This window comes from Faecalicatena orotica (assembly GCF_003149245.1).
In the GTDB taxonomy this organism is placed as follows: Bacteria; Bacillota; Clostridia; order Lachnospirales; family Lachnospiraceae; genus Faecalicatena_A; species Faecalicatena_A orotica.
Genome location: NZ_QGDL01000004.1, coordinates 173,015 through 230,685 on the forward strand (window position 1 = coordinate 173,015; position 57,671 = coordinate 230,685).

The 57,671-nt window shown below is 45.3% G+C and carries 46 protein-coding genes and 1 riboswitch (1 of these 47 cut by a window edge); of the genes, 10 read left to right on the forward strand and 36 right to left on the reverse strand.

Annotated elements, in window-relative coordinates:
* Positions 1–47: 47 nt before the first annotated feature.
* A riboswitch (glycine riboswitch) is annotated at positions 48–159 on the reverse strand.
* Between the two features lie 235 nt (positions 160–394).
* From A8806_RS08345 to A8806_RS08375, 7 genes are all read right to left on the reverse strand, one after another.
* Complete coding sequence (locus tag A8806_RS08345) at positions 395–1,150, reverse strand: response regulator transcription factor (RefSeq protein ID WP_109730734.1); 756 nt, start codon at positions 1,148–1,150, stop codon at positions 395–397.
* A gap of 34 nt (positions 1,151–1,184) precedes the next feature.
* Positions 1,185–2,051 carry a carbohydrate ABC transporter permease gene (locus A8806_RS08350; protein WP_109730735.1) on the reverse strand — a complete coding sequence of 289 codons (867 nt, stop codon included), beginning with the start codon at positions 2,049–2,051 and terminating at the stop codon, positions 1,185–1,187.
* A 14-nt stretch (positions 2,052–2,065) separates the two neighbouring features.
* The gene (locus tag A8806_RS08355; RefSeq protein WP_109730736.1) at positions 2,066–2,953 is read right to left on the reverse strand and encodes a carbohydrate ABC transporter permease; all 888 of its coding nucleotides are present in this window, start codon (positions 2,951–2,953) and stop codon (positions 2,066–2,068) included.
* Between the two features lie 87 nt (positions 2,954–3,040).
* A complete protein-coding gene (locus A8806_RS08360) occupies positions 3,041–4,381 on the reverse strand; it encodes an ABC transporter substrate-binding protein (RefSeq protein ID WP_109730737.1) in 1,341 nt (446 codons plus the stop codon).
* A gap of 78 nt (positions 4,382–4,459) precedes the next feature.
* Entirely contained in the window at positions 4,460–6,229 is a 1,770-nt protein-coding gene (locus A8806_RS08365) for a sensor histidine kinase (RefSeq protein WP_109730738.1), read from the reverse strand.
* 26 nt (positions 6,230–6,255) lie between these two features.
* Positions 6,256–7,680, reverse strand: a complete 1,425-nt coding sequence (locus A8806_RS08370) for a phosphoglucomutase/phosphomannomutase family protein (protein ID WP_109730739.1) — start codon at positions 7,678–7,680, stop codon at positions 6,256–6,258.
* Positions 7,677–10,157, reverse strand: a complete 2,481-nt coding sequence (locus A8806_RS08375; RefSeq protein WP_109730740.1) for a glycoside hydrolase family 94 protein — start codon at positions 10,155–10,157, stop codon at positions 7,677–7,679. Before A8806_RS08375 ends, A8806_RS08370 begins: the two co-directional genes overlap by 4 nt.
* Before the next feature lie 270 nt (positions 10,158–10,427).
* Here A8806_RS08375 and A8806_RS08380 point away from each other — a divergent pair, with 270 nt between their 5' ends.
* The 4 genes from A8806_RS08380 to A8806_RS08395 all read left to right on the forward strand — a co-directional run bounded on the left by A8806_RS08380 (position 10,428) and on the right by A8806_RS08395 (position 16,574).
* Entirely contained in the window at positions 10,428–11,372 is a 945-nt protein-coding gene (locus tag A8806_RS08380; RefSeq protein ID WP_109730741.1) for an Abi family protein, read from the forward strand.
* A gap of 228 nt (positions 11,373–11,600) precedes the next feature.
* Positions 11,601–13,022, forward strand: coding sequence for a PTS mannitol transporter subunit IIBC (locus A8806_RS08385; RefSeq protein ID WP_109730742.1), 1,422 nt, complete (start codon positions 11,601–11,603; stop codon positions 13,020–13,022).
* Positions 13,023–13,099: 77 nt separating this feature from the next.
* Positions 13,100–14,479 (forward strand): PTS sugar transporter subunit IIBC family protein, encoded by a 1,380-nt coding sequence (locus tag A8806_RS08390; RefSeq protein WP_109730743.1) that lies wholly within the window; start codon positions 13,100–13,102, stop codon positions 14,477–14,479.
* A 4-nt stretch (positions 14,480–14,483) separates the two neighbouring features.
* The gene (locus tag A8806_RS08395) at positions 14,484–16,574 is read left to right on the forward strand and encodes a BglG family transcription antiterminator (RefSeq protein ID WP_109730744.1); all 2,091 of its coding nucleotides are present in this window, start codon (positions 14,484–14,486) and stop codon (positions 16,572–16,574) included.
* Between the two features lie 64 nt (positions 16,575–16,638).
* Here A8806_RS08395 and A8806_RS08400 read toward each other — a convergent pair whose 3' ends face one another.
* Positions 16,639–18,033 carry an ATP-binding protein gene (locus tag A8806_RS08400; RefSeq protein WP_109730745.1) on the reverse strand — a complete coding sequence of 465 codons (1,395 nt, stop codon included), beginning with the start codon at positions 18,031–18,033 and terminating at the stop codon, positions 16,639–16,641.
* Between the two features lie 378 nt (positions 18,034–18,411).
* Here A8806_RS08400 and A8806_RS08405 point away from each other — a divergent pair, with 378 nt between their 5' ends.
* Genes A8806_RS08405 through A8806_RS08420 form a run of 4 tightly spaced genes read left to right on the forward strand, consistent with a single transcriptional unit; the run spans position 18,412 to position 21,821 of the window.
* A complete protein-coding gene (locus A8806_RS08405) occupies positions 18,412–18,888 on the forward strand; it encodes a PTS mannitol transporter subunit IIA (RefSeq protein WP_109730746.1) in 477 nt (158 codons plus the stop codon).
* A complete protein-coding gene (pfkB, locus tag A8806_RS08410) occupies positions 18,885–19,820 on the forward strand; it encodes a 1-phosphofructokinase (protein ID WP_109730747.1) in 936 nt (311 codons plus the stop codon). Before A8806_RS08405 ends, pfkB begins: the two co-directional genes overlap by 4 nt.
* A gap of 5 nt (positions 19,821–19,825) precedes the next feature.
* The gene (locus A8806_RS08415; protein ID WP_109730848.1) at positions 19,826–21,091 is read left to right on the forward strand and encodes a zinc-binding dehydrogenase; all 1,266 of its coding nucleotides are present in this window, start codon (positions 19,826–19,828) and stop codon (positions 21,089–21,091) included.
* Between the two features lie 58 nt (positions 21,092–21,149).
* Positions 21,150–21,821 (forward strand): HAD family hydrolase, encoded by a 672-nt coding sequence (locus tag A8806_RS08420; RefSeq protein ID WP_181368631.1) that lies wholly within the window; start codon positions 21,150–21,152, stop codon positions 21,819–21,821.
* A gap of 17 nt (positions 21,822–21,838) precedes the next feature.
* Here the strand turns inward: A8806_RS08420 and A8806_RS08425 are convergent, their stop codons facing one another.
* The 19 genes from A8806_RS08425 to A8806_RS08515 all read right to left on the reverse strand — a co-directional run bounded on the left by A8806_RS08425 (position 21,839) and on the right by A8806_RS08515 (position 44,944).
* Positions 21,839–23,866 carry a PAS domain-containing hybrid sensor histidine kinase/response regulator gene (locus A8806_RS08425; protein WP_354016682.1) on the reverse strand — a complete coding sequence of 676 codons (2,028 nt, stop codon included), beginning with the start codon at positions 23,864–23,866 and terminating at the stop codon, positions 21,839–21,841.
* A 320-nt stretch (positions 23,867–24,186) separates the two neighbouring features.
* On the reverse strand, positions 24,187–24,795 hold the full coding sequence (locus A8806_RS08430) for an AAA family ATPase (protein ID WP_109730750.1): 609 nt from the start codon (positions 24,793–24,795) through the stop codon (positions 24,187–24,189).
* Positions 24,796–24,810: 15 nt separating this feature from the next.
* Positions 24,811–25,659 (reverse strand): class II fructose-bisphosphate aldolase, encoded by an 849-nt coding sequence (locus A8806_RS08435; protein ID WP_109730751.1) that lies wholly within the window; start codon positions 25,657–25,659, stop codon positions 24,811–24,813.
* 57 nt (positions 25,660–25,716) lie between these two features.
* Positions 25,717–26,100 (reverse strand): tetratricopeptide repeat protein, encoded by a 384-nt coding sequence (locus tag A8806_RS08440; protein ID WP_109730752.1) that lies wholly within the window; start codon positions 26,098–26,100, stop codon positions 25,717–25,719.
* A gap of 31 nt (positions 26,101–26,131) precedes the next feature.
* Positions 26,132–27,424: a PTS ascorbate transporter subunit IIC gene (locus A8806_RS08445; RefSeq protein WP_109730753.1), complete on the reverse strand. Its 1,293-nt coding sequence runs from the start codon at positions 27,422–27,424 to the stop codon at positions 26,132–26,134.
* A 33-nt stretch (positions 27,425–27,457) separates the two neighbouring features.
* Entirely contained in the window at positions 27,458–27,748 is a 291-nt protein-coding gene (locus A8806_RS08450) for a PTS sugar transporter subunit IIB (protein ID WP_109730754.1), read from the reverse strand.
* 18 nt (positions 27,749–27,766) lie between these two features.
* Positions 27,767–28,024: an HPr family phosphocarrier protein gene (locus tag A8806_RS08455; protein WP_109730755.1), complete on the reverse strand. Its 258-nt coding sequence runs from the start codon at positions 28,022–28,024 to the stop codon at positions 27,767–27,769.
* Positions 28,025–28,035: 11 nt separating this feature from the next.
* Positions 28,036–28,497, reverse strand: a complete 462-nt coding sequence (locus tag A8806_RS08460; protein WP_109730756.1) for a PTS sugar transporter subunit IIA — start codon at positions 28,495–28,497, stop codon at positions 28,036–28,038.
* Between the two features lie 194 nt (positions 28,498–28,691).
* Positions 28,692–30,740, reverse strand: coding sequence for a BglG family transcription antiterminator (locus tag A8806_RS08465; protein ID WP_109730757.1), 2,049 nt, complete (start codon positions 30,738–30,740; stop codon positions 28,692–28,694).
* A gap of 156 nt (positions 30,741–30,896) precedes the next feature.
* Complete coding sequence (locus tag A8806_RS08470; RefSeq protein WP_109730758.1) at positions 30,897–32,675, reverse strand: glycoside hydrolase family 2 protein; 1,779 nt, start codon at positions 32,673–32,675, stop codon at positions 30,897–30,899.
* A gap of 20 nt (positions 32,676–32,695) precedes the next feature.
* Positions 32,696–34,033: an RNA-binding domain-containing protein gene (locus A8806_RS08475; protein ID WP_109730759.1), complete on the reverse strand. Its 1,338-nt coding sequence runs from the start codon at positions 34,031–34,033 to the stop codon at positions 32,696–32,698.
* 172 nt (positions 34,034–34,205) lie between these two features.
* Positions 34,206–36,257, reverse strand: coding sequence for a glycoside hydrolase family 13 protein (locus tag A8806_RS08480; protein WP_109730760.1), 2,052 nt, complete (start codon positions 36,255–36,257; stop codon positions 34,206–34,208).
* Positions 36,258–36,287: 30 nt separating this feature from the next.
* Complete coding sequence (gene ftsH, locus A8806_RS08485) at positions 36,288–38,135, reverse strand: ATP-dependent zinc metalloprotease FtsH (RefSeq protein WP_109730761.1); 1,848 nt, start codon at positions 38,133–38,135, stop codon at positions 36,288–36,290.
* A gap of 16 nt (positions 38,136–38,151) precedes the next feature.
* A complete protein-coding gene (gene hpt / locus A8806_RS08490; RefSeq protein WP_109730762.1) occupies positions 38,152–38,679 on the reverse strand; it encodes a hypoxanthine phosphoribosyltransferase in 528 nt (175 codons plus the stop codon).
* Complete coding sequence (tilS, locus tag A8806_RS08495) at positions 38,663–40,057, reverse strand: tRNA lysidine(34) synthetase TilS (RefSeq protein WP_242996003.1); 1,395 nt, start codon at positions 40,055–40,057, stop codon at positions 38,663–38,665. Before tilS ends, hpt begins: the two co-directional genes overlap by 17 nt.
* 147 nt (positions 40,058–40,204) lie before the next feature.
* Complete coding sequence (locus tag A8806_RS08500) at positions 40,205–41,254, reverse strand: NAD(P)-dependent alcohol dehydrogenase (RefSeq protein WP_109730763.1); 1,050 nt, start codon at positions 41,252–41,254, stop codon at positions 40,205–40,207.
* Between the two features lie 16 nt (positions 41,255–41,270).
* Entirely contained in the window at positions 41,271–42,350 is a 1,080-nt protein-coding gene (locus tag A8806_RS08505) for a sugar ABC transporter substrate-binding protein (RefSeq protein WP_109730764.1), read from the reverse strand.
* 79 nt (positions 42,351–42,429) lie between these two features.
* Positions 42,430–43,410 (reverse strand): ABC transporter permease, encoded by a 981-nt coding sequence (locus A8806_RS08510; protein ID WP_109730765.1) that lies wholly within the window; start codon positions 43,408–43,410, stop codon positions 42,430–42,432.
* Positions 43,400–44,944, reverse strand: coding sequence for a sugar ABC transporter ATP-binding protein (locus tag A8806_RS08515; RefSeq protein ID WP_330405311.1), 1,545 nt, complete (start codon positions 44,942–44,944; stop codon positions 43,400–43,402). The genes A8806_RS08510 and A8806_RS08515 overlap by 11 nt, the downstream gene beginning before the upstream one ends.
* Positions 44,945–45,218: 274 nt before the next feature.
* Between A8806_RS08515 and A8806_RS08520 the strand changes: the two genes are divergently transcribed.
* Positions 45,219–46,328, forward strand: a complete 1,110-nt coding sequence (locus tag A8806_RS08520) for an ROK family transcriptional regulator (RefSeq protein WP_109730766.1) — start codon at positions 45,219–45,221, stop codon at positions 46,326–46,328.
* A 63-nt stretch (positions 46,329–46,391) separates the two neighbouring features.
* On the opposite strand, the gene A8806_RS08525 is transcribed toward A8806_RS08520, so the two are convergent.
* The 9 genes from A8806_RS08525 to iolC form a co-directional block, all read right to left on the reverse strand.
* Complete coding sequence (locus A8806_RS08525; protein WP_109730767.1) at positions 46,392–47,789, reverse strand: SpoIIE family protein phosphatase; 1,398 nt, start codon at positions 47,787–47,789, stop codon at positions 46,392–46,394.
* 159 nt (positions 47,790–47,948) lie between these two features.
* Positions 47,949–48,287: an FtsB family cell division protein gene (locus tag A8806_RS08530; RefSeq protein WP_109730768.1), complete on the reverse strand. Its 339-nt coding sequence runs from the start codon at positions 48,285–48,287 to the stop codon at positions 47,949–47,951.
* Between the two features lie 99 nt (positions 48,288–48,386).
* Entirely contained in the window at positions 48,387–48,719 is a 333-nt protein-coding gene (yabQ, locus tag A8806_RS08535) for a spore cortex biosynthesis protein YabQ (RefSeq protein ID WP_109730769.1), read from the reverse strand.
* An 8-nt stretch (positions 48,720–48,727) separates the two neighbouring features.
* The gene (gene yabP / locus A8806_RS08540; protein ID WP_109730770.1) at positions 48,728–49,012 is read right to left on the reverse strand and encodes a sporulation protein YabP; all 285 of its coding nucleotides are present in this window, start codon (positions 49,010–49,012) and stop codon (positions 48,728–48,730) included.
* Between the two features lie 98 nt (positions 49,013–49,110).
* Positions 49,111–50,076: a CPBP family intramembrane glutamic endopeptidase gene (locus tag A8806_RS08545; protein ID WP_109730771.1), complete on the reverse strand. Its 966-nt coding sequence runs from the start codon at positions 50,074–50,076 to the stop codon at positions 49,111–49,113.
* Positions 50,077–50,359: 283 nt separating this feature from the next.
* Complete coding sequence (locus tag A8806_RS08550) at positions 50,360–51,514, reverse strand: iron-containing alcohol dehydrogenase (protein ID WP_109730772.1); 1,155 nt, start codon at positions 51,512–51,514, stop codon at positions 50,360–50,362.
* Positions 51,515–51,582: 68 nt separating this feature from the next.
* Entirely contained in the window at positions 51,583–52,380 is a 798-nt protein-coding gene (locus A8806_RS08555; RefSeq protein WP_109730773.1) for a 5-deoxy-glucuronate isomerase, read from the reverse strand.
* A gap of 35 nt (positions 52,381–52,415) precedes the next feature.
* Positions 52,416–54,347, reverse strand: a complete 1,932-nt coding sequence (gene iolD / locus A8806_RS08560; RefSeq protein ID WP_109730774.1) for a 3D-(3,5/4)-trihydroxycyclohexane-1,2-dione acylhydrolase (decyclizing) — start codon at positions 54,345–54,347, stop codon at positions 52,416–52,418.
* A gap of 76 nt (positions 54,348–54,423) precedes the next feature.
* Complete coding sequence (gene iolC, locus A8806_RS08565; protein WP_109730775.1) at positions 54,424–55,458, reverse strand: 5-dehydro-2-deoxygluconokinase; 1,035 nt, start codon at positions 55,456–55,458, stop codon at positions 54,424–54,426.
* 476 nt (positions 55,459–55,934) lie between these two features.
* Here iolC and A8806_RS08570 point away from each other — a divergent pair, with 476 nt between their 5' ends.
* On the forward strand, positions 55,935–57,671 hold the 5' portion of the coding sequence (locus A8806_RS08570; RefSeq protein ID WP_181368632.1) for a sensor histidine kinase. It continues 51 nt past the right edge of the window; only the first 1,737 of its 1,788 coding nucleotides appear in the window; its start codon is at positions 55,935–55,937; its stop codon lies off the right edge, out of view.

Below are 57,671 nucleotides of genomic sequence, written 5' to 3' on the forward strand. Positions count from 1 at the left end.
CTGATTCCTTTGTTTTAAAAAGCGCTCAGCACAAGATTCAGAATGTGGTACGTTTCCCAGTCCTTTTGCCTGAAAGTTTCACCCGTATACGTTCACCCTCGTATACATGGCTTGCCTCTTCGGCGGCCGGTCTGCCCGGCTCTCTCTTGAAAAACATCATCCCACTATGCAGTTTACTTATAGACAACTAGAACCCAGTCTATTGCCTGTTTCTATAATAACCAATTGTTAAAAAATTTGCAAGCTCTCAGGAAAAATTTCATCAAATTAGTTATTCTGCACAACCTGTTTCCCTGTTTGTTCCCGTTTTTCCGTTCCAGAAATCCAATACATTTATGCAGATTGTATAAAAGAATATTTCTATACTATTTATAGACATTTTCAATAACTGATATCAGCCAAGCTTTTTATTCCTATACTCATTGGCAGACATTTCTGTATACTTCTTAAAGACTCTTGAAAAGTGTGCAATATCCAAAAATCCGACCATCTCCGCCACATCACCGACTCTTAAAGAAGGGTCCTTCAGAAGCTGTTTCGCCTCTTTTACCCTGATCTCATTCAGGAGTTCGCTGAAGCTCTTCTTCATATGCTTATTCAGGAGTTTGCTGAGATGCCACTGGCTCACATACATCTTGTCAGCCAGCTCGGATAAGGTAACCTTTTCCGCATAATGATTCTGCATATATTCCATAGCATTCTTTACGATAAAGCTTCCCGCAGTTCCTTCGGAATCCTCTTCCGTGTCCTCATGCCCTGCCGCTTCCGGCTGTTTCTTCTTCAGTTCGCTTACCATGAATTGAACGGCCTCTTCCAGTTCGGTGAGGTTGGATGGTTTTAAAAGGAATCTGCATACACCTAGACGGATGGCGGTCTGCGCGTAATCAAAGTCCCGGTAGCCTGTGAGTATGGCGATCATGGCATCGGGCTGTTCCACGCGGATTGCCGCGATCATCTTCAATCCGTCCATGCCCGGCATGGCGATGTCTGAGAAGATGATATCCGGTTCCTGTTCCCGGATCACCTTCACGCCCTCCATGCCGTCATATGCAGTCCCGGACAGACGGCAGCCGTATTCTTCCCACTTAATCACACGGGACAAGCCTTCGACTATAATCGGCTCATCATCGATAATTACAACTTTATACATTTTCCCACCCTCATAAACAAGGCGTCCTGCGGATCTACCCTTTGATGGCTCCTGCAGTCATACCTTTGATAATATGCTTCTGTAATATAATATACACAATTATGACCGGAATGACAACTAATGCTACCGCTGCCGCCATAAGTCCGTAGTTGGTTCCCTCCATAGCAGTCAGCTCGTTCAGAAGGCGGGTGATGGCCCTCTGTTCCGGCAGGCGCAGCAGGAACATCTGTGTAAACAGGTCATTATAACTCCACAGGAATGAGAAAATCGCTACTGTCGCAAAAGAAGGTTTTGTCAGCGGCATCACCACCTTGAAGAAAATCTGGTAGGCATTGCACCCTTCCATGTATGCGGCTTCTTCCAGTTCAATTGGAAGAGACTTGATATAACCGCTCAGCACCACGATCGCAAATGACAGGTTCCCCGCGATCTGGGGCAGTGCCACGGATAAGAGGGAGAGCCACAGATTGTTTGTGTTGGCGATATGTATCGAATTCAGCATTCTGAATACCGGGATGATCGTCGAGAACACAGGGAACATCATGCCTGCTATGATCAGTGAGTAAACAAATTTCTTTAACCGGAAGCTGTAGCGGACGATGGCAAAGGATGCCAGCCCTGCCAGCAGCACTACGACAAGCGCTACGGTACAGGATATGATAATACTGTTCCGGTAAGCACTGAATATATTCAAACGTTCAAAGGCAGTTTTATAGTTAGATGTTGTAAACAGATCACCGACCGGCAGGGAAAATGAATTTGCCAGAATCTCGTTTTTTGCTTTAAATGAGTTCATGATGATCCAGAATATCGGATAAATTGTTGTCAGGGCCCAGAAGATGAGAATTGCATAAATCACTATCATGCCGGGTGACATACGTTTCTTTGTTTTTGTTTTCATGCCTTATCTCCTTCTTAGTAATCTGCTTCTTTGAACACTTTGTTGACGATTTTAGAGGTTACAATTCCAAGCACTACGATCACGACTGCGATTGCAGAGCTGTAGTCTACATTTTTCGTATTAAATGCCTGATAGTACATATAGGTACCGGTCAGCCATGTTTTGCCTAGCGGCATGCCCTTCGGGAACATAACCCACGGCAGGTCAAATACCTTCAGCGCTCCTGTTACTGCCAGGACAACGCATGTGCAGATGACGTTTCTCAGCATCGGCAGTGTAATATACCTGATCCTCTGCCATCTTGTTGCACCGTCGATAGATGCGGATTCATATAATTCTTCCGGAATATTGTTGAGTCCGGTAATAAGGATTACAAAATAAAAACCTACATACTGCCACATAACCGGAAGCAGCATGATAACCAGCGCGTGTGCCGTATCTTTCCAGTCAGTCAGGGTTCCTTTTCCAAGGAATTCTAAAAGCTGGTTGACCATTCCCTTGTCATACAGGAAGATCAGGTTAAACATCAGACCTAATGCGGTAGCTGAGATAACAATCGGGAAGAAAAATACGGTACGGAAGAATTTTGCCCCCTTTTTGATGTTATCAACCATCAGTGCAAGTGCGACTGCGATTCCGACCTGGCCGACAATTGTTACAAGCATCATGATAATTGTGTTTAAGATTGCGGTCCGCATATTCGGGTCGTTGAACATTTTTACATAGTTCGTATACCAGGGGTCGTTCCATCCCTTGCTTGCAGCACCGAGGCTGGAAATATTCTGGAAACTGTTCAGAATATTTTTAACAAATGGATAGTAAAGAAAAATCACCATGAATATGAATGCCGGTATCAGGAACACAAACAGCGGTTTTTTGTTTCTGTATATATTAGATTCCATGACTCTGCCTCCTACTGAGTTTTAAAAACCGGAGGCGTGTCTGTTCACGGTTCTCACAGACACGCGCCCCGGTTATAAGTTTTATGCCTATTCTGCTGTCTGTTCTGCGTACATCTCAAGACCTTCCGCTACAGCGTCCTTTGCACTGACTTCTCCTGTAACGATCTGAGGCATACCGTCGAATGTTGATACCCTGCATTCTCCGTTGAAAATATCCTGTACTGCACCTGTCAGGGATGAAACACCTGCCATCATGTCAATGGCCTTGATCTGAAGGGAGTTAAACTCTGCATCATCTACTTCCGGAGCTTCCTTTAAGGCAGATGCTGTGTGCTGTGCGAATTTTGCAACCATATCGTCTGTTGTCATGTACTCTACGAATTTAACGGCTGCGTCTCTCTTAGCTTCATCGTCCCATGCTTTCTTTGTGATGTAATATCCTTCAGAAAGTCCGCCGATCAGGTCTGTTGCTTTTCTTTCCCCGTTAGTCGGAACATAAGTAACTGTGAATTTATCCAGTTTGTCTTTATCAAGTGTGGATGCATCATCCGGGTCTGACTGGCATGCTGAAGCGATACCGCCTACTTTCCATGAACCATCAATTAAGAATCCGGCTTTTCCGCTTGTAAACAGTGCAAATGTCTCATCATCTTTTGCTGATAATGTGTTTTCCGGGAAATATCCTTTTTCATACAGTTTCTTAATATCTTCCATACCTTCTACCCAGCCAGGTCCGTTGCCTTCATCTACACTCTTTGGAACCTCGAGATGGCTGTCAAGTGAAGTGTGGTTGAAGATACTGTATTCCCACCAGTAATGAGGGATCTCACCCAGTGCAGATGCGATCGGCGTGTAGCCTGCTGCTTTGATCTTCTCACAGTCTGCCTCGAAATCAGCCCATGTATAATCTGCTCCCGGAACTTCCACGCCTGCTGCATCCAGAACTTCTGTATTACAGAAGAGGCCTTCCCAGTATCCGTTTACCGGAACCGCATATTTCACATCATCTACCAGTGATGCCGGTATCAGGTCGTCATTCATATTAGATGCATAGCCTGGATATTCAGCCCTGATATCATCTATAGAAATAACTTTTCCTTCTTCGATGAATGAATTTGCATCTGCCCCGTTAAAAAAGAACAGTACGTCCGGTTCTGAACCAGCCTGGAAATCTGTCTCGATACGTGCCTTAAATGTTTCGTCTGAAACCGCGGATGAATCGTTAATCTTGATTCCAGTCTCTTCCTCAAATGCGGAAACGGCTTCTTTATAATTCGGTGCATTTCCATCTTCACCGGCAAATGTTGTTGTGACGCTTAAAGATAACTCCTCGTCCTTGCTGTCGCTTCCCTTTTTGGAACCACACCCTGCTGCCATTGTTCCAACCATTGCTGTTACAAGTAAAATTGAAACCACTTTTTTCTTCATAACTTCTCCTCCAATCGCTTATACATTCTGTATAATTTATACTTTTATTATGACGTTTTTTTAGGAAAAGTGAATAACTCAATCTGTGATTTCTTGCATTATCTTGCCATCTTCCCCGACAAGGATAGTCAAACGGGCCCGGACATGGTTTTCATCCAGTTTTTCCATGCTCAGTCCGCACGGCTCCCCGTACAGAATCTTAAGCCTCTGGTTCACGTTTGCAATCCCCAGGCTGCCTGAAGCCTCTTTACTTGTATCATAATCCACATCCAGAAGCCTCTCGATCTTTGCCTCGTCTTCCTTCGTCAGATGTGCCTCGTTCACAATTTCCAGATATAAGAACCTGCCCTCCTTGCGGCCGGATAAGACGACCGTCCCCTGACCGTTTTTTACGACGCCATGTTCAATTGCGTTCTCGATCACAGGCTGCAGGATCAGCCTCGGAACCTTGTACTGCATGATTTCATCGGGAAGCTCTTTCTTAATCGTAAGACGTTTTCCGAGCCTCTCGGCAATAATATAGAGATAAGCATTCACATAGATCATTTCTTCGGACAAAAGTACTTCCGGCTGCTTTTTCCTGTCTATTCCTGCATCCATCAGCGTCGCCAGGGCCTCAATCATCTGCGACACCTTCTGATTTCCGGACAGGCGCGCCTCCCAGTTGATAATCTCCAGTGTGTTATTCATAAAATGTGGGTTGATGTGGGACTGCAGGGCCATAATCCGTGCATCCCTCAGTGCCAGTTCTTCCTCATAGATATGGTCAAACTGGTATTTCAGCTTTTCTGACATCTTATTAAAAGAATCCGCAAGATAATGGAACTCCTTGCTCTCAGGTTCAAAATCCAGCTGATAGCCGAGATTTCCTTTTTCAATCTCCACGGCACCGTCCATCATCTTTTCAACCGGCTTTGTCACATGCCTGTAGAACACCCACAGAAGGATGGAAAGCAATGGGATCAGGCAGAGTACCATCCCGATCAGTATGGTTTTATATCCGTAAAACAGCGTGAAGGAGGAGCTGTCATCGAACCGGACAAGCGAAGTAATCCTGTGATCCCCTGCCAGCATGTCATGATAGATGCAGAGAATACCGTTGTCCCACGTATATCCGGAGACTCCCCCCATCTCCTCCTTTCCCGTTTCCTTCGCAGTAACCTCATCCCCAATTAGGCGGAGGTTACAGTCATCCACATGAAGTGTCACAGATGTCCCGGACGGGAAAACAGAATAGTTTTCAAAGCATTCATTTTTATTGATAAGCAGCACAAGTGTACCTGCATTTACATAGGATGGGCTGTAAAGATTACGCACCAGATACAGCCTGTTTCCGCTGCTGTAAAACTGCACCTTTGTATCAAGGTTCCCGGCCAGCGCCTCGACCGCCTCGTGGTCCTCGTCCCAGTATCTCTGTACCAGCTGGTAGGTCCCGCCCTCGCCGGTATTGTAAGCACTGCTGTTCAGTCTGGCCGGATCATCCCTGTACCACAGAATGGAGGCCTTAATGAGGCTGTCCCGCCCGTACCTGTCCCCCAGATAATACATACTGGATGCGAGCAGGTCGTGCTCCGGAATAGCCCCCTTCTTATACCTTACATAAAGGTCAGTAAGCGTCCCGTCATAAGATGCCTGACGGGACGCTTCTATTACCTTATTCAGACGCTCGGCGCTCACCTGGTCGTTGAACTTGAGCTGTTCGATCTGTTTCGAAATCTTGCTCTCAAACTGATTGCTTGAGATGTAATACACGTTTACCCCCGTGATCAGGATTAGGGGCAGAAGCCAGCATAAGACCATCAGCGCAATGATCCTTGACTTAATAGAAATCTTTCTTTTCGTCTTCATATGTTTCCTTTTCCCGGAAGCAGCGATCAGAGATCCAGAAATGTTTCAAACTTTTCACATAATGCTTTCGCCTGCGTTTCATCCGGCATCTCGCAGAAGATACGCAGAAGCGGCTCCGTTCCTGAGAATCTGGCGATAATCCAGCCGCCGTTCTCAAAATATACTTTGCACCCGTCCAGATAGGACACATCACGCATCGGCACATCGATCTTAGGCAAAAGCTTTTCTTCCATGAGCATATGGAAAATCTCTTCTTTGCGCTCCTGCGTCATCTTATAATCCCGTTCTTCCATGTGAATTGTGCCATATTCCTTCTGGATGTCTTCCATAATCTGTGACATCTTTTTTCCTGTCACGGCGAGCATCTCGACGAGGAGCATTGCCGCATACACCCCGTCCTTGCCGTTGATGTGCCCGCGTACGGTCAGCCCCCCGGAAGATTCCCCTCCGAGGATTGCTCCTGTTTCCTGCATTTTAGCGGAAATGTGCTTGAATCCTACCGGGACTTCATAGCAGGTTTCGCCGAACCCTTCCGCCACTTTATCCAGCATATGTGTGGTTGCTACATTTCTTACAACCGGTCCCTTCCAACCTTTATATTTTACAAGATAGTAATATAATAACACCAAAATGTCATTGGCGTGCAGAAATCTTCCTTTGTCGTCAATTACACCGATCCGGTCCGCATCCCCGTCTGTTGCCAGTCCGATGTCACAGCCGTAATCAATCACATACGTCTTGAGAGCCCGCAGTGTCCCGTCCGTTGGCGCCGGGAGCCGACCTCCGAACAGGGTGTCATGGCGTTCATTGATGAGGTTTACATCACACCTCGCCGTCAGCAGGATCGTTTTCAACGACGTCTGGCTGACCCCGTACATCGGGTCGAGGGCAATGTTAAGACCCGCGTCCCTGATCTTCTGCATATCAATATTGTCGATAATATTATCCAGATATTCATTCAGGGGGTTGAACTCTTCGACAAGCCCTTCTTTTAAGGCATTCTCATAGGGCATTGACGGCAGCGGTTTTCCCCGGAACTCATCCTCTATTTCTTTAATGTAACATTCAATGTCCTGTGTCTGGATCTCATTTGCATCCCTTCCGCCCTCTGTAAACACCTTGATCCCGTTATAGATGGCCGGGTTATGGCTGGCCGTCACCATCATGCCGTATGGCATGTTGTGTTTCATCACGTAGAACATGACAAGCGGGGTCGGAACGGAACGGTCGATGAACCAGACCTTGATCCCCTCCTCTGCGAAGATCTCACATGACCAGTAAATCGTTTCTTTCGAAAGGAAACGCCTGTCATATCCCATGACAATCCCTTTTTCCTCCACGCCTTCTGCCTTCATCTTCCTCGCCATCGCCTTTGCAAGTATCTGTATGTTCGCCTTTGTAAATTCATCTCCAATAATTGCTCTCCAGCCGCCTGTACCGAATGCCATCATAACTGTGCCTTCCTTTCTCCCATGATGATTCTGACTGTATGTTCTTTCTGATCTGTTAAAAGCGGGATCTGTGCCACAGACCTCTTTGCTGACTGTCCTGATGTATCTCCTTCTTTGACAAGCCCTGCACTGGAAAATGCCGGTGCGTAAGTTTCCCCGTCCAGATACAATTCCTTCACTCCTGACATGACGTGGTCCGGGTTCTCAACGATAATCTGATACCGGATGCCCCTCCAGACGCGGCTTACTTCAAAGCCGTCCCATTGTGCCGGGATACACGGATCAATCTCCAGATAATCAAACTGCGGACGGATTCCCAGCATATACCTTGTCGCGGAAAAATACGCCCAGCCGCCGCTTCCTGTCATAAACGGATGCCTCGCCCGTCCATATGCGCTGTGGTCCTTCCCCATGATAAACTGGCAGTAGGAGTAAGGCTCTGCCTGCCGGATCTCAATCTTGTCGTTCTGGTAATACGGGCAGAGGGCATTGTAATACTCCATTGCCCGGTCCCCCCTTCCCAGACGGCATTCTGCCGCCCATGCCCACGGATTCGGATGGCTGAAGACAGAACCGTTTTCCTTGACTCCGGGATATACCCTTGTCACAAAACCGATATCATCATCCGGCACGGTAAAGGACGGTGCGTTCAGCATGATTCCGTAAGGTGTGGACAGGTATTTCTGCACGCTGTCCATCGCCTGGATTCCCTTCTCATAGCTCGCCGCCCCGGACAGGACCGCCCATGCATTGGACTCCAGATGAATCTTCCCTTCCTTGTCCTGCGTCGTGCCGATGCGCCTTCCGTTCTTCGTAATACCGCGGATGAACCACTCCTGATCCCACAGTTCCCGGCCACATACTTCACGAACCGTCTGCTGCATTGCCTCATATTTCTTTACATTATCTGCATCCTGACGGAACCTTGCCAGCTCCAGAAAGTTCTCAATTGCCCAGTAATGAAGGAAGGATACGAGTGCACTCTCTCCCCCTCCCAGATTCAGGCAGTCATTCCAGTCCGCACGTAAGCCTTTGCATACGCCGTCCTCTCCTACCTGGTCGAAAGAGAAATCCAGAATCTTCATCATATGCTCATAGACGGTACCACTTCCGCCGTCCGCATAAGTCAGCACTTCATCGATAAACCCATATTCCCCTGTCTCCTTCACATACTCTGTGATTGCCGCGATCACCCAGAGTGCATCGTCGGAACAAGTATCCTCCAGCCCGTGGATCATGTCCTCACGCTTCGGCTGGGGAACTACAGTCGGTGACTTAAAGGGCTTTTCCTCCGCCTCGGGGTCAAACCAGCGCGGTTCAAACAGGTGCAGTCCATACCCTTTTGATACGAGCCCCCTTAAGAGTTCCACAAGGCGCTGGCGGCATTTTTCCGGATTGGAATGGGGTACTGTCATGGCATCCTGCGCCGTATCCCGGTAGCCGAGGCCGGTCCTTCCTCCTACCTCAATAAAGGAAGCGAACCGGGAAAACATGACATTGATCTCTGCCTGATACAGCGTCCATGTGTTGATCAGCGTATTCATCCCCTCATTCGGCGTCTGAATCTGAAGTTTTCCACACTTCTCTTCCCAAAATGCTTTTAAATCCACATAAACCTGGTCGACATTGTGGAAAACCTGATACTTTTCCCTCATTTTCCTTCCTGCTTCCCGGCTGCCCTCCCCAAGCATAAATACTGCCCGGACCTCTTCTCCCGGTTTCAATATTATCTTCTTATGAAGTGCCCCGCAGTGGTTATTTCCCTTTTCATAAGAGCCACTTAATGTCCCGCGTTCAACCCCCAAAGGATTGCCCTCGGAGCGGTAAGCACCGATAAACTCATCCCGCAGACAGTCAAAGCCGTCCGGTTCAAAATCGGCCGTAAAATACTGGTACCCGAATTCATCGTAATACAGGTCATGCTCGATAATCCCATCTTCATATGAAGAACCCGCAGAATAAAGACTCATCTGGAAATTCTGGTTGTCAAATTCAATGTGGTGGAAGGAAAATTCACAGTAAGAAAACAGGCTTAAAGACCGCTCTTTTGTACCTGTATTCTTCACCTTCACATCCCACAGCTCTACCGTATCTTCGATCGGGATGGACAGAGTCTGGCTCGCTTTAATCCCGTTATATTCACACTCATATCTTGTATAGGATAACCCGTGTACACAACTATACTTTGCAGTATCCAGACTCTTGCCGACCGGCTGCCAGGAAATACTCCAGTAATCCCCGCTCTCATCGTCCCTCAGATACACGTAATGCCCCGGACGGTCCATCGGCACACTGTTCCCACGGAAACGCGTGATCCGGTGGTATTCCGGGGACTTATAAAACAGATAACCTCCCGCAGTATGATTGACTACCGCACACATATCCCGCACACCCAGATAATTCGTCCAGGATGCCGGCAGATCGACCCTGTCGATCACATATTCCCTTTTTTCACTGTCAAAATGACCATATTCCATAATAGAAACTCCTCCCGCCTGATATCATCTGATTTGATTATAAGCTTACAGTCCAAAAGAACCAACTGCGGGAAATGCGATTATTTGCATAAAATTGTGTAATAGTAACCATTATATATCATATACTAATACAGAGTTAAATTAAGCGTATTGACTTCTTATGTTAATTCTGCTATATTGAACTCAGTGATCGTGTTACGGAAACTTGCGAAGCCCGTAACCGGGGGAGAACCTGCGGGTCTCTCCCTCTTTTGTTTTTAAGGAGAAAAAATGTTGTCACAAAAGAAATTTTCTACTTTTTCAGAACAAGTCGAATGGCTCCAAAATGAAAAACACCTTACTATTTCAAATAAACAGTATGCAGAAGATGTATTGAAACATATTGGCTATTTTCCGTTAATGGGCGGCTACAAGCACTTGTTCAGGATTCCATTAACAAAAAAATATAAAGACGGAACTTCCTTTGAAGAAATTGTTTCTCTCTATAACTTTGATAAAGAGCTTCGTGAATTATTTTTCAAATATCTACTCCAGATTGAACGCCATCTGCGTTCGTTAATGTCCTATTATTTTTCTGAACAGTATGGCGAGGAGCAATCTGCTTACTTGGACATTCATAATTTTAATAACAGCCGTAAAAATCATAATACTGTTGTCCGTTTAGTTTCAACCTTGCAAAGAGCTGCAACAACAAACGATTATGCATATATAAACTATTACCGAACTACTTACGGCAATATTCCAATGTGGGTACTGATCAACGTCCTGACTTTTGGAAACCTTTCAAAAATGTACAAAGTCTTTCCACAATCCTTACAGTCAAAAGTATGCAAAAATTTTGGTATTATCAACAGAAAGCAAATGGAACAGTTCTTGTCCGTCCTAACAAAGTTTAGAAATGTATGCGCTCATGGAGAACGCTTATTTACTTACCGGACAATAGACAATATTTCTGATCTGCCATTACATAAAAAATTATCAGTACCAATGAACGGAATCCAATATCAATATGGAAAAAACGATTTATTTGCTGTGGTAATTGCTTTTCGCTATCTGATTCCAATCAGTGATTTTAGAATTTTCAAAAGAAATTTATCTGCTTTGATCGACCATGCTTCCAAAAATCTTGTCCATATAAACAATGATGAACTTCTTAACCGAATGGGCTTTCCTCCAAATTGGAAAGATATTACCCGTTATCGCTTAACACCATAAAAATACGGAGATTTGGCACTATTTTATAGCGCCAAATCTCCTTTTCTATTTGTTGAAACATGCTCATTTAAAGAGCTATAATGAGTTCAGAACACAAGAGATTGATTGGCCAGTCATACCTCATTTTCAGCTTAGGCTGAACCCCGCCCGAAGGGGCAGTAATTGTGAGATACGTATTAGATATCTCCGTAAAAACAAGGTTTTTGAGATGAAAGAGGTGTGAAATCAATGAAAGAGAAAGTCCAGACTTTTGGCAGATTTTTAAGCGGCATGGTAATGCCGAATATCGGTGCCTTTATCGCATGGGGAATTATTACCGCCCTGTTTATAGAAACAGGCTGGCGTCCGAATGAAAGGTTTGCACAATTAGTGACTCCCATGTCAACAATGCTTCTCCCGCTTTTGATTGCCTATACAGGCGGAAATGTGGTGGCGGGACAGCGCGGAGGCGTCATCGGGGCCATTGCTACAATGGGTGTCATCGTAGGTTCCGATGTTCCGATGTTTATCGGCGCAATGATCGTAGGACCGCTGTCCGCATGGATCATTAAGAAGTTCGATAAGTTCATGGAAAATAAGATTCCGGCCGGTTTTGAAATGCTGGTCAATAATTTTTCACTTGGTATCTTCGGCGCAGTTCTGGCCCTGCTGGCAATGGTAGGAATCACGCCGCTTGTAGGCGCCCTCAACAGTGTTATGCAGGCAGGAGTCGGTTTCTTCGTCGACCACGGCCTGCTGCCGCTCACGAGTGTGTTTATCGAGCCGGCAAAGGTGCTGTTCCTGAATAATGCAATCAACCACGGGATCCTGTCGCCGATGGGAATCCAGCAGGTAGAAGAAATCGGAAAATCCCTATTCTTCCTTCTGGAGGCAAACCCGGGACCAGGCCTTGGAATCCTGCTCGCATACTGTATCGCAGGAAAAGGAAGTGCAAAAAGTTCTGCACCCGGCGCGGTCATTATCCACTTCTTTGGCGGTATCCATGAGATTTACTTCCCGTACATCCTCATGAACCCGCTCCTGCTCCTCGCTGTAATGGCAGGCGGTGCAAGCGGAATCTTTATCTTTAACCTCATGGGTGTAGGACTGACAGCCCCCGCTTCACCGGGAAGTATTTTTGCACTGCTCATGATGGCAGAACGGCACAGCTACGCAGGGCTCCTGCTCGGAATCGCAGTATCTGCCGCCGTGGCCCTTATCGTCGCACTGCCGCTTCTCAAGTTCATGGGGAAAGACACAAGCCTTGAAGAAGCACAGCAGAAAAAAGACAGCATGAAGAGACAGGCAAAAGGAATCGCTGAGCCGGCCGCTATCGAAGGCTCTCTCGGAAACGATATGGCAAAAGACGGCGCCACACAGGGAAAAGTACACAAGATTGCCTTTGCCTGTGATGCCGGAATGGGGTCCAGCGCAATGGGTGCAACGGTTCTTAAGAAAAAGATAGCCGCCGCAGGACTTCAGGGAATCGAGGTTATTCATACCCCGGTATCTTCCATTCCTGCCGATGTCCAGATTGTTGTAACACACAGGGAACTGGGCGAACGCGCGGCCCGGAGTAATCCGAACGCAGAACGGATTCTGATCACGAATTTCCTTGCGGCCCCGGAATACGACGAACTGGTTCTTGAACTTAAAGGGCGAAATCAGTAATATGCATACTCTTTCATGAGCTCCCGATTCATGCTACAATAAAGATAATAATCCCAGAATCAAAAGGTGGATACAGGATGGAGCTGTTACGGAAGACAGGACGTTTTTATAAAGAAATCATCATAAATAATATAGGCATATTTATTTTCATCGGAATTCTGTCCGTAATCTTTCATGATTACGGATGGTTTCCTAATGAAAATATGTATGCCATTTCGCAGTTGGTTTACCACGTCGCCCTGCCAGTACTAATCAGCTTCGAGGGCGGAAGGAAGACCGGTGGGAACAGCGGAGGGCTCACAGCCGCCCTGGCGGTCTGCGGCATTGCAGCGGGTGGTACTGAGTCTGGCCTCTGGGGCGCGCTTCTGATCGGTCCCGCGGCCGGATTCCTCTGGAAGTACAGTTTTCAGTGGATTTCCTGTAAATGCAAGGCTTCCCTGCAGATGCTTGTCAAGAACCTCTGGATCGCGGTTCTGGCAGGTCTTATGGCGGGTATGGCTTATGCAGTTCTCACACCGGTTATGAACCAGTTTATCACACTTTTATCACGTTTTACCGACATGCTGGTGGAATTCGGGATGTTAGGGACTCTCGCTTTTATCATTGAGCCCGCAAAGGTATTTTTTCTGAACAACCTCATGAACCACAGCATTCTGGTTCCACTGGGAATGAGTCAGGCCGCCGCTCATGGCAGTTCAGTTTTCTTTCTGCTCGAGGCAAATCCAGGCCCCGGATTCGGTATGCTTGGGGCCCTGTTCCTCTGCCATAAGGAAAAGCGGCAGGAATATGGCGCCGCCATGTTTACCCAGGCGGTCGGAGGGCTTCACGAGGTTTATTTTCCCTATGTACTGTCCAACCTCTGGCTCCTTCTTCCTCTGATGGCCGGAGGTTTTGCCGGGAACCTTACTTTTCAGTATCTGCACGCCGGACTGCAGGGGCCTGTATCTCCCGGAAGTGTGGTCACAATCCTCTTGATGGCCGGAAAGAATACATGGCTTTTCGCCCTTGCCGGGCTGGCAGTCTCCACGGCAGTATCCTTTGCCGGAAGCCTGCTTGTGTTAAAGATGACCACTAAAAGCAACAATACCGTTTCAAAAGAAATAAGTACTCATGATAAATCTCCCGTGAACAATATAAATGAGGAAAAAAATATGAAAATGCAAAGAATTGCCGTGATCTGTGACGGTGGAGTCGGTACAAGCGCAATGGGTGCCTCCATCTTAAGAAGACGGCTGGCACAGGAAAAACTGACCGGCATCCAGGTGGACGCATATGCGGCAGACCTGATTCCTGACGGCATCGACCTGATTGTATGCCAGAAGGATCTGTATGACCATCTGCCGGAGAAACTCAAATCAGATATAGGTCCGTCGAGAGAGATTTATACAGCCGGCAGCCTCCTTACCGCCGCATCCTATGATGGGCTGGTTTGTCTGCTTCGAGAGAGAGGAAGGTAACAGTATGGATATTACCCCAAGGATCAAGCAAATATTACACGTGCTCCTTTCCGAAAAAAAGAGCATTTCCGTAAAGGATCTGGCCGCGAAGGTCGGTGTCAGCAAGCGGACCGTCCAGCGTGAGCTGGGTTATATCCAGAGTTCTTTGAAGCCCTATGATATCCGTTTCATGTCTAAGACAGGGGTCGGGGTGTGGCTGGAGGGCAGTGCGGAAGAAAAAAGGCGTATGTTTGATGATATCAGCCAGGGTGACTCCTATGATGTCAGCAACCGGGAAGAACGCAGGAAACGGCTTATCTTAGAGGTCCTGAAGGAAAAAGGGCTGAAGAAACTGTTTTATTACAGCAGCCAGTTTCAGGTCAGCGAAGCAACCATAAGTACAGATCTGGAAGCCGTCGGGGAATGGCTGAACCGGTACGGCCTTTTTGTGGTGCGCAAACCCGGAAGCGGTATTGCAGTTGAAGGCAGTGAAGAGAACTACCGCCGGGCAATCCGGGCATTTATTGATGAGAACATCGATACCCGCCTGATCCGGGATGCCTATGAATCCGACAGCAGTCAGGAAAGCTGCGAAGAATTTGCTAAAAGCAGCATGGGGAAGGTACTCAACGATGATATCCTGAAACGTGTCATCGGCTGTATTATGGGGATGAACCATACCCGTGTCCTTACATTGACAGAGAACTCTTATATTGGCCTGATTATCCATATTTCCATTGCCATCAACCGGATTCTTAAGGATGAAATGCTGGAAACCGCCGACGGCTGGAGCGGGGACCTCCATGAGGATGAGGACTATCTGCTGGCAAAGGAGATTGTCCTCAAACTGGAAGAGGAATTCGAGATTGAGATACCAGAGGTAGAAATCTCTTATATCTGCCTTCACATCAAAGGGGCCAAACACGAAAAGATTTCATGGGCCGACGGAAAAACGGTTGAGATGGGTAACCGTGAACTTCAGGATCTGCTGAATGAGATGATCGATGCATTCGACGCAGAAAAAGCCTATTACCTGAAACAGGATGATGAATTCATACAAGGGCTTCTTGCCCACCTGCAGCCTACACTGATCCGCCTCCTGCACGGGATGAAGATCCAGAATCCCATCTTGAAGGAAATTCAGGAGAGCTATCCGGATATCTATGAAAAATGCAGCAAGGTCGCACTCGTTCTAGGTGAAAAGACGCAGACTGCCGTCCCCAATGAAGAGACCGGATTTCTCGCGGTACATTTCGGGGCGGCGCTTGTCCGCCTGGAAGGCAAAAGCGAACAGATCCGCCAGGTGCATATCGGCGTCGTATGTTCCAGCGGAATCGGCATCTCCCGCCTGATGTCTTCCAAACTTAAGAAAGTATTTCGTGACCGGGTGGATATCACCGCCTATGGCAAAAACGACATTACGCCTTATATCATCGGTAAGACGGACTTTTTCATATCGAGTCTTCAGCTGGACCTGCAGGATGCCCCTGTTATTTATGTCAATCCGCTTCTCGGAGATGACGATATTGAAAAAAGCCGGCGCATGGTCTATCAGTATGAGCGGATGCCCGAAAAGCTGAAAACAGAGGATGAGTTCACCGTACAGCTCGAAGAAATCAACCTGGCCGCCGCCCAGATCAATGCCGTAATCAAATATATGGACTTCTTCAAGGTTGACAACTGGATCACTTTTAAGGAGCTTCTGATTGCCATCGGGGAAAAACTCTCCCCCTACAGTGACCGGAGTGAACTGATACAGGAAGACATCATGAGGAGGGAAAAGATCGCCACGCAGGTCTTTGCAGAATTTGGTTTTGCACTCTTTCACACGAGGACAAAGGGCGTTGTAAGGCCCTGCTTTGGTGTGTGCATGACAAAAGACCTCACAGCCTTCATGGCCCCTTACTTTAAGGGAATTAACGTCATCTTTGTCATGCTCGTGCCGGATGATGAAAATGTGCGGATCAACAATGAAATCCTCGGATATATTAGTACACTGCTGATCGAGGAGTATGATTTTATGGAAGTAGTCCTGAAAGGGGATAAAGAAGAAATAAGAGGGGTACTTTCGAAATATCTGAAGAAATTCTTTACCAAATATCTGGGTGGGCTGTAATGTAGGATCAGTTCCACATGACTTGCCCACTTACTATACAAGTCAAGTGGGCAAGTCATATATTTTATTCTGTTTTATGCTTAACATACTTTTGTTTTGAACTCTGCGGTTTGTCTGGAATTGTCAAGTCAACAATTTTTGCGTCTATTAATGGCTTAAGTATTTTTGTTCTGAAATAATCTCTTGAACTATAGTTACAGAATTCTTGTAATTCTTTTCTAGTTCTTGGCTGCTCCAAATAATTCATGAGTCTTGCAAAATCCTGTATACTCATATTCGGAACTTCCGAAGAATGTTGTAAGAAATTGTCTTTATTATTCTGATCTGTGGATTTATTCACTTTTTCTTCCGGCCGATAAAAACAAACTACAAATCCAGACTTTAATTTTTTAAATTCATATCTAACATCTGCTTTTTCACACGCATCAGCTATACGTTTCAAACCAGTCCCAAAACTCTCAATATCTTTAGAATAATATAAAATTCTTGCTATTTTGGGATTTCTACGAATTGGCCTTTCCGGTTTGTCAATAAAATCCTGTGGTTCAAATCCTTCTGGAAAAGCACCTGGGTTATATATTTCAATTCTGTCTTTATAAATTGCAACCTCATTACTTTGTCCGGCTGCATAATCCTTATGACAAAATGAATTTAACAATGCCTCTCGGATAGCATCAATTGGTATCTCCGGTATTTCCGTACGTTGTAATGCACCAGTAAATTCCACGCGCCAATGTATATTACTTTTTATATAACTTTCAGCTATGTCTATAAGCTTAAGTACGGGTCCATGTTGCCTTTGAATATCATTAAAAGTCAATCTCTCATTGGTTGCAAAAATTGCCATTTGAATATCTTGAATTAAATCATCTGCAAATAATGCCTTTCCCGCATTTATTAAATGATTTCCCTCTGATAACTCTAATTGATTTAAAACTGTTTTCTTATCTGTATAAACAATTGCTATTCTCCCAACATCATGAGCCTGATTTGTATATTTTTTTAGAAGTTCTTCATCGACATCATCAATTGTTTTATTAGAAATCAAATTTTCCCACCGATTTTCTTCTCTATCTCCCTTGCGAATATAATCTGCTAATTGCTGTGGTGACATAATTAAATCTTCATCTGCTACACGTATCCTTGCTACACCATATGAAAAATATGGAGTCTGATTTCCTGCAAATTTAACATATATACAATCCCTGCCATCCATAACCACCTTTTTCACTTCAGGATATATTTTAGGTTCAATAGAATTCTTTATTTTCTGACTAACTTCTCTTAGTGACTCCTCCGTAACAACCTGCCCTATAATACTACCATCTGGTTTTACTCCAAAATACAATTCTCCATGCTGATGCTTATTCAATATAGCAGAAATAGAATTCATTGCTTCTTTTAATTCTCCTGTTGACTTCTTGAATTCCACTGTTTCGTTTTCTATTCCTAAATTCAACCTACTACCTTCTTTCTATAATTCATATTCCATATCTTTTCCATATCCAATTAATGTAAACTTAAAATAAAAATTATATACCGCAAGTTCGCCTAATCTATTTAACATATATCCTGCACTTTTTGTTTAGACTGTTAATACTCCCTTTTTTATGAAATTCACAAAATGAATATCTATATCTTTACTTACCTCTCATTATTATCTATGACTAAAATCAATCTGTCAAGTCAGGGAGATGCCCGCACCGCCTAGTTTTGGCACTATCTGATGGTGCCAAATCCCATCTTCTTTGAATTGAAAAACAGCCCCCAACCTCCCTATAATTAAGGCATAGACAAGAACGAAAACCAAAAGTCAATCCCAAAAAGGAGGATAAATATGTTATTTAAAAGCAGAAAAAAAGTGGAGGAAAAGAAGGAACTTTTATACCGTGAAAACATCCGGGTGAATTGCAGACCCGACACTCAGGAAAATGTCATTCGCAAGGTCGGGCAGATGCTTGCAGACTCCGGTTATGTAGACCAGCCGTATGTCGATGCGATGCTCGAACGTGAAAGATCACTCTCAACCTATATGGGAAGCGGCCTTGCACTGCCCCACGGAGTCGAGCAGGCAAAAAAAGAAATCCGTTCGTCCGGGATCGCAGTTATGGTTTTTCCTGAGGGCACACCCTGGGGGGATGAACAGGCCAAGGTTGTCATCGGAATCGCCGGCGTCGGGGAAGAACATCTGGATATCCTGTCAGTCATCGCTGACAAGATGATGGATGAAAAAGCAGCCGCAGAACTGACAAGCGGAACGGCTGATGCAGACACCATTTACAGGATTCTTACAGGAAAGGAGCAGATATCATGATTGTAACAGTAACAATGAACCCTGCCATTGACAAAACCGTAGAGATCGGGCACCTGATCCCGGGAGGGCTGAACCGCATCCACAAGGTTGAATATGATGCAGGTGGAAAAGGTATTAACGTTTCAAAAACCATCCGTGAGCTGGGCGGTGGGAGCATCGCAACTGGCTTTCTCGCGGGAAATGCAGGCAGAACGATTGAGAGCGTACTGAAAGACAGGGGGATTCAATCAGATTTCGTCTGGGTAGATGGGGAAACAAGGACAAACACGAAGGTACTGGAAGATAACGGAGAGGTTACCGAGCTGAATGAACCCGGTCCTGAAATCACCCCGGACCAGTTGGATGAACTGCTCGCCAGACTCGAAGGGTATGCAGGCGACGGAGTTTTATTCGTACTGGCAGGCAGTATCCCGAGCGGTATCAGCATCGATATCTATGAAAAGATCATAAGGCTGCTCCACAAAAAAGGGGCAAAGGTTCTGCTGGATGCCGACGGCTGTATGTTCCGTCAGGCGCTGGATGCTGGCCCCGATATTATCAAACCGAACCGGGCAGAGTTAGAAGAATTCATGGGCATTGACTATCGTGCCTCTGACCGGGACCTTTTAAAGACTGCAAGACAGCTTCTTGGAAAGGGTGTGGATACCGTAGCCGTTTCAATGGGAAAAAGCGGCGCCATGTTTGTCCGGGACGGTTATGAAGTCAGATGCCCCGCGCTTAACGTAAAGGCACACTCTACTGTAGGGGCCGGAGATGCAATGGTTGCGGCGCTTGCCTATTCCTTTGACACAAAAAACGGCGATGAAAATACTACCCGCATCTGTATGGCTGCTTCCGCAGGGGCTGTTACAACAATTGGGACAAAGCCGCCGGCAAGGGAACTGGTAGACGAGTTAATGGAACAAGTAATCATAGAAAAGATAGGAGAGTAAAAATGATGAAAACAAAAGCAGTGAGAATGTATGGTACAATGGATCTGAGACTGGAAGAATTTGAATTACCGGCAATCAAGGATGATGAAATCCTCGTTAAAGTAATCAGTGACAGCATCTGTATGTCGACTTATAAGCTGGCCGAGCAGGGAAAGAAACACAAGAGAGCGCCGCAGAACATCGATACAAACCCGGTTATCGTCGGCCATGAATTTGCCGGTGTGATCGTGGAGGTCGGGGATAAATGGAAAGACCAGTTTAAGCCGGGTATGAAGTTCGCACAGCAGCCGGCCCTCAACTACAAGGGCAGCCTTGCATCCCCGGGATACTCTTATGAATATTTCGGCGGTGCATGTACCTACTGCATCATCCCTCATGAAGTTATGGAGCTGGGGGCACTGATGGAATATAAAGGAGAAAGCTTTTTTGAGGCGTCACTCGGAGAACCTATGAGCTGTATCATTGGCGGATACCGCGGCAACTACCATACCAACAAGAGGGACCACAGTCATGCAATCGGCACAAAGGCTGACGGCGATATTATCATCCTCGGCGGCTGCGGGCCAATGGGACTCGGGGCAGTCAGCTACGGAATCCAGTTTGAAAATAAACCAAAAAGAATTGTTGTAACTGACATTGATGATGCTAAAATAGAAAGAGCAAGGGAAGTCATTCCGGAATCCTTTGCGGCAGAAAAGGGCGTGGAACTTTTGTATGTAAATACTGCTAAGATGGCAGACCCTGTTCAGGAGCTTAAAGATATCACAGGCGGAAAGGGGTATGACGACGTATTCGTCTACATCCCAAACCGTGCAGTAGCCGAACTTGGTGACAAACTGCTTGCATTCGACGGATGCCTGAACTTTTTCGCAGGCCCGACGGATAACCTGTTCAAAGGAGAGATCAATCTCTACAACTGCCACTACACAAGTACACACATTATGGGAACAACCGGAGGCAATAACGATGACCTGATCGAGGCCAACGATCTTGCGGCAAGAGGCATCATCGAACCGGCCGTCATGGTTACCCACATCGGCGGGATCGACAGCATCGCAGAGGCAACCATGAACCTGCCCAAAATCCCCGGCGGCAAGAAGCTGACATACACCCAGTTTGACATGCCTCTTACAGCCATCGAAGACTTCGGGAAATTAGGGGAAACTGATCCCCTGTTTAAAAAACTGGATGAAGTATGCCGGAAAAACAGAGGTTTGTGGAGTTCAGAAGCGGAAAAAATCCTGTTCGACCACTTTGACGTAGAAGCTTAAATGATACTGCCCTCCTCTGAACCGGTTTAGAGATAAAACAGGAATGAGGAGGGTTATTATGATTCAAAGGCTAAAAGAAATCAGAGCTGTACTGTTTGACATGGACGGTGTCATATTCGACACAGAAAGACTTGCCTATCAGGGATGGATGGAGTCCGGCAGACTACTGGGATTTCCTATTACAGATGAGCAGATCAATAAAAACCGCGGCTGTGATATACGGGCCGGCAGGATGCTGTTTAAAGGATGGTTCGGAGAAGACTTTCCCTTTGATGAGGCAAGGAAGCTGAGGACTGGCTATATGGATACTTATATCGCCAGAAACGGTGCTCCTCTAAAACCCGGTGTCAGGGAGCTGTTTGCCACCCTCAGGAAGGCCGGAATAAAGAAAGCACTTGCTACCTCAACACAGAGGGAGACTGCGAAAGAATACTTTAAAAGTGCGGACCTGTCATTCGATTTTGATGCCTCTGTCTGCGGCACCGAAATCAGAAACAGCAAGCCCGCCCCCGATGTATTTTTGACTGCTGCCGAAATGCTCGGCGAAAAACCGGAACACTGCCTCGTTGTCGAAGACAGCCCCAATGGCGTACGCGCAGGCATTGCAGCCGGCTGTACGGTAATCATGGTACCTGATATGACTGCACCGGATGAGGAGATGAAACGGCTCTGTTTCCGGATACTGGACAGTCTGAGTGAGCTGGATGAATGGATAAAAACACTGGCCTGAATTTCAATACAGACGCATTATTTTTTCATCCATCTCTGCAATGATTCTAAAAGACGGTTGATATCAATGGGTTTTGCAATGTGGTCATTCATGCCTGCACTGTGCGCCCTTGCCAGGTCAGTTGCGAAGGCGTTGGCCGTCAGGGCAAGTATGGGGATCGTATGTGCGTCTTCCCGGTCTAAAGACCGGATCGTCCTCGTCGCCTGATACCCGTCCATGACCGGCATCTGGATATCCATCAGGATGCAGTCATAAGTTCCCGGGGCAGAAGTAACAAATTTCTCTACGGCACGCTGTCCATTCTCAGCCTTATCTATAGAAAATCCATGCATCTGCAAAAGCTCAGACGCAATCTCCCTGTTCAGTTCATTATCTTCAACCAGCAAAATTCTTTTGGAAGTCAGAAAGTCCTGCGTTTTCTCATCCAAAGCCTCTGAGGTTCCCTGGCTGTCATTATCATTCGCATCCGAAGCTCCCAAGTTATCTGGTTCTGCTTCAGGTATCACAATCTCATCACACCGTTCGAGTGGAATGGCAACGATAAACTCGCTCCCTTTTCCCAGCTCGCTCTTAACTTCTATTGTACCGTTCATCATGCGGACAATATTCTGTGTAATGGCAAGTCCGAGTCCCGTCCCCTGAATCTTATTGATCCGCGTATCCTCCGCCCTCGTAAAGGGTTCGAAAATATGTGGCAGGAATTCCCCGTCAATACCAATCCCGTTATCCTCAATGATAAATCCGTACTGTCCTTTATTTCCACTGTTATCCGGAAGCTCCTGTACCCGCAGACTGATGGTTCCGCCCTCAGGTGTATATTTCACCGCATTTGTAAGCAGGTTCATCAGTACCTGCTGAAGCCTTCCCCCATCAGTTCTTACCTTCCAATGCCGCAAATGACCGCTGAATAATTGAAGCTTCTGATTCCTTTCAGCAACCAGAGGCTGAAACATGTTTGCAATATCCTCGAACATTTCAGGCAGTGACACCTCTTCAGATATCAGGTCGATCTTTCCGCTCTCAATTCTGGACATATCCAAAACCTCATTAATAAGGTTTAACAAATGATGTGTCGATGTATTGATCTTGTTAAGGCAGTCCCTTATCTTTTCCTGCGAATCAATGTTTGCTTCGGCAATAGCTGTCATCCCCATGATGGCATTCATCGGCGTGCGTATGTCGTGGGACATGGACGAAAGGAAGTTGGTCTTTGCCTCACTGGCGATCTGGGCTGTTTTATATGCTTCTTCCAGTATCTTCCTCTGCCGCTCCTGCTCCTCCCTCTGCTTCGTAATGTCTATCCCTATTGTATAGAAGGATGGTATTCCATCCCAGCTTTCTTCTCCCCTGGCATAAGACAGGGTAATTGTAAGAATCTTCGTCTGACCGCTGCGGGTCGTGATCTTTGCCTCCGTAACCATATTCCCGCCGGTAACCATAAGTTCCTGCAGCATAGGTATAATACGCTGTAAATCTTCCTGATGGAGGTAAGTACACTGGCTGTGCAGTTCATTCTCAAATTGCTCCGCTGTATAACCGATCATATCAAGGAAGTTGGCGCCATACCAGAGAACGGTGCTGCAGTCTCTGGCATCCAGCCGGGCAAATCCGCCAGGGACGGAACGGAGAAGGGCATCCTGCTCACGGTTCTTTTTCTCCAGCTTGAATTCACTGGTATACATATCGTGGGATAGCTCAAGCCGCGCACGGTGCCCCTCCCAGTTAATAAGCCGGTTCTTGATTAAAAACTTCCGTTCCAATACCGGATTATCAAATTCCCACTCGTAGTATTCGTCCTCCCGCAGTTTATCATTAGTACAGAAAGGACATGGGGTACTTCTCCCCTGAATCACTTCATAACATTTGTGTCCCAGTAATTTCTCTGGGGGACTGCCCAGAGTATCACAGGAAGTATTATTCAGATACAGCAACTCATAGCTGTCCAGATCGCTGATATAAATATTGCCTTCATAAGCATCCATCATGAGGCGGAAATATTCCTGATACAGCCCGGCATAATCTGTCCTTTCCGCAGCCATATTCATATCTGCGTGTCCGGCTATTGCACAATCCTCTATATTTACCTCTCCCACGCAGTCTTTTTGTGCCTTCAATTCTCCGGGGCATTCCATACTTTTTTCCTGTTTCATAGCAACCTCTCCAGAACTTCGTTTATCTGTACATTTATGTTATTCTACCATACCCCGGCATTTTCGTCCATCCTGTTATGCTCCTTCTTCGGTAATCAAAATGGTGGAGAAATAGCTTGTATACAGTAAAAAATGGAAGGCTCCCTTGTCTATGGGATTCCTTCCATTTTTGCATATTTTATATCAGATATATTCCAAGCCCATAGCGTGGCCGTCTATTCTGAACAAAGTTTTCCGATCTCTTCCAGAATCTGTGCATAATCAATCTTCGAAAAGTCTGATGCATCCACCTCAATCAAGTGCCCCATCTGGAATTTATCGTATCCTTTATGAAGGCAGCGGTCCTGAAAAATCTCATAAGTTACCAGACTGTCCGCCTGGGTACGGTCTTCCAGAACATCGCCCTTATGGTAACAGCTTACCAGATGACCCAGATGACGGTCCTGAGCCAAATCTCTCTTTCTTGAAACCTCATAAAGATGTTCAATATTTCCTAAGGAACGGATTGTAATGACTTCATAACCATATTTCCGGGACAAATCTGTAAGACGGCCCTTTTGCTTATCACTGAAAGGATAATCTGAGATGATACATTCACCCTGCTTCATTTTTTCTTCAATAACAGCATAGTACCTGGCCCACGCCATATTCTCGACTTTCGTCTTTTCTTCCTGATTATTGAATCCATACTCATCCCACATCTGCTCTTTCATTTCATCCTGATTTACAGTCTGGAACCGGGGATACTTTTTCAAAATAAGGGCACACATACTGCTCTTTCCCGTGGCCGGATATCCTGCCAGCAGAATCATACATTTTTTCATGTTAAACCCCATTGATTAATCTAATTTAAATAATGAAGCCTTTTCTGTTACAATAGCCGCAATTCTGTCATTTGCAGGCCCAAGCAGCCCCCTTAAGGATGTTAACGGTGTAACACCTTCTGCCGTAAATGTTTTACTTACTACTTCAATATAAGATTTATTTAACTCCGTCCCAACGTTAATTTTCTTCATTCCTTCTCTTACACATTTCCTCATATCTTCATCAGAAACACCTGTGCCTCCATGAAGTACAAGCCCTGTATCTCCGAGTTTTTCTTTTAATTCCTCTAACAGTTCATAGTTAATCTTTGCCTTTGATTTATACTGGCCGTGTGTAGTTCCAATGGAAACAGCCAATGCATCAACCCCTGCTTCAGATGCAAAATGCAGGGCATCTTCAGGCTTCGTATACATAGCCGCATCTTTGTCAACCACGACCCCGTCTTCTGCACCGCCGATAGAACCAACTTCTCCTTCAACAGATACGCCATGAGCGTGTGCATAAGCTACAACTTCTTTTGTATTCTTTATATTTTCTTCGATTGGAAGAGAAGAACCATCGTACATAACTGAAGAATAACCTAAATCGATTGCTCTTTTCAATGCATCAATATCTTTACAGTGGTCCATATGTAATGCAACGTTTACCGGCACATTTTCTGCGAGCGCTTTCACAGCCGCAATCAATGGCTCAAAACCAATATATTCTGCTGTTCCAAGTGATGTCTGGAGGATAATCGGCACGTTGAGGTCTGCCGCTGCTTTTACCATAGCCGGCACCATTTCAAAACAATGTACGTTAAACGCTCCGACAGCCCCTTTCCCCTCGTTTTCCTTAAACATTTCTATTAAATTCTTATACATGATATTACCTTCTCTTTCTGAATATAATTTTTTAGTCCTTAACAGATATATCCGGTTTTATATTTTCCCGCGAATCATATCTTTTGATATCTGCATCATTTCCTGTACTTTTCCGAAATAATAGGTGATCTTTTCATCATCCTTTGCTTCGGCGGCCTGCTGACGCTTTTTGTTATACAGCGACATCAGATCTGTATAGGATTTGCCCATTACTTTTTTCATTTCAAAGCTTTCTTCATAATACCTGATTGCCTCGTCATATTCTCCGGCCTGCATATATAGGGAGCCAGCTTCGTTTAAGAGTTCAATTCGTGCGTCTCCCTGTGTTCCCTCCAGCTGCTGAACTTTTTCTTCTGCCTGTTTCATTAATTCTTCCTGATTGATAACAGGTACTTCCTCTGCCTTTTTTTCTTTTTTATCTTTCTTTCCAAATAAGAACATTTCGCTGCCTCCCTTTGCGATTTAACAATACTTAGAATATTCCGCCAATCCCTTTAAAAATCATGAAGAAGAATGCCGTTACTACGGTATCTACATCTGTACATGTGATATTCTGGAAGCCGATCTGTGATAACATTGGTGATAAGAATGCCGGAAGCATCATGATAAAAATACCATGAGCAATACATCCTACAATAACGCCGCGGCGCCCACCGACTTTGTTTGCAAAAATACCTGCTGTACCACCGGCAAAAAAGTTACTCATGACACCCGGAATAACAAGCGGAACACCAAGAGCCGGAATACCTGTGATAAACATACCGATCAAAGAACCAATTGTTGTGAAAATAAATCCCATGATGACTGAATTTGGTGCGTATGGAAACAATACAGGGCAGTCCAGTGCCGGTTTTGCATTTGGAACTAATTTCTGGGAAATTCCCTGGAAAGCCGGTACGATTTCTGCTAATAACAGACGTACTCCTGCTAACAGTACATACAAACCTACTACGAACTGCATTGCCTGTAAGAATGCGTATACCATGTAGTTTGTGTCTCCGGCAAACTCTGCGCTGGCTTCCGGTCCGGCAATTGCCGCTACAATTAAGTAGAACGGAATCATAACTACCATAATGGAGAGGTAGGTATCCTGAAGAAATTCAAGGCTCTTTGGAAGCTTCAAGTCTTCACAGGATTTAGAGTCATCTCCGACAAGTTTTGCGATTAACGCTGAAAACATGTATCCGATTGTACAGAAATGACCGAGGGCAATATCGTCACTGCCCGTGATTTTACGCACGATTGGCTGTGCAATTGCAGGCATTAATGTAGCGAATGCACCACCTACTAAACTGGAAATTAAAATCAGAGGTATACCGCGAAGTCCGCAGAACCAAGCAAATACTACACATAATGTAGATTCCCACAACAGAGCCTGTCCGGTAAGGAAAATATATTTAAAAGGTGTAATTCTTGCCAGGATAATATTTACAATAAAGATACCTGCTAATGAAATTGCAATCTCTGCACCCAGTCCCAGTTCTCCCATAGCCTGTCCGTTAATAGCTTCAATAGAAGCAACAACACTCTCAAGGCCATTTAAACCAAAACCCTGATTAAATATCGCCCCAAAATAGGATAACGCGCCCTGCATGACGGTTGAACCGGCCGATAATACCATAAATCCAAGAATTGTTTTCATTGTTCCTGATACAATCTGTCCTGCAGGCTTTTTCTGCAGAGCAAGACCTAATAATGCAATCAAACCGATAATAATTGCAGCCTGAGTCAGAATATTATTAATAATAAAATTTAATACTGCCATAATTCCCTCTCCTTCTCTTAAATGTATTACTGATTAAATAACTCCCATGTCCTTTAAAACTGGTGTAAGCTTTTCACGGATTTCATTTTTGTCTACAAGACGCTCCAGAAAAATTGCCGGGCATTTTAAGGAAATACGTTCAAATTGTTTTTCAAAATTTTTCCCTGAAATAATCAGGTCTGCATCCATTCCTGCCGCGCTTGAGATATCAATGTGATCCATTTTTGCTTCCACACCCATTTCCCTCAATACCGCCTCTGTTGTCATCTGACAGGCAAAACTACTCCCAAGTCCGTTCCCACATACTGCTAAAATCTTTAACATGTTTTATATCCTCCTTCTTTATAAATTATTTGCAAAGAATTGTTTCAACTCTTTTACAGCCACCGCTTCATCCGTTCCGGTTACTGACACCGTTACTTCTTCGTTTTGTTTTACACCCAGTGACATTAAGGCAAGAATCTTCTTCAGGTCCGCTGTTTTTTCTTTTGCGGAAATCATGATCTGGCTTTCGTATTTCTTGGCGACATTTACGAGCTGCCCCGCAGGCCTTGCATGAATCCCCTGAACTGCTGTAATTACATATGTAAATTTCTGCATCTTCCCCTCCCTTAATTTTCCCGGATTTCATTTTCCATTTGAATCAACATATCATAAATCTGCTGAGGTTTTTTGGCATGTACCATTTCACTGACCTTACTCTCATCCATAAAGATATTCGATAAAACTTTCATCGTATCTATATGGGAATTCGAGTCACTGGCTGCCAGTGCAATCAGTACCCTTACCTGAAAACTGTCTTCTGAAAACTGAATTGGTTCCCGGAGTAATGTAATTGCAAGCTGCTTTTTAATCACGCCATCTGTCGGTCTTCCATGAATTAGTGCAAAATCTTCTGCCAGCACATAATAGGGTCCATATTCCGCCGTACTTTCGAGAATCGCTTTTTCATAATTATCTGTAACAAAACCGCCTTTTATCAATGGTTCGAGACTCAAATGGATTGCTTCTTTCCAATTGCTTACCCGCTCAGTGATATGTATGTTTTCCGGTTTCAACATATCCGATATCATTTTTGTTTTCCCCTTTCTCGATTTGATGATGTTATTGTAGCAAGTAAATTTTGCAAAAAGAAGTCCAAGTATTTGCAATGAATTTTGCAAATCTGTAGACAGAATTTCACGTATATTTTCCTAAAAGAAAGAGCTCTAAACCCGCAATTGGATTTAGAGCTCTCTCTAAAATAATCATGATTCCTTTATATATGCTATTCTTTTTCGTATGTCTCTGCCAGCCTTCTTTCAAAATAGGCCAGTATCTCCTGTGGCGTATCCATCCCTGTTAATTCATCCACTGCCTCATCCTTTTCGAACAGCGTCATGATATCGCGAAGTACTTTCATATGGCTTTCCTGATCTTCAGCTGCCAGGACAATTACCACATTCGCGTGGTCCTTTTCTGAAAAAGCAACCGGCTTTTTAAATAAATGAATGGAACAGTCCAGCTTATTGACTCCGATTTCCGGTTTGGAATGGGCAAGGATGACTCTTGGTGCAATGAACATATAAGGCCCATAATACTGCAGCTGTGAAATAATGCTGTCAATGTATGGCGCCTGGATACTTCCTGCTTCCATTAAGTATTCGCCGGCAGTCCGCAGTGCCAGCGTCCATTTATATTCATCTTCATGAACCTCTATTCTCGGCTCATCTAAAATACTGAGCAGGTCTTTTTGGTGCTGCTGCAAATCAGCATAAGCATTATTCCTGCTTTGGTATAAGTATTCCTCAATCTTCTTTTTAGCCTGTTCCTGCTTCTCTTCTATAATGTATGGTTTCACCACGGAAAACAATTCGTTAGCATTCACGTAAGACCCGTTATTCATCATCTTGAAATGCCGTGCAAGCAGGGCCTTATCCCTTCCGGTCAGAATCGGATGCACCTGGATGACCGGTATCACGCTTTTGATCTTCACTGTGCTGACAATGATCTCACAGCGGGCCTGAGCATTTCGCACCGTTGACGTCGATTCCACTCCTACGACTTCCACTTCGGGGAACATCTTAGTCAGCTCCCGCTTCAGCATATTTCCTGTGGAAATGCCATTAGCACACACAATCAGCACCCTGAGGCGTTCACTTTTATTGTTGGAAATCGGAAGATATGCCCCAAAATGCAGTGCCAGATAAGCGACTTCTGTGTCCGGCACAGACACTCCTATCTGCTTTTCCAGATACCGGCTGACAATCTTCGTAATTTCAAACAAATCCGGATATTCCCGGATAATGTCGACATTCAGTGAGTCCAGACTCTGGATTCCATACTGGTAGCGGTAAAGAGATGCATTAATATGGATGAAAAGCTGCCGTTCCAGTTCTTCCCTCCGCTCAAATGTAACACAGGCCACCTTCTCGAATTCGGAAACCAGTGCCTTTGCAATCTCATATGCACGCTCATTAGAAGTACTTTCAAAGATATTCTCAGAAACCATCGCAACCCGCCCGCCCAGTAAATGCAGGCACAGATACGTTTTCTCCTTCTCGCACAGATTCGGGAAATACTTTTCCACCAAATCATATTCTCTGTGCTTTTTCATCTCTTCTTTTTTCAAATCTGCAAAGTAGATGCCGCCATCTCCCCGTTCCATCATTGGAATCAGCACTGCAAGCGCTTTCCGGCTCTCCGGTATATACTCCACGCCCAGCTCCTGCTCGACCTTTTTCAAAGTCTCTTCGGCTTCATCAATCTTACCCTGATCGATAAAGCTTAACCCGCGGCTGGCAAATAGGTTCTCAAGGCCCTGAAAATTCAATAAAAAAACAGTCCTGATCTTAATCGCATCCCCGGTAATAATATATCCCTTCTTGGAGCGGTATTCCAAAGTCAAATCATCTTTTTGCAGCTGGTTGATTACAACCTGCAAATCATTAAAAATAGTATTCCGGCTGACTCTGCAATATTCGGTAAGCTTATCAATATGAACCGGTGCCGCAGAATAGATAATGGCACAAATAATAATCTGCGCACGCTCAGTAGGTGAGTAAATATAGGAGTCCTCCTGTTCCACCGTTTCCGTACAGGCCTCTATCTGCTCCCGCATCTCATCGGTTAAAAGCAGTCCCTTGCCCCTTACTACTTCCAATTCCTGTATCCCATTGTCTGCAAGCCATTCATTAATCCGGCAAAGGTCATAATAAATGCTGCGCTGGGAGACCTGCAAATCTGCTGCAATCTGCTGCATAGATAAATAAGAACCCGTGTCTAAAAGCAACTGCAGCATTGACTGACATCTTGCGTTTAAATACGTTGTATTCATTTCACATCTCCTTCTACAGTCCACTTTTGATTGTGATAATGGCGGAGTATAAAATTTTGCAAAAAACTTTGCAAGATTTTAGAAACCACGATTAATATTTACACTTTTGAATGATATAAATTATTATATCATTCTGAAAGCAAAATGGATAGCTTTTCATATGCAGGTCCCTCTGATCTTTAACACCTCCCGGTCGTAGGTAAATATTCCGTTCACTTCCTCTTCCACATCGGAAAGCTGTGTATAGACACTCGCACAGAGTCCTTCTGGAATCAGTTTTTCCACGTCCTCCTGAAGCTTCACGTAAGCCCGGTTTAACTGGCTCACATCTGTATATATTCCATATCCGTACTGGGTCAGGCATGCACTGTGACCCTCCGACCGCATCGAATATCCGCCGAATTCAGAGAGCACAGTTGCCCTGCGCTCCTCGGGCCTGATTCTTAACCGGAAAAAATAATTATGGATGCTCTGGAAGTCGCCCCCTTCCTGATCAAACCACCCGCTTGCCTGGTCAACCAGCCGGTCCGGATCCTCCTTCCTTGCAATATCCGTCATATCTGCAGTCTGGAACTGCCCCCATCCTTCATTAAAGATTACCCATGCCGCGATGCTCGGGTGTCCTTTTAATAGTGCAATCGTCTCCTTCATTTCTTTTACAAATTCCAGACGGCCTGCCTTATCCTCACGGGATAAAAGCCTTGTATAACCGTCCTTTATCTTCAGGTTCCTCCATGACAGCGCGGTTGCCCCGTAAGTCACAAACCAGTGTTTATACATCCTGCCCCCGTTTACCATGTCCTGCCATACAACCATGCCGAGTCTGTCACAATGATAATACCACCGCTGGGGTTCAATTTTAAGATGTTTTCTAAGCATGTTAAAGCCCATGTTCTTCATAGACTGTATATCGAAGATCAGTGCCTCATCACTCGGCGCAGTATAAAGCCCGTCCGGCCAGTATCCCTGGTCCAGCACCCCTTTTTGATACTGCACTTTATGATTCAGACATATTCTCGGGAGGCCGGCCTTGTCAGCCTCAATTGTGAATGTCCTCATAGCAAAGTAACTGTCTGCGGTGTCATCCCCCATCTTCACCGTAAAATAGTATAAATACGGGGTTTCACAGGTCCACGGATAAATATAAGGAAGATGAATCACAATCTCCTCATTCGTCCTTCCCGTTCCATGCCCCCAGTCTTCCAGTGTCTCCACCTCTCCAAAGACATCCTCCGGTTTTCTTAAGGGTTCCTCATAAATCCCCGGCTTTCTGACCTCGATCTCCACTGCACAGCTTTTCTCTGACGTTACAGTAATCCGTACTTTTCCCGCATCCAGGTCCGGCCGGGCCGTGATTTTCTGAATATATTCCCCCGGGACGTCTTCCATCCATACCGTCTGCCAGATGCCGCTCTGAGCCGTATAGAACATTCCGCCGCGTTTCAGTTTCTGTTTGCCTCTGGAATGGTAGGATGTGTCACTCAAATCCTTAACCGAAACCAGTATCTCATTTTCCCCCTCCGTGAGATAATCTGTAATATCCGTCTCAAAAGGAAGGTATCCTCCTGTATGCCGGACGGCCTCCCTGCCATTGATATAAACGACACAGGATTGGTCCACAGCCCCGAAGTGAAGCAGCCTCCTCAGCTTTTCTTTTTGAAACATATCAAAAGAAACTAAAAAAGTCTTCCGGTACCACAGATATTCATCCGGCTTCAGTTGTCTTCCCACACCTGACAATGTGCTTTCCGGAGAAAAAGGCACCACGATTTTTCCCTCGAACTGAGCGGGCCTTTTGAATTCTTTAGTAAAACCATATTCCCAGGCCCCGTTCAGATTTATATAACTTTTCCTGACAAGCAGAGGCCTCGGATATTCCTCAAGTACATGTTCCTCGTCAAGTGTTTTTCCCCATCTGGTTAAAAGTTGCTTCATAAAAAATACTCCCTTCTGTACTAACAGCCTTTATTCTCGTAGTATCGCAGATTTTTAGTTTTTCCTTTTTTAATCAGTATCCCCCCATCGGTCAATTCCCGCAAAAGCAGGATTGCCGTAGATTGAGAAACACCAAGTGCCATTTCCACATCACTACGAACAATCGAACCCTTACTACGGCACAGTTTCAAAACTGCATTCATTCGTTCTTCTTTTTTAGCAACACTGGTAAAACTATCTGTTTTAGGGGTATCCAGATCTTTATCTTCTGCGTGGAAGTTGGTATTGGGAAGCGTAATCTTAAAAGCATTGTTTGTTGTTTCGATCATAGGTTTCACAGCATAGTCATCATAGCACTCGTTTATTTTAAGAATTCCTGTACCATATGCTTCGATCAGTCGCAGACGGTAGAAGATATTAGCTAAATGCTGATTACGCAATACAGACACGCCTAACTTTATGTCATCCAATGTAATACCTTTCACCAAACCACCGATTGTGACAAATTCAATCCGGTCTTCAAAAATACTGATTAGAGTAGCACTGCTGAAAGAATAGTCGCGATGGACGATAGAATTCAGTAGTGCCTCACGAATTGCCTCCGGAGGATAATCCCGCATATCTAACCGGTCAAGCCCGGCGAATTCTGCACGGGTACGATTGTAACGATCAATATAATCAAAAGCTTCCTCCAACTGCTCCAGAAGGGAACCAGACAATTCACGACGGTCTTTGAATATAGTTTTCCTGCTGCCTTCAAAAACGGCCAGTTTGATCATATGTGTGCACTGATCAGACAATAAAAATGCAAGATTAGTGTACATATCATCTTCACCAATCAAATGAAGCGTACGCATTTGGGTTTTTCCAAACTCTACCTTTCTTTTCTTAAAGAAGTCGGCAGCTTTATTGAATGTAAGATGTTGATTGAGTGAACGAGCTGTTTCATAACTGTCGCCACTGGTCTCCTTGATCATATTCAGGATAGCAGCCTCTGTTGCTGGAACCGTCGATGCACCCTGACGAACATAAACACCCTCCGGGCGAATTCCTTTTCCTTGCAGGTAATATGGTCTTGCGGTACCCCGCTGGACAGTTACATACACAATAGGCTTATCGTCCATTACATCATTATGGCATTCTACAAACATAGTAATATCTGGACGTACGGCATTTCTAACCGCATTGGTTACACGTAGCATAGTATCATCAACGTTGTTAACGCCACGAACTGTTCCGTCATCGTTCACTCCGATATAGAGCGTACCGCCGTCACAGTTTGCGAAGGCAACGATCGTATTTTTAATATCATCAATATATTCTCTTTTGAATTCAGTTGTCTTGTTTTCTGTGAACATAAAGTATTCTCCAATCTATTCTAATTAAATTTTATTCTAATAATTATTATAATCATTTTTTTGTTATTTACAAGTAGAACCTGTCTTTCCTTTGACAGTCATTATTATTTTGACAGTCTAAAAATTCTACTTATTAATAGTTAAGGGGGCTGTTCGGTGACAGCCCCCTTTTTTACTTCGTTTCTTCTTTTTTCGTCTTCATTACAACAGCAGAATGCCGCCCCATATTAAGAACAACTTCCCCGCCCTCAACAATAAATTCATCCGGTTCTGTCGTATATCCCTCTTCATAAGTATATATCAGTCTCTGCATCCGCCCCTTCAGCGGGACTTCTGCCATCCATACAGGAACGGTGACCTCCTTCAGGTCTTTACTGTTATTAAGTACTACGACAATCTGCTCCCCATCCTGGAATCTCGCATAGGCTAGAACATTATCTTCCCACGACAGCATACGCAGTGAGCCCTGTCTCAATGGTTTTTCATTCTTATGGATACGGATAATCTCCTTGTGGAATTCGAGCATCAGCCGGTCTTCGTTTCCCCACGGGAACGTCCTGCGGTTATCGGGGTCTGTAAATCCGCATACCCCGACTTCATCTCCATAATAAACGGTCGGTGCTCCCACCCATGTCATCTGCATCACAACCGCTTCTCTCATGACCGCCGGATTTACACCCTCTTCTGCAGCCTTGGAGCCCAGCTGTTCCACGCGTCCTGTGATGTGGTTCGTCCTCGTCAGGAAACGGGAGTGGTCATGGTTCGATAACTCGTTCATTGCAACCTGAAGCGATGGCGTCAACATCGTGGACATAAAGTGATTCATTGTATTCACAAAGTTGTCTGCATTTCCCCACAGGTCTGTGCGGCGCTCGTCACTGTGTTTTTCCATCCCTGTCAAAAACCATGTGACTGGTTCCATAAAGGCATCGTAGTTCATCACACTGTCCCACTCATCCCCCTGCAGCCATTCTGCCGGGTCACCGTAATGTTCTGCAAGAATCAGTGCATCGGGTCTTGCGTTTTTCACTTCCCTGCGGAAACGTTTCCAGAACATGTGATTGTATTCGTTGCTGTAGCCTAAATCGGCCGCAACATCCAGACGCCAGCCGTCTACGTTGTACGGCGGTGAAACCCATTTTCTGCCGACGTTCATAATGTACTGTTCAAGTACGGGTGAATCTTCATAGTTTAATTTCGGCAGTGTATCGTGTCCCCACCATCCGTCATATTCATAATTATACGGCCATGCAGAATCACTGTCGTTAAAGAAATGGAAGAAAGACCGGTATGGGCTGCGGCTGCTGACGAATGCACCTCTCGCATAATTCTCCTGCTGCTCATAAATCCGTTCTCTGTCCATCCATTTATTAAAAGAACCACAATGGTTGAATACGCCGTCCAGTATCACACGCATCCCCCGCTTATGCATCTCCTCGACAAGACGGGCAAATAATTCATTACTTGCTTCCAGATTGGCAAGGCTGCCTGTACGCTTCTGATATTTGGTCGCTTCAATATTATCTGCGGCCCATTCCGGAAGCACCAGCCCCCCGTCTTCTGCGATCTTCCCATAATGTGGGTCAATGTAATCGTAATCCTGAATATCATACTTATGATTAGACGGAGATACAAACAGAGGATTAAAATAAATGACCTCCACTCCCAGTTCTTCCAGATAATCCAGTTTTTCCATCACTCCCTGCAAGTCTCCGCCATAAAACCTGCGGATATCCATTGCCTGTGGAAGCTGGTTCCAGTCCTTCACCTTCTGGCATGGCTCACCGATGTAAATGTATTCCCAGTCCTCCACATCATTGGACGGGTCCCCGTTATAAAAACGGTCTACAAAAATCTGGTACATCACGGCGCCTTTTGCCCACTCGGGTGTTGAAAATCCCGGAACAATGACAAATGCATAGAAATCCACGACCTCTCTTGCCGCTCCGCATCGGTTATAGTAACAGACCTCATCGCCGTTCCTAATTTCAAAGCAGTAGGAAAACGGCTCATCACTCAGCTGCCACTCTATCTCATAATAATCAAAAACATCCCCGGATAATACTTTTTTCATTTTATATCCGCCGATCTTCGTGGAAATCCGCACTTCTTCCACGTCATCCTTAGCTGTGCGGAACCGGATCTTTACCCTTTCATTTTCCTTTGGCTCAGCGGGAAACACATAGCTGGACGTTCCATCACTAAATAGTGCGTCCTTATTCATAAAAAACCTCCTTAAGGGCAAGGGCCTCCATTACTGGAAGCTCTTGCCCCATTTCTCATACTCCTCGAACAGTGCTTCGAATTCACTTCTCGTGATTTTTTCTTTTTTAAGAAGTAATTCAGCGCAGTTCTGAAGAACAGAATCATATTCTTTTAAAATAGATCTGGCCTTCAGGTAGCATTCATCAATAATTCTCTTCACTTCTTCATCGATCGTACTTGCCACTTTTTCACCATATCCCCTTGATGTATGGCCGAAATCACGTCCGATGAATACTTCGTCACTGTCATTATCATAGTTGATCAGTCCGAGACGCTCAGACATACCAAACTTAGTGATCATAGATTTTGCGATTGCAGTAGCCTGTTTGATATCCTGGGATGCCCCTGTTGTGATATCATCGAATATCTCTTCCTCAGCGACACGTCCCCCGAGGGAAACGGTAATCTCCTGAAGCATCTTTCCTTTTGTATTGAACATGTCATCATTCTCAGGAAGCGGCATCGTATATCCGCCTGCTCCTCCTGTCGGTATAATAGATACGCTGTAAACAGGTCCCACATCTGGAAGTACATGGAACAGGATTGCATGGCCTGCCTCATGATAAGCCGTAATCCGGCGGTCTTTTTCAGAAACAATGCGGCTCTTCTTCTCCGGCCCGATCCCGACTTTTATAAATGCATGGCGTATGTCAGACTGCTGAAGGTATACCCTGCCCTCTTTTGCCGACAGAATTGCCGCTTCATTCAGGAGGTTCTCAAGATCCGCCCCAGTAAAGCCTGATGTAGTCTGTGCAATCTGTTTTAAGTCCACGTCGTCACCCAGTGGCTTATTCTTTGCGTGAACTTTTAGAATCTCTTCTCTTCCGCCAACATCCGGCCTGCCGACAATGACATTCCTGTCAAAACGTCCCGGCCTTAAGATCGCCGGATCGAGTATATCTTTTCTGTTCGTGGCTGCCATAACGATGATGCCCTCGTTCACTCCGAAACCATCCATCTCCACAAGCAGCTGGTTCAGTGTCTGCTCCCTCTCATCATGGCCGCCGCCAAGGCCGCTTCCCCTGCGTCTTGCAACTGCATCGATCTCATCGATAAACACGATACACGGGGCATTCTTCTTCGCATCCTGAAACAGGTCGCGGACACGTGATGCGCCGACTCCGACGAACATCTCCACAAAGTCTGAACCTGAAATACTGAAGAACGGCACTCCTGCTTCGCCTGCAACAGCCTTGGCAAGCAGTGTCTTACCGGTTCCCGGAGGTCCCTCGAGCAGCACACCCTTCGGAATCCTCGCCCCTACCTGGATATATTTCTTAGGCGATTTGAGAAAATCTACGATCTCCTCAAGCGCTTCTTTTTCTTCCTTCAGACCGGCAACATCTGCGAAGGTCACCTTCTTATCTGTATCTGTCGACATCTTCGCACGGCTCTTGCCGAAATTCATTGCCTTTGCATTGGCACCGCCCCCCTGACGGTTCATAAACATAAAGATCAGCGTGATTCCTAAGAATGTAAATAAGAGCGGCATCAATATGGTCGTCAGCCAGGAATCCTCCTGCACATTCGGCATCTGGTAGTCTATATTATACTTTTCCAGAAGTGCCTGAACCGAATTTACATCCGATACATTGACCTGCTTCGTTGTATCACTGTCCTTCAGTGTCACCGTCACAACCCCTGTCGGTACTGTCTTGTTCTGTTTGATCGTGACATCCTGTACATTCTTATCCTTTACTTCCTGCACAAAACTTGTGTATGTCATATCCTGTTCTCTGACCTGCATGCGGTTCGTCAGCCAGAGTGCGAGGAAAACAATTACTATAAATGTAAGAAATGTCGCACCGCCCGCGCTTCTATACTTTTTGTTGTTCAATGGTGTGTACTCCTTCCTATTCTACTCCTTCCACCACACCGATATATGGCAGATTCCTATATTTTTGAGCATAGTCAAGGCCATAGCCTACTACGAACTCATCCGGTATTTCAAATCCGACGTAATCCACGGTCACGTCCTTTTCCCTTCTCTCGGGCTTATCCAGAAGCGTGCACAGGTGCAGGCTTTCAGGATTGCGTTTCCTTAAGATATCCATCAGATAATATAATGTTCTTCCGGAATCAATGATATCCTCCACAATCAGGACATCCTTGCCCTCTATTGATTCGTCCAGATCCTTTGCGATACGCACAACACCGCTGGAGGCTGTTCCATCCCCATAGCTTGATACGCTCATGAAATCCAAAGAAACCGGTACGGTAATTCTCTTTGCCAGTTCGCACATGAAAAATGCACCGCCTTTTAATACACAGATCAAATGCACCTGTTTTCCTTCATAATCCTTACTGATCTGTTTCCCCAGTGCTTCAATTCTTTCATCGACTTCTTTTTCTGATACTAAAACTCTAATCTTCTCTGACATCTCTTTTTTCCTCCGTTACTTTTATCTCCAGTACTCTGTTCGTCTTATCCGAGACCATACAGGCACTGCTCATACGATACCCCAATACCCACAATATCTGTTCCTCATCTGTGACCAGCGGGCAAATGTCCCGCTTATCAGCCGGTATTTTTTCATTTATAAAATAGGACTTCAGTTTCTGCCGGCTTCCGGCTGAATCAATCACAAGGAAATCTCCGGGCCGTCTCGTTCTGACGGTCAGGTTACCTTTTATTATATCATAATCAAACCATTTCGTGTAGCTCTTTTGCGGTATCTGATTTACCGAAAAATCCTTAGATTTTTCCAGAATCCTACTGCAAATCGTCAGATTCAGTTCCTTAATTTCTGTAATTCCGGGAACTTTCAGAATATACTGTCCGGAATCTGCCTCTTTTTCCTCTTGCTGCCCTGCCTTTTCTGCCACTTTTTTCAGCATCACGCCGTCATAGTTGCGCACCGCTTTCACCGAATAAGGAAGATTGCGGCTTCTGCCACTTTGTTTTTCCATAAGGTCCATGACAGCTTCCACGTGTACGATAGAGAGATTCTTTTCCGCTCCCGCTGCTTTTATCAGACACTTCCTGACCAGAATCTTCTGGATGGCTTCCGGCTGTCCGGCATACCCCTCCTTCCGGATCTGGATCGCTTTGTCAGGCATCTCTGCCACACAGCGGTTCCAGACGCGCGTTGTCTGTTCCTCCATATATTCCCATGCCATGCGGATTTGTTCCATCGCCTCATTCATATGCTGCACAGCACCTGCATTTACCTGCTGTTCCAGTACCGGAATCACAAGATGACGGAGCCGGTTCCTCGTATAGTCATCCTCATCATTCGTCTCGTCCTGACACCAGCCGTATCCGTTTTTTTCCAGATAGTTCTCAATCTCCCCGCGTGTCAGGCACAACAGAGGACGGATGACATTCCCATTGACAGGGCGGATGCCCCCCAGTCCCTTCAATCCTGCGCCTCTCGCAAGATTCATAAGGAGCGTCTCAGCATTATCATTCTGGTGGTGCGCCATCGCAATTTTAGTGCCCTGCTCTTCCCGAAAAGTCTTTTCAAAAGCCTCCCTGCGGACATTGCGTCCGGCCTCCTCAACAGATTGTTTCCGTTTTTTGGCAATTGATTCTACATTTTCATGATAAACTACACATTTTATCCCGTGCCCGCGGCACAGCTTAACAGTAAACTCTTCATCCGCCCGGGCAGAATCCCCCCGGATCCCGTGGTTTACATGGACGGCAACAATATCAATATCAAGCGACTTCCTCAATTCCAGAAGCACAAAAAGCAGGCATACCGAATCCGCCCCGCCCGATATACCTGCGATAACCTTGTCCCCATTTACTATCATATGATACTTTTCAATAAACTTGCATACTTTTTCCATCATAAATAAACTATAAACAAAAACCCCCTATATTGCAAGGGGGTTTCGTAAAGGGGACCGCAAAGGGGTCAGACCCTTTTGCGGTCCGTTTTCAGAATATTCTCAAAATTATCATTTCACCTTAATGACTGCCTTCACAAGATCTGTCTTGTTATTCACAGCCTCTTCGTATGCCTCCTGAATATGCTCCAGATTAAATTCATGGGTTACAATATCCCTTACCTCTATCGCCCCGCTGGAAACGGCTGCGATGGCTTTCGGATAAATGTTTTTATAACGGAAGACAGATTTAATCGTAGCTTCTTTATCCATGATCTGGGCAAAATTATAGGAAATTTCTTCCTGTGCGGAAATGCCTACCAGTGTGATGGTACCGCCCCGCCTTACCAAAAACGGTGTCTGCGCGATTGTTACTGCTGAACCTGCTGTTTCGAATACAACATCAAAGCCGCGCCCGCCCGTCAGTTCCTTTACTTTTTCAAAAATGTCTTCTTTTCCACTGTTCACGACAGCTGTCGCTCCGAGCTCAAGAGCCTTATTCAGACGCGCCTCCACAAGGTCCGCCACAATGATCTGGCCCGCACCATGTGCTTTGCATGCTAAAAGTGTTACAAGTCCAATGCATCCCGCGCCAAGGATAATCACTGTATCGCCGGTATTCACAGTTCCCTGCTCCGCCGCATAAAAACCAACTGACAGAGGTTCAATCAGGGCCCCCTCTTTCGTAGAGACATTTTCCGGAAGTTTGAAACACATATCCGCCGGGAACGCAATATATTCTTCATTGCATCCCTGCACAGGAGGCGTTGCCAGAAAAACCACATCCGGGCAGAGGTTGTAATGGCCGGACTTGCATGCCTCACACTTTCCACAGGTGATACCCGGCTCCAGCGCTACCCTGTCTCCAATTTTTAAGTCCTCCACGCCTGCGCCAGCTTTTACAACCGTACCGGCACACTCATGTCCCAGCATAAAATCCTCGGCCAGATCTACTTTATATGCCCCACAGCAGCCGCTGTGGAAATAATGAACGTCTGACCCGCAGATTCCTACGTATTCAAGAGAGACGAGCACCTCCTTTTCGCCGACTTCCGGGACCGGGATTTCTTTTAAAATCATATTGTCCGTCCCTCTCATAAAAGCACCTTTTTGCATTTTCATTGTCATAATCTCCTATTTATTCGCTGAGTGAACCATCATCCGTGATTTCACCATTATCAATATACATCTGGATATATTCCTGGACGTTATCCTTATTGATTTCCGGCGCATCAACATAATCGTTAACCTCTGTAACCTTCATTTCTCCATTTACCACTTTATCGGCATATTCCATATTTTTCTTTGCAAGATCCGCTGCGGACTGCAGTGCTGTAGATGTAAGCATTCCTTCTTTGATGAGCAGGCATCCCTGTGCAGTACCGTCAACGCCGTATGCAAGGAAGCTCGGTGTTCCGTCTGCGCCGACATATTCTTTGTCATCCCTGATTGCCTCGATCGCGCCTGCTGCCATGTTATCGTTCATGGAGATGATCGCGTCGATGTGTGTACCTGACTGTACCCAGGATTCCATTAGTGTCAGAGCCTCGTCACTGTTCCAGTTTGCATAATCTTCATAGAGAATCTTAACGTCAGGGCGTTTGTCGAAGAAATACTCTGTCCAGGCTTCTCTTCTCTTATCTGCGTGGAAGTTTCCTGAAGGTCCGTTTAAAACAACGACATTTGCATCTTTCGGAACTTCCTCTACCGCCCTGTCTGCACTCACTTTTGCCTGTGCAACCGGGTCTGCATCCACGGTTCCTGTTCCTTCCATAACAGAATCGTCATCGCTGCCGTCCAGATCACTCTGGTGGGTCGTCGGGTTTGTCGTGATAACCGGAATACCTGCATCGACCAGCTGCTGTACATAAGGTGCCTGTGCTCCGTTATTATTGGACTGAACGATAACAAGATCGTAAGCCTTTGTCACACAGTCCTCTAACAGGCCATTTTCCTTATTATCATCGCCTTCACCGCTGACACAGGTGAGTTCAATATTATCGTAGTTTTTCGCTTCTTTTTTCATTTCCGTTGTCAGCCATGCCGCAAATGTATCTGCGCTGGCACGCGCCACAAAACATACGCGTTTCTTGTCTGAGGAAGATCCTGCTGAGGATGAATCTCCCTTTGAATCATCTTTTCCGCCACCCCCACATGCCGCAAGTGAGAATGTCATAACTGCTGCCAACAACAATGCTCCGATTTTCTTTGCTTTCATAATATATTTCCTCCTTGAAATATGAATTTATTGTGTCTGTTCACTCCTTGAACAGTTACAATCCGTTTGAATAACTGCATTATTTCTTATTTTCTGCGGTTTCCTTCACTATAATCACTTTGCGTGATTTTTTTGATTTGCTTACAACATCAAATGCAACTGCAAGAACAATGATTGCTCCTTCTATGATCTGTTGGATATAAGAGTTGACTCCGAGCAGGTTCATAACATTTTCAAGGAACCCGATGATAAACGCACCGGCAATAGTACCGCTTACTGTACCGATACCGCCTGTAAAGGATGTTCCTCCGACGATAGCCGCCGTAAGCCCGGTCATCTCGTATCCGACTGCACCATTCGGAAGACCGGCGTTATTACGTGCCATGAAGATCATTCCTGCGAGGCCGACCATGATTCCATTTAAAATATAAGATATGTAAATACTCTTCTTTGCATTGATTCCGCTTGCCTCTGCCGCCGGCCTGCTTCCACCGATCGCATACAGGCTTCGTCCGTACCTCGTGTTATTGACCAGATACCACACGACAACGGTGACACCGATAATAATAATGACGGGAACCGGGACCGGTCCGACCATTCCCTGGCCGATCTTCACGAATTTACCAAGCTGCAGTATGTTCTGGCCGCCTGTAAAATAAAGAGCAAGACCTCTGGCTGCCTGCTGCATTCCGAGTGTTGCGATAAAAGCAGGGACATTAAAATGTCCGACAAACACGGCATTGATCAGGTTACAGACAATACCTGTCACAAGTGCCGCAATCAGTGCCATCGCCATAGACCCGGTTGATTTATATACGGAAACTGAGAAAACGCCTGCCAGCGCCAGTACCGAACCAACTGACAGATCCAGAAAGCCGCTAATGATCAGCAGCATTTCCCCGTAAGCAATCAGAATGCCGACACAAAGCTGTCTTGTTACATTGATCAGGTTGCTGTACTGAAGGAAATAAGGACTGATAATACTGCAGATAATAAATAACACGATCAGTACAATAAAAATACTTAACTTTTGCATATAGTGCGATGTTTTAGACTTCATTTTTAGCTCCTCCCTGCGATTCCTCATTCACTAACCCAGCCGCATGTTTCATAATGGTCTCCTGCGTAAACGCATCCCTTGATATACAGCCGCTGATTCTTCCCTGGCACATGATATAGATCCTGTCACACATGCCGATCAGTTCCGGCAGTTCTGAGGAAACCATAACAACTGCCCTGTTATCCTTTACAATGTCTGTGATCAGTTTATAGATTTCAAACTTGGCTCCGACGTCTATTCCGCGGGTTGGCTCATCGAGGATCATGACATCAGGGTCGCAGAGCATCCATCTTGATAAGAGGACCTTCTGCTGATTTCCGCCTGACAGGGCAGAGATAGCTGTGTCCAGAGAAGGAGTTTTTACATTCATCTTTGCAAAACTCTTTTTCACCTCATCACGTTCTTTCGACCTGTGCGTATAGCCACTGTAAATAAATTTTTTCAGGCTGGCCAGACTGGCATTTTCGGCTACGCTCCTGACCGGAACGATTCCGTCGTCACGCCTGCTTTCGGAAAGCATGACGAGCTTATGGGAAATGCTGTCGCTGGGACTTTTGATCTTCACTTCTTTTCCATCAATCCTGACGTTACCGGAATCATGCGGGTCCAGCCCGAACACGGACCTCATGGTCTCTGTCCTCCCGGCTCCGACAAGCCCTGCAAACCCTACGATCTCGCCCTTTCTTACATAAAAACTGATATCTTCAAAAATGTCTTTCTGTGTAAAGTGTTCGACTTCCAGCGCTTTTTCACCGATTGACACTTCTTCCTTCGGATATACATTATCCAGCTTACGTCCGACCATGCGTGCAATCACGGTATCCAGATCCAGATCCTCTGCCCGGTCTGTCGATACGACCGCCCCATCCCTGAGGACCGTGATGTCATCCGCAATCCGGAATACTTCTTCCATCTTATGTGATATATATATAATAGAAACGCCCTGCGCTTTCAGCTGCCCAATCTTTTCAAACAGCTGTTCTACTTCTTTCTGTGTGATAGATGAAGTGGGTTCGTCCATGATAATTACCTGTGCATTATTCGTAATTGCCTTTATGATCTCCAGCATCTGTATATCTGAAACGGTCAGTGTCTTTAACTTCTGTTCCGGAGAATACGGAAGATGTTCCTCTTCCAGAAACTTCTTTGCGTCGCTCCTCACCTTTTTCCAGTCAACCTTCCCAAACCTGCTGATTGGAAGACGTCCTAAAAAGAGATTCTCTTCTACGGACAGCTCCGGGACATAATTCAGTTCCTGTGCAATCATAGAAATCCCCAGCTCTCTTGCCTGTATTGGGTTCTTCACTTCCACAGGCTTTTCATCCAGAAATATCTGACCTTTATCGGCCTGATAAAGGCCCATAATAATCTTCATCAGCGTTGACTTACCTGCTCCGTTTTCCCCACAGAGTGCATGCACAGTTCCCTTGCGCACCGCAAAATCAATCCCGCTCAGCGCCTTTACTCCAGGGAATGATTTTTCAACTCCGCTGACGCGCATCTTGATTTCGTCCATCACTTCACCCACTTTCATAAAACTTCTTTCCTTTGTTTTCTAAAGTATAATCCCGCGCTTTACTTTTGTCAATCTTTTTTCTTAAGTTTGTAATTAGTGTATTAATTTAATTAGCTTATTTTGTGCATATTATACTAAAACAGACGTTTTATATTGTGTTTAGATAATTATTTCACAATATCTAAAGTAAACTTCTTTCTTTATCTCGTTAATTTCTTGACCAACTTTTAAAAATAGGTTATCATAAGTACAGACTCAGTCACTCCAATTTATCTACGCAAGGGGGCATATTATGGATGAAAACAATGTGAATTCCAGAAGTTTAGGTGATATTTACCGGATGATCTACCAGTATAAAGAATGTTCCAGACAAGAGATAGCGAACCAGCTGGGAATCAGCCTTCCGACTGTTACGCAGAACCTGAACAAACTGCGCAGTCTGGGCTATATATATAATGCAGGGAATTTTCAATCTACAGGCGGACGCAAACCTACGATCCTGCGCTGTGTTCCTGATGCAAGATGTGCAATGGGAATCGATATTACAAGAAACCATCTTTCTATTGTATTAATTGATTTAGATTTGAATATTATTGCAGGCAAAAGAATCCGGGTGCCTTACGAGGAAACAACCGAATATTTCAACACAATCAGCCGGGAGACAGAGGAAATGATACGAAATAACGTACCTGACCGCTCCAGACTGCTCGGAGCCGGACTTTCCATGCCCGTTATTATCGGCTCTGACCAGAAATCTGTCACTTACGCCACCGTAATCAATGCATCGCCCAACATTTACGAAAAGCTCGCATCCTATATTGATGTCCCGATCCTGATGTTCAACGATTCCAACTCCGCCGGTCTCGCCGAAAGCTGGCGTGCCCATTACACACAACCGATGGTTTACCTTTCACTGAGCAGCAGTGTCGGCGGTGCCAACATGAACAACCAGAATATCTACACCGGAGACAACTGGCGCGGATGCGAATTCGGGCACATGACAATCGTCCCTCACGGAAAGCGCTGTTACTGCGGAAGATACGGATGCCTCGACGCATACTGTTCTTCCAACGTACTGTCCGATTTCACGGGTGGGGACTTAAAAAGATTCTTTACAGAACTGGAAACGAACAAAGGACTGCAGAACGTATTCAATCAGTACATGGACCATCTCGCCATCGCCGTCAATAACCTCAGAATGTGCTACGACTGTAACATCGTCCTTGGCGGTTACGTAGGGGCCTACATGGCCGAATATATCGACACCTTCAGGAAAAAGGCCGTGGACCTCAACCCGTTTGAACAGGACGGCTCCTTCATCCGGGTCTGCCATTACCGCACCGAAGCATCCGCCGTCGGGGCAGCCATTCACTATATCAACCAGTTTATACAAGATTTTTAATGCAACAAAAGCCGTAAAGGGGTCTGACCCCTTTGCGGTCCGTTTTCAGAATATTCTTAAAATTCAACATTCCCAGATCCCGACTACCAGCACGGTCATATCATCTAATGGTGGTGTATCGTTCCAGTTCAGTACCTGTTCGAGGATGTGATGCGCCATTTCTTTCGGATTATTCATTACCGTCCCCTGTATGATTGTCTCAAGGACGATATCCTGTTCCCCTACCGGAAGTGCATCCATGATGCCGTCGGTTACCATGATTACAAAGTCCCCGTCCTCAAGCTGGCGTTTTACGGAGTCTATTTCTATTGTGTGCAGGACCCCGATCGGAAGACTTGTTGAACTTAAGTGTTCTACCTTGTCCTTCTTTTTTATAAATGTAGAGGAGGCTCCTGCCTTGATGATCTCGCATATTCCTGAGTACAGGTCGAATACGCTCATGTCAATGGTGGAGAAATGTATCTCTTCCCTCCCCATGACAAGTGTCGTATTAATCATCTGAATCGCAGTCTTCTCCGGGAATCCGGCCTCCAGCAGTTCTTCCAGCAATTCTATAACGAGCGTGCTCTCTTTGCATGCCTTCTCGCCCGACCCCATCCCGTCGGACAGTGCAACGCCCTGCCTGCCGCCCGGAAGTTCCAGCATCATGAAGTTATCCCCGGATATCTGGCTGCATCCCTTCCCGATTCTGGCAACCCCCTGCAGCGTATAATATGAAGGGCCTTCCATGCACACTACCGTCGTATACTCTTTCCCAAGCATCTGGCAGTGCGCCCCGTCCAGTACAAATCTGCGCCCCATGATTTCCGAAACACCGCGCACCAGCTCTTTTGTTGTCACGCACTCATTCTGCATCGCCCTTGCTGTAATGTGGACTTCATATTTACCTTCCCTGTTCATAAAAAAATTCGTATACAGAATCCGGATTCCTCTTCGCTTCAAGTGAGCGCTGATCTTTTTTTCCAGCCGCTCATCCGTAAACATACTGTCTTCCAGTTCCTTGGCAGTGCTGCGGATCATATCGGCAAATGTATCCATCTGCACGGCGCACCCTTCCCGGCTCTGTGCAATCCTGTTGATCCACATCATATTCTGTCTCGCATCATGAAACGCTTCCAGCATCTCACGCAAAAACCTCGGTGCCATGATACACCGCTGCTGCAGCTTCCTCTTCGTCTCCGTATTGAGCTCATTTCCATAGTTATCCACCGCGGACAAAATCTCGTACCCCATCTGATATGTATGTACAAAATTCTCCCCCCAGCACCACGGGCATTTCTCACAGTTTGTGCATACCTTGCCTTTTACCCTTTCAAACATTTCCTCGATCTCTTCATTGCTGAAGGATTTCTTCTTTTCTTCGAGTGCCAAAAATGTATGTGATAACTGCTTTAACGAGTCAGCAAACTTCTCAATCTGGGCCACATAAGGACTGGCGTGCAGAACTTGTCCATCGTCCATGTTTACCCCTCCTATTCTTTGTATATTCCTTTATAGCAACCATACAGCATTCAGCGTGCAATACCTGTCATTTCCTGGCGAATGATATAAAAAAGAACTTTCTATAGAACAACAAAAGCTCCGGGAATTTCTCCCGGAGCTTATCTTTCGTAATATTCTCTATTTTGCCGCCTTAAAAATGATCTCGTCAGGGTCTACAAGTCCCAGCTTCTCCTCGGCAACTTCTTTTATGTATTCGTCAGTCTTGACATATTCTTCGTATTCTTTTACTTCCTTTGCGCGCTCCTTCTGCTCGCTGATCTGAGCCTTCAGTTCCGCCTCCTGCTGCTTGTAGTCCTTGTTCTTCGCCTGCAGTGTCACTGCATTCACCGTCAGCACACATATCAGCAGGACTAACACAAAAGTAATCACTGCAACGCTCCTGCGATGGTAGCCAAAAGCAGAACTACGTCTCCGGCTTCTGCGCCGGCCTGCCGCCGTTCTTTTCCTATTCGTCATTCATACTCACCCAATTCATCATCATTGCAATCCACATTCCAGTCCCGTTATCGTTCCGGAATGATACAGCAGGTCCCCTTTCTGCTATATGAATTTATTCTATCGGTTTTTACCTTTTCTTTCAAGGCTTTTCTTCATTTTTTCATACATTTTTTTCGCCAAAGAAATGACAAAATTCGCAGCAATTATCCCGCATACTACACCTAGTACAAAGAACCATCGTATACTACCATATGTCGTCATATACATCTGCCGGAACAGATATACACTTACCCCCAGCCAATAGATGAGATCTTCCAAATTGACCACAACAATATGGTGTCTGATCAGCCTTCTGAAGAGCCGGAGTATCTGATAGCTGAATAACACCACAATCCCGGACAGTCCGGCATAAAGAAAAATAATTGCCTCTTTTCCGATTCCCAGCATCATAGGCGTGCCTACTTAAATAATTTTGCAAAGAAGTTTTCATTCGACCTCGCCGCCTGGTTGACATTGGAATAGGCAATACTGTCTATATTTCCCGACAAGTCCACCTCACCCTTTTCCACACTGAGCCGGTTTACATGCAGATCCGTCCCTTTCACCATCAGCATTCCCTGCTCCGTTTCCAACAGGATCTCATTTAAATCGAAAGAAAGAACATCCAGGACTCCGGTGACCATACTTGTCTTTCTATTATTCACAACCAGTTTATGCGCTTTGGGCATTTGTCGTTCTTCCATACACTTTCCCCCTTCAACTGTGCTTTTCTATATATATGAGAGGTTGTTTCAAAATATGTACGGAATCTGGACAGTAAAAACAATTCGGCCGGAAACGGCTATTCGCCGCAGGCCGTGTTTTTATAACCACCGGGGAGTTCAGGTTTCTTTTTGAATTCTTTTGTAAAAATCGCCAGTGCAGGCAGAAGGCCAAACAGAACCATCAGGATCACCGTACGCGGGTTCATTTCCCCTCTGGAAACTCCGGCCATACTGTTGTGAATCATATGGATAATAATGCATACCCATATATTATTCGTCCTCAAGTAAGCCCAGCCAATGAAAATTGCCATACTCACTACTGAAGTTATTCGAACAAGGACAACGGCAGCAAGCTGTGATGGTGTATAAGATCCAAACCATCCGGGATAAAATGGAATATGCCACAATTCCCACAGGACACCCAGAATGATTACACCTTTGCAAAGTCCAAATCTTGTCTGGAGCTTTTCCTGCAAAAACCCCCGCCATCCGTACTCTTCTCCGAGGTAAGCGATACTGCTCAAAAAGATGGCCGGAAATATCGATACTATTGCAAAAAATGTTGCTATAAAACTAAAATTTTCCCAGGATACTGCGATATTTTTAACCAGCTCCAACAGCAGCGCCAGAGCGACCGGCAGCGATGCCATTTTAAAATTCCGGGACGGGCTCAATCTGGGGCATGATATCCATGTATAGAAAAAGACACCCATACTGGCAAGTATTGTCGGCACAAGCATGATATTATCTGCCCCCACATTTTTAAAGAAGCCTGCCATCATCAAGATAAACACGAGTACGTTTATACCAAAATATACGAATATAATATCATTCAAATATCTTGTATTCTTCTTATTCCCGCCCCTGTCATGCATAGCTATAGCCGCCCCCATCGCAGGGAACATCGTTGACAGGTAAATCTGCATGTTTGTGTCCTTCGCTCTATCAAAAAGGAATATAAAACCAACCAGATATGTAAGACCATACGTGATAAAAACATAAATAATCAGCTCCCTTGTATCTCGTTTTCTCTGCGTCTCCATAGTTCTCCCTCACTTTCCCATTTCAGTTTCTCTGAACTCTTTTGAAAATACAAACAAGTTGTTTCGAAACGGAGCTCAAGTTAATTGTATAGTACCCCCCACTTTCAGGTAATACAATATATGTTGCGTGAATGCAGTGATTTCCTGCTTTAATTCCATACTTTCCCAGAAAAAGATAACGAAAAAGGCCGACGGACACATTGAGCATATCACATGTCAAGTGTCCACCAGCCTTTTCCTTTTTGAGAAGTTTATGAAGAAAATGTTGTATCTAAAGTTTGTCTTAGTCCCAGAGGTTTCTGTAAATCTGTTTTACGTCTTCCTCGGTAATGTCTTTCTGTGTGTTCTGCGGACTTCCGCTGTCCATAGCATCTTTCGCCATTTTATCGATTACGTTGAAGAACTTTTCTTTTTCAATTCCGTAACCCTCTAATGAAGGAATCTCCAGTTCTCTGCAGATATTTTCTACAGCGCTTAAGAATTTCTGACTTGCCAGTGTATCTGAACAGGTCTCACCTGCAACGTTGATTGCCCTGCCAAGGTCAGCAAACTTAGCCTCTGCCCCGTCCAGTGCGAATGTCAGGCATTCCTTCAAAAGCATTGCATTAGAGATGCCGTGAGGTACATGGAACAGCGCACCGATCGGGCGGCTCATGCCATGAACGACAGTTACAGATGCGTTGTTAAATGCGATTCCTGCTTCTAAAGCTGCAACAGCCATCTGCTCTCTTGCTTCCACGTTGCTTCCTTCGCTGAATGCGATTGGAAGGAATTTGAAAATCTTCTTTACTGCTGATAATGCAAAGCTGTCTGACAAAGACTGTGCTTTTCTTGAAGTATATGCTTCAATCGCGTGTGTCAGTGCATCCAGACCTGTAGCAGCCGTAATTTTGGGCGGTGCTGTCATTGTAAACTGTGGGTCGATGATTGCCAGTGCAGGCATCAGTACTTTTCCCTTGAGCAGCATTTTGATATCATTTTTTGTATCTGTGATGATCGTAAACTGTGTTGCCTCTGAGCCGGTTCCCGCCGTTGTCGGGATCGCTGCCATGCCGGGGATATTTCCGTCGATAACTTTTCCCATGTAATCAGAAATATTTCCGCCGTTTGCAGCAAGTGCAGCAATCGCCTTCATGGAATCAATCGGGCTTCCCCCGCCTAACGCTACAAGGAAATCACAGCCTTCTTCCTGATATATTTTCAAACCATTTTCGATCATTGTGTCTGTAGGCTCTCCTGCAATATCAGCGTAAATTGCATAATCAATCCCCTGATTCTTCAGGGCTTCTTCTACTTTTGCCGCATTGCCGAGCTGGATCATAACCTGGTCTGTCACAAGCAGAGCTTTTGTTCCTAATCCTTTTAACTGGCTTTCTGCCAGCGTTAATGCGCCTTCTCCCGTAACGATCTGTCCGGGAACGATAAATTCTCTTGCCATCTTTTATATCCTCCTGTACGAATTATTTTTTAATGATATCTGTTCAAATCAGTATTCCGAACAGTTATCTAAAATTCTGCATCATGCAGCCATGTATATCTTTCATCTTCACATCTGTCCGTCTGCAGCCACGGATTGCCCTCGAGGTGGCGGATCATCCAGCATGTGTACATCTGATATCCCGGTGCGACTGCCTGCGGATGCAGTTCTCCTCCCGGGATTGCGGAAAAGCTTCCGTCTGTGCTCTTAAACACCCTGTCTCCTACGAAGCTTGCCCCGAAACCTTCCGGTCTGTCGAACAGGAAGTAATAGGTCTCCGGCTGCGGATGTCTGTGGGGCAGGTAGCCCGACCAGTTTCCGGCATCATTGAGCACTTCGCCGAGCACCATGTTGGATGCAGGCTGGATATCATGGTCAAAAATCGTATTGACACGTCTGTTTGCCACGTTGCCGAATTTTCCCTTGCTTGATCCTGCATATGCCCACGGTGCATCCTTTGGCTCATATAATTTTGCCGCAAATGTATTTTCATTCTTTGTACACTGTACAAGAATTTCTGTATCATCCATATCAGACTGTACACTGACTTCTGTCCCCCTGCTTACATGCAGGCACCAGGGGCCTTCTGTAAAGACATTTTTTCTCCCTGCACGCGCTTCGTGTCCTTCCCAGCGGTATACCAAAGACCCCTTTAGAAGAAGCACGGCCATCTCTTCTGCCGCCTTCACAAAACTGCGTGTTTCTCCTGCTTTCATACGATATACACGGATATCCATCAACATTGCCCTGTATTCATTTTCATAGGTTGTTAAAATCTTTTCACCGGACTCATTATATTCCGGATAACCAAATACTTTTTCTTCCATGACAATACTGCCTCCTTTTAGCATTGCAATATATTCTAATACGCTCTTGCTTCTCGTCTGCCTTCCATTACACCCTCGCATGCTTCTCTGACACTTTCCTTTTCAGATGTAGTAGCAATTCCTACATTCCACCATGAATTGTATCCGTCTGTCATCGTCTTCGGAATTACCTTCAGGTCGATCAGCACTGCATTATCCTGGTTCTTCGCATCTCTCAGAGCTGCTTCCAGCTCTTCGATGGTCCTGACCGTATAAGATTTCAGTCCATATCCTTCTGCAATCTTAGCGTAGTCTACAGGAATCAGGTCACCGGTTGGCTTATTGCCTTCCTGATAGCGGAACTCTGTTGCAATACTTCCGATACCGTGGTTCATTTCCAGATTATTAATACAGCCGAATCCACAGTTGTCAAATACAAGAATATTGATTTTCTTTCTCTGCTGCATTGCTGTCATAATCTCACTGTGCAGCATCTGGAAAGAAGAATCTCCTACTACCGTATATACTTCATTATCAGGCTCAGCGATTTTTACACCGAGCGCTGCCGCCACTTCATAACCCATGCAGGAATATCCGTACTCTGCATGATATCCGCCTCTCTTGTCAGTGGTCCAGATTCTCTGCATACAGCTAGGGAGACTTCCGCCTGCTGTGATGATCGTCGCATCCTCATCAATTACTCTGCGGATCGCACACAATGCCGCTGTCTGTGTGATGCGTCCGTCTGTCAGTTTTACAAATTCAGGAATCGTACGTGGGTCTCTTGCCTGAATCATTGGTTCGAAATTTTCTTCCTGATACCTGTAATTTGCAAGACGCTCCATCTCCGCATCCCATTTTGCTTTTTCTGCTTCGATTTCTCCGTTATAAGATGACTGGTAGCCTTTTGCACGCAGCTTTTCTGCAAGCGCTTCTACAGTTGCTTTTGCATCGCCTACTGCTTTTACGGCATCCATCTTATATGCATGGAATCTGGAATTATTTATCGTAACAAATTTGACATCTTCATTCTTATACTGTCTCTTTGAGCCTGTCGTAAAGTCAGACATCCTGCTTCCGATTGCAATGACAACATCTGCGTCCTCTGCAATATCATTTGCCGCCAGAGTCCCTGTCACCCCGATACCGCCAAGGCAGTATGGGTGGCTTGACCTGCAGGCACTCTTTCCGGCCTGACTCTCGCCAAACGGAATCTTAAATTCTTCACAGAATTTCTCAACCGTCTCGCCTGCCTCTGAGTATTTCACACCGCCGCCTACAACGATCAAAGGCTTCTTCGCTTCTGCGATAATCTCGGTGATATCATTAATCTCTTCCTCAGCCGCTGCCTGTCTTGTAATTCTGTGCACCCTCTTTTTAAAGAAATAATCCGGGTAATCGTAAGACTCACCCTCAACATCCTGGCAAAGCCCAATGCACACTGCCCCTGTCTCTGCCGGGTCCGTCAGGACACGCATTGCATTAATCATTGCTGACATGAGCTGTTCCGGACGAACAATTCTGTCCCAGTACTTGCAGACCGGCTTAAATGCATCATTCGTTGTAACTGCAAGGCTTGAACTCTGCTCTAACTGCTGAAGCACAGGGTCCGGCTGGCGTGATGCAAACGTATCCGCCGGGAACACAAGCAGCGGGATATTATTTACTGTCGCCGTAGCACAGGCCGTTACCATATTTGCAGCTCCAGGTCCTACAGAAGATGCACAGGGAATAATTCTTCTCCTGTTATTCTGCTTCGCAAACGCTGTCGCCACATGGCACATCCCCTGCTCATTTCTCCCCTGGTATACATTCAGCTGTCCCGGATTCGTATCCAGCGCCTCCCCAAGACCTACCGCAATACCATGTCCGAATATCGTAAAGAATCCCTCTACAAACTTCGTCTCCACTCCGTCAAACTCTACATACTGATTATCTAAAAACTTCACCAGTGCCTGTGCAACTGTCATTCTTGTTGTACTTGCCATTATCCTAATCTCCTTTCATTTTCAAAGGGGTCAGACCCTTTTGCGCTCCGTTTTCTGAATATTCTCAAAATTCTATCTACACACGTGCGATCATTTCGCCGAATTTTTCTTTTTCTTCTTTGATGAATGCGTGTACTGCATCCGGTCCCGGAAGGGAATCGGAACAGTTGTTACTGCGTACCATCATGGATGCTTCTGCTGATCCGAATTCCAGACAGTCGATGACTTCCCAGCCCTGGTACAATCCATATAAGAAGCCTGAGCCGTATCCGTCTCCGCCGCCAAAACCTTTCCTTGCTTCTACAGGGAATGGCTTGATGCTGTACTTTTCTCCGTCACAGGTATATGCGGTGGAGCCCTTCATTCCATGCTTGATTACTACGATCTTTGCATTGTATGACTGCCATGCTGCAGCGGATTCCTCGTCACTGCGTCCCGGCTGGATCAGTGCTTCTGTCAGGTCGAATTCTTCTCTTGATCCCATGATGATGTCAGACTCTTTTGCTACGATGGAATAGTAGATTGAAATCTCGTCAGCATTTTTCCAGTTATATTCCCTGTAATCAATATCAAAGATAATCTTTGTATCATTTTTCTTAGCCAGCATTACCGCTTTAATCGCTGCTTCTCTGGACGGGCTTTCTGCCAGTGCCGTTCCTGAGATCAGGATGGCCTTTGCACTCTTTATGTAATCTTCGTCGATATCATCTACAGAAAGCTGAAGGTCTGCTATGCAGTTGCGGTACATCAGGATGCTGCTTTCCTTTGGTGAAAGCATTTCGGTAAATGTAAGCCCAAGCTTTTCGCCGTTTACACATCTTGTAATATGTGAGGTATCGATCCCCGCTTTGTCAAAATACTCTGTAACAAAATCGCCGAACTGGTCGTCAGAAACTTTTCCGATAAATCCGGCTTTCATACCGTGTCTTGTAACACCCACAGCAATATTCGCAGGAGAACCGCCCACGTACTTTTCAAACATATGTACATCCTTCAGCGGTTTGAATTCTTCTTTCACCTGTTCGTTATATGCAGGGTTAAAATCAATTGCAACTCTTCCCAGAAGAATCAGGTCTAACGGTCTTGTTTCATCAAATGTTACATACTTCATAACTTTCACCTCATCATAATTTTCTTGAATCGTCAAAGCGGATATTCGTTGTCCTCTTTGCTAAATGTTTCCGTGCAGCTTGCCGTGTGTCTGTAATGCATATGCTCCGTCTCAATGCGTGCTTTATTTTCTTTTCTTTGTGCTTTTATAATATCACGCACGCACTATGCGTGCAAGCACTTTTGTTGTTTTTCCTGCTTTTCTACATATTTACCAAAATTCACCGTCGTATTTTTAGCAATTTTACTATTCTTTCAACACACATATTAGGTGTGTGCTTTTGTGTGCTTTATTTTTCTTTGTAATATCATGCACATTTTATGAGTGCATTATTCTTTTCTGCACACTTTGTACGCAAAATGTACTATAATATAATTATAAGACGTCAGGATTTCGGGAACACGAAATGCGGCGAAATCCACAGGCATCAAGGAGCAGGAAACCTTTTGAATTTCCCGGACAGGAGTTTTCAGAATATGTTTAAAAAATTAGATTTTCAGAAAAAAATATTTATCAGCTTTTCACTCATCATTTTGCTTATACTGTTCTCCAGCGCATATATTTTTGTGAACTACAATACATCCCTGCTCAAAGAAAATGTGGAGACTTCCAGCATGGATTCCCTGATTTCCATACAGAACCAACTGGATGACGACCTCATGGGAATGGACCAGATGCTCAAAGCTGCTCATGCTTCGTCTGATTTTAAGGACCTTGCATTCTCCATACCGGAATCCCCGCTAAATTATTTTTCCCAGCATGCCTTTGAGACCGACACGGCGCACTCCATCCTCGTCTCTTACCTGACAACCCGGGACAAGTATTCAACTTTCGTATATGTAAGCCAGTATTATGACGCCTTACGCATCAGTAATTCCAGCTACCGGGCAAACATTCTGTCAAAGGAAAGTATTTCTGCGCTCCCCCAGGTAAAAGAGGGTCTTACCACTTCTCAATACCAGCTGTATTACCCGCCCCACATAGATGCCTGGTCTACACAGGATTATGTGTATTCCGTAGTCCGTCCAATCCGGGATACCTTCCATACATATGGGATTCTGGAGTATCAGAAAAGTGTTTCCGACTTAGATAAGCTGGTGGAAAATGCCGCAATTACGGATATCCGCCAATTTTCTATTATAGGTGAAAATACTTATACCTATTACCAGTATGATTCCTCCTCGGATTATTACACCTCCGTACCGGGCCTGATGCAGAAAATCACTTCCAGCGATAAGGGAATGTATTACCTGAATGACACCACCCTGCTGTGTTTCGTCCGCTCCCCGCTGACAGGCTGGATACTCGCTATTGAGCGTGACATTGACCCCCTTTTATCTAATATCAGACAGTTTGCATTCATCATATTTATCTCATATTTTATGGCCCTTTGCCTGCTCCTTTTGTTTTTATATATCATGACACGCAACCTGACACGGCCGCTGCGTGCACTGAAAGACGATCTTTCTGCACTGGAAATGGATCAGGATATTCAGCTTCCCAAGTCATCCGGAAATGACGAAGTGACAATCCTTACCGTGGCCATTGAAGAAACACTAAATAAACTCAGACTGCAGAACAGCCAGTTGATCAACACGCGGAAGCGGGCGCTGCAGGCACATTTTGAGGCGATGGAAGCCCAGCTCAATCCCCATTTCCTTTACAATACCCTGTCCGTAATCGGAGCCTGCGGCATGGAGACCGGCAGCCGCACCGTACCTAAAATGTGCACCGAACTTTCTAATTTACTGCGCTATTCCATCAGTTATACACACAAAAATGTTTTCCTGAAAAATGAACTCGAAAACGTCAAAAGTTATCTGTTTATTATGAAAATCCGATACGAACACATGCTGGATTACTCCTGGGATATTGATGAGTCAGTTCTGGATATCCAGGTACCCAAGCTGATCCTGCAGCCTATTATCGAGAACTGCTTCCAGCATGGATTCGCTGACACCCCTCCGGTATGGCGTATCCATATCAGACTCGGGCAGAAGGACGGAAACTGGTATGCCGCGGTTACCAACAACGGGACACCGTTTGCAGAAACAAAAATAAAGCAGTTAAAGGAACGTCTGCAGTACTTTAAAGAACATGTAGAAGAATCCTCCGACACCGAGTTCAGCAAAGAAAAGATGGGATTCGGCCTCGAGAATACAGTGCTCCGCCTGTATATTTACTATCAGGGCAGAGAAACATTCCAGATTTAT

Bases quoted from the DNA above. Each gene is read 5' to 3' on its own strand.
- A8806_RS08345 (WP_109730734.1), bottom strand. From the start codon at position 1,150: ATGTATAAAGTTGTAATTATCGATGATGAGCCGATTATAGTCGAAGGC.
- A8806_RS08350 (WP_109730735.1), bottom strand. From the start codon at position 2,051: ATGAAAACAAAAACAAAGAAACGTATGTCACCCGGCATGATAGTGATT.
- A8806_RS08355 (WP_109730736.1), bottom strand. From the start codon at position 2,953: ATGGAATCTAATATATACAGAAACAAAAAACCGCTGTTTGTGTTCCTG.
- A8806_RS08360 (WP_109730737.1), bottom strand. From the start codon at position 4,381: ATGAAGAAAAAAGTGGTTTCAATTTTACTTGTAACAGCAATGGTTGGA.
- A8806_RS08365 (WP_109730738.1), bottom strand. From the start codon at position 6,229: ATGAAGACGAAAAGAAAGATTTCTATTAAGTCAAGGATCATTGCGCTG.
- A8806_RS08370 (WP_109730739.1), bottom strand. From the start codon at position 7,680: ATGATGGCATTCGGTACAGGCGGCTGGAGAGCAATTATTGGAGATGAA.
- A8806_RS08375 (WP_109730740.1), bottom strand. From the start codon at position 10,157: ATGGAATATGGTCATTTTGACAGTGAAAAAAGGGAATATGTGATCGAC.
- A8806_RS08380 (WP_109730741.1), top strand. From the start codon at position 10,428: ATGTTGTCACAAAAGAAATTTTCTACTTTTTCAGAACAAGTCGAATGG.
- A8806_RS08385 (WP_109730742.1), top strand. From the start codon at position 11,601: ATGAAAGAGAAAGTCCAGACTTTTGGCAGATTTTTAAGCGGCATGGTA.
- A8806_RS08390 (WP_109730743.1), top strand. From the start codon at position 13,100: ATGGAGCTGTTACGGAAGACAGGACGTTTTTATAAAGAAATCATCATA.
- A8806_RS08395 (WP_109730744.1), top strand. From the start codon at position 14,484: ATGGATATTACCCCAAGGATCAAGCAAATATTACACGTGCTCCTTTCC.
- A8806_RS08405 (WP_109730746.1), top strand. From the start codon at position 18,412: ATGTTATTTAAAAGCAGAAAAAAAGTGGAGGAAAAGAAGGAACTTTTA.
- pfkB (WP_109730747.1), top strand. From the start codon at position 18,885: ATGATTGTAACAGTAACAATGAACCCTGCCATTGACAAAACCGTAGAG.
- A8806_RS08415 (WP_109730848.1), top strand. From the start codon at position 19,826: ATGAAAACAAAAGCAGTGAGAATGTATGGTACAATGGATCTGAGACTG.
- A8806_RS08420 (WP_181368631.1), top strand. From the start codon at position 21,150: ATGATTCAAAGGCTAAAAGAAATCAGAGCTGTACTGTTTGACATGGAC.
- A8806_RS08425 (WP_354016682.1), bottom strand. From the start codon at position 23,866: ATGAATATGGCTGCGGAAAGGACAGATTATGCCGGGCTGTATCAGGAA.
- A8806_RS08430 (WP_109730750.1), bottom strand. From the start codon at position 24,795: ATGAAAAAATGTATGATTCTGCTGGCAGGATATCCGGCCACGGGAAAG.
- A8806_RS08435 (WP_109730751.1), bottom strand. From the start codon at position 25,659: ATGTATAAGAATTTAATAGAAATGTTTAAGGAAAACGAGGGGAAAGGG.
- A8806_RS08440 (WP_109730752.1), bottom strand. From the start codon at position 26,100: ATGTTCTTATTTGGAAAGAAAGATAAAAAAGAAAAAAAGGCAGAGGAA.
- A8806_RS08445 (WP_109730753.1), bottom strand. From the start codon at position 27,424: ATGGCAGTATTAAATTTTATTATTAATAATATTCTGACTCAGGCTGCA.
- A8806_RS08450 (WP_109730754.1), bottom strand. From the start codon at position 27,748: ATGTTAAAGATTTTAGCAGTATGTGGGAACGGACTTGGGAGTAGTTTT.
- A8806_RS08455 (WP_109730755.1), bottom strand. From the start codon at position 28,024: ATGCAGAAATTTACATATGTAATTACAGCAGTTCAGGGGATTCATGCA.
- A8806_RS08460 (WP_109730756.1), bottom strand. From the start codon at position 28,497: ATGATATCGGATATGTTGAAACCGGAAAACATACATATCACTGAGCGG.
- A8806_RS08465 (WP_109730757.1), bottom strand. From the start codon at position 30,740: ATGAATACAACGTATTTAAACGCAAGATGTCAGTCAATGCTGCAGTTG.
- A8806_RS08470 (WP_109730758.1), bottom strand. From the start codon at position 32,675: ATGAAGCAACTTTTAACCAGATGGGGAAAAACACTTGACGAGGAACAT.
- A8806_RS08475 (WP_109730759.1), bottom strand. From the start codon at position 34,033: ATGTTCACAGAAAACAAGACAACTGAATTCAAAAGAGAATATATTGAT.
- A8806_RS08480 (WP_109730760.1), bottom strand. From the start codon at position 36,257: ATGAATAAGGACGCACTATTTAGTGATGGAACGTCCAGCTATGTGTTT.
- hpt (WP_109730762.1), bottom strand. From the start codon at position 38,679: ATGTCAGAGAAGATTAGAGTTTTAGTATCAGAAAAAGAAGTCGATGAA.
- tilS (WP_242996003.1), bottom strand. From the start codon at position 40,057: ATGATAGTAAATGGGGACAAGGTTATCGCAGGTATATCGGGCGGGGCG.
- A8806_RS08500 (WP_109730763.1), bottom strand. From the start codon at position 41,254: ATGAAAATGCAAAAAGGTGCTTTTATGAGAGGGACGGACAATATGATT.
- A8806_RS08505 (WP_109730764.1), bottom strand. From the start codon at position 42,350: ATGAAAGCAAAGAAAATCGGAGCATTGTTGTTGGCAGCAGTTATGACA.
- A8806_RS08510 (WP_109730765.1), bottom strand. From the start codon at position 43,410: ATGAAGTCTAAAACATCGCACTATATGCAAAAGTTAAGTATTTTTATT.
- A8806_RS08515 (WP_330405311.1), bottom strand. From the start codon at position 44,944: ATGAAAGTGGGTGAAGTGATGGACGAAATCAAGATGCGCGTCAGCGGA.
- A8806_RS08520 (WP_109730766.1), top strand. From the start codon at position 45,219: ATGGATGAAAACAATGTGAATTCCAGAAGTTTAGGTGATATTTACCGG.
- A8806_RS08525 (WP_109730767.1), bottom strand. From the start codon at position 47,789: ATGGACGATGGACAAGTTCTGCACGCCAGTCCTTATGTGGCCCAGATT.
- A8806_RS08530 (WP_109730768.1), bottom strand. From the start codon at position 48,287: ATGACGAATAGGAAAAGAACGGCGGCAGGCCGGCGCAGAAGCCGGAGA.
- yabQ (WP_109730769.1), bottom strand. From the start codon at position 48,719: ATGATGCTGGGAATCGGAAAAGAGGCAATTATTTTTCTTTATGCCGGA.
- yabP (WP_109730770.1), bottom strand. From the start codon at position 49,012: ATGGAAGAACGACAAATGCCCAAAGCGCATAAACTGGTTGTGAATAAT.
- A8806_RS08545 (WP_109730771.1), bottom strand. From the start codon at position 50,076: ATGGAGACGCAGAGAAAACGAGATACAAGGGAGCTGATTATTTATGTT.
- A8806_RS08550 (WP_109730772.1), bottom strand. From the start codon at position 51,514: ATGGCAAGAGAATTTATCGTTCCCGGACAGATCGTTACGGGAGAAGGC.
- A8806_RS08555 (WP_109730773.1), bottom strand. From the start codon at position 52,380: ATGGAAGAAAAAGTATTTGGTTATCCGGAATATAATGAGTCCGGTGAA.
- iolD (WP_109730774.1), bottom strand. From the start codon at position 54,347: ATGGCAAGTACAACAAGAATGACAGTTGCACAGGCACTGGTGAAGTTT.
- iolC (WP_109730775.1), bottom strand. From the start codon at position 55,458: ATGAAGTATGTAACATTTGATGAAACAAGACCGTTAGACCTGATTCTT.